We start from the raw sequence: 57,671 nt of genomic DNA on the forward strand, positions 1-57,671 counted from the left end.
GACAGCGACAGGTTGTGGCGGAACTGTGAAATGGAGCAATAATGCGACAGGAAGCAGCATCACGGTAAGCACAGCAGGTACGTACATAGCAACTTGTACAACGGCTTGTGGAACAAGCGGTGCATCTAATGCAGTAATCATCACAACAGGTGGTAATCCAAATGCACCAACGATTGCAAGTAATAAAACAAGCTTGTGTGGTAATGAAACAGCAACATTGACAGCGACAGGTTGTGGTGGCACTGTGAAATGGAGCAACAATGCGACAGGAAGCAGCATCACGGTAAGTACAGCAGGTACGTACACAGCAACTTGTACAACGGCCTGTGGAACCAGTGGTGCATCGAATGCGGTAATCATCACAACAGGTGGTAATCCAACTGCACCGGTAATTGCGACGAACAAACCAAGTCTATGTGGTAACGAAACAACCGAAATCACAGCGACAGGTTGTAACGGAACAATAACCTGGAGCAATGGTTCAACTGGAACAAGCATCACGGTAAGCATAGCAGGTACCTATACAGCAACATGTACAACGACCTGTGGAACAAGTGGCGCATCGAATGCAGTAATTATCACAATAGGTGGTAATCCGGCACCTCCAACATTGGCATCTGATAAGACAAGCCTATGTGGTGATGAGACAGCGCTTCTGACAGCAACAGGATGTAGCGGAACAGTAACCTGGACAGGTGGCCACACTGGAACAAGTCTTACTGTAAACATAGCAGGAACTTATACAGCAACTTGTACTAACCTTTGCGGTGTGAGTGGCGCTTCAACTCCAGTAACAATTACCACAGGCGGAACACCAAGCGCACCAGTAGTGGTAAGTAACAAGACAAGTATCTGTGGTGCTGAAACAGCAACGTTAACAGCAACAGGTTGTGGTGGCACGGTGAAATGGAGTAATGGTGCAACTGGAACAAGTATCAGTGTAGGTACAGCAGGTACTTATAGTGCAATATGTACAACTGCATGCGGAACCAGCGGTTCATCTACAGTAATAACCATTACACAAGGTAACACCCCAACGGCACCGATTATTGCAGCTAATAAAACAAGCATTTGCGCAAACGAAACAGCAATTCTGACTGCAAGCGGTTGTACTGGAACAATAGTTTGGACAGGTGGTAGCACAGGAACAACATTGACTGTAAGTACAGCGGGAACATACTCGGCTACTTGTATGAATGGTTGCGGAACCAGCGGCGCTTCGAATAGCATTGTCATCACATCTAAAACAGATTGTGGTACATGTAATACCGTAGCTCCGGTAATTTCGGCTAACAAAACAAGTATCTGTAAACCTGAGAACGTAACACTTTCGGCTACTGGTTGTAGCACAGGCGTAATCATCTGGTCGACAGGTCAGACAGGTAGCTCGATAACTGTGAAACCAACAGCAACGTCTGTTTACACAGCGGTTTGTAAAGAATCTAACTTGTGTAGCAGTGCGTTATCGAATCAGGTACAGGTGAAAGTAACCAACGTAACCTTGCCAAGTCTTGTTTGTTTGACTGACTTCGTTTGTAACGGTGAATCGGTAACAATTAAGGCTAGTGGTTGCGAAGGTATCGTAGTTTGGTCGACAGGTGCGACAGGCGAAACATTGACATTGATTCCAGATAGCACAGTTAAGTATACAGCTAAATGTAAAGTAGGTGAATGTGAAAGCGGAGTAACTGAGCCGGTAATGATACCTTACGGAAGCCCTAACAAACCATTCATCCACTGCAAAAAACAGATATGTCCTGGTGAAAGCACAATAATCACAGCTACAGGATGTACTGGTTTAGTAGTTTGGTCTACAGGTGCAACGGGAGCGGTATTGACTGTAACGCCACAGCAAGAGTTCACTACATACTGGGCTAAGTGTCAATCATTGAGTGGTAAGTGTGAAAGTCCACGTTCGAATGAGGTAACTGTAACAGTAGGTAAAGCAGCAACTGCTCCGACTGTAATTGCCGAAATCAAGAATGTGTGTCCGTTCAACACGGCTGACTTGAACACTGCGATTCTGACTGACATCACTACAGTGGGAGGTCAATTCGAATTCCATACGGCTAATTCAACATCATCACCATTGATTACGAACCCGGGAGCAGTTGGAGCAGGAACATACTATGTGTTTGAACGTACATCAGCAGGTTGTTACTCAGCAGGTTCAATTATTAAAGTAACGATTACTAATTGTGACGGCGGTGTAACTCCAGGAACACCAATCGTAGATCTGGCAGTGAAGAAAACAGCATCAGCCGATAAGGTAGATATGAATCAGGAAGTTGAGTACAAGGTATCTGTAAGAAACGTAGGTACTTTGAAAGCAACAGGTATTGAAGTAAGAGACGTATTGCCATATAAACTAAGCTTTATCTCAGCCAGCGCGAATGCAACTTATATCAATGGTGTGGTTAATCTGAAACTGGATAGTCTGAAAGCAGGTGATAGTGTATCATTCACTTATAAAACAAGAGTAGTAGCAGGTGGTAAAATTGTGAATAAAGCCGAATTAACGAAAGTAAATGAGGTGGATAACACGACTGCCAACAATGTGAGCGAATTCACAATCAACGATCCTGCCAAGGAAGAAACATTGTTAGGTATGAGCAAGGTATCTGGCGTGCCTCTATTAGTAAGCGGAAAAACTTACACCATACCATTTACAATCTATGTGAAAAACATGGGTAATGCAGATGTGACAGGTGTACAAGTAGTTGACGACTTAGAGAAAGCCTTCGGTAATGGGGCGAAGATTCTGAATGATACTGTGAAGATAGTAGCTGATTCAGGTCTGGTGGTTAATCCGAATTTCACGGGCCGTGGTGCACACAAAAATATGTTGGTTGATTCGATGAGTAGCATTAAGAAAGGTAAAACATCTGCGCTACGCTTCAACGTAAAAGTCGACTTTACTGATGCTACTGCAGATAAGTTCTATAACAAAGCAGAACTGAATGTAAATGGTCAGAAGAAAGAAGAGTCAACAGATGGTGTAAATCCTGACCCTGACAATGATGGTGATCCAACCAATAATAATGATCCGACACCGATTGAAGTAGAAGTTGATATTAATCCGACTGAACCAGCCATTGGCGTATCGTTAGCTATTGTAAATTCTGAGGAATTTGATAAGGTAAGTTATGATGTAACGTATGTGGCTTTAGTGAAGAATGTAGGAAGCACTAAATTGACTAATGTACAAGTATCGGATAGCTTGAGCAAGACATTTGCTGACAGTGTAAGCTACCAGCTAGTAGGTAAACCAACAGTTGGATTGAATTCGGCCTTGAAACTGAATCCTCTTTACGATGGTAAGGCTGATGCGAATCTGTTGATAGCCGATACCACAAGCCAATTGCCTCTGAACAAAGTAGACTCAGTATTCTATACTGTAAGAGTGTATCACAATGGTCATGCAGGCCCTTACGAAAGCTATGCTTACGCAAAAGCCATAGGTAGCGGACAGTTAGTATCAGATAAGTCAAATTCAGGTCTGGAAGTGAAGGCCAATCAAACTTCACCAACTATACTGAAACTACCATTAGTAACAGATGGAAATGTGGTTATACCTGAAGCGTTCTCACCAAACGAAGACGGTAAAAACGACTTCTTCAAGATTACAATTCCTAAAGAAGCTAAGTTTATATCAGGTGATATATTTAACCGCTGGGGTCATTTAGTCTTCAAAGACAAAAACAATGTGCTGACAGGAGATGGATGGGATGGAACTTCGAACCAAGGTATCAGATTTGGTAGTGAAGGCTTACCTGACGGAACATACTTCTACGCAATTGATTATGAACTTGGAGGTAACAAAGTACACAAAGTAGGTTATATTACATTGGCAAGATAATAAACGCTAACCCCCGATTCGAGTAAACTGTGCCATCTTTCAAGACGATTCAATTCTAATGAGAGGTGGCACTTTCTTTATCAGGTTAAAGAAGAAAATACTTTAATCTGACACATCACCCACAATAACAGTGCGAGAAGTGTAAACAACGTAAGCGCTATTGAGAACCTATAACAATTGACTATGAAAAAAATCTACTCCCTTAAAAAGGTATTGCACCTTTTTATCTTACTTTTTCTATCCGAGTCCATTTATGGGCAATTACCTTCCGGTTTCAACGACCAGCTTTTTTTAGGTGGATGGAATCAGGTAACAGGATTCACCTTCGATGCTAACGGCCGTATGTTTGTATGGGAAAAAGGTGGTAAAGTATGGATCGTTGAAAACGGTGTGAAGAAAAGCCAGCCGTTTATTGATATTTCAGAAGAAGTAGGAGACTGGAGGGATTTTGGATTAATTGGGTTTGCTTTAGATCCCAATTTCATCTCAAACGGGAATGTGTATTTATTGTATGTGGTCGATCGTCATCATCTGTTGAAATTCGGCACATCTCAGTATATTTCCACAACAAATGAATATTATAACGCAACCATCGGGCGTATCACACGATATACAGCTACAAGCAATTCAAACTTCTCTCAGATTGATTATAATTCAAGAAGAGTTCTCCTAGGTGAAACCAAATCGACAGGAATGCCTATTCTGCATGAGTCGCATGGAGTAGGGCAGATTGCCTTTGGTACAGATGGTACCTTATTGGCAAGTCTGGGAGATGGGGCAAGCTATGCTTCAGCCGATCAAGGCTCAGCGGTTGAAACCTATTGGCAAACAGCTATCAATGATAGGATTATCACCGCTCAGGAAAACGTTGGGGCATACAGATGTCAGATGCTTAATTCTTTAAGCGGAAAAATCATCAGAATAGACCCAAATACAGGAGATGGACTGGCTTCAAATCCCTATTGGGACATTAATAATCCTCGTTCGGCGCAATCAAGAGTATGGGCAAGAGGGCTAAGAAATCCTTATCGGTTTGCTATTAAAACGGGTACAGGTAGCCCTGATAGAAACGATGGGAATCCGGGAATATTTTTTGTGGGCGATGTAGGCTGGAATACGAAAGAAGAATTAAACGTATTGACAACCAAAGGGCAAAACTTTGGCTGGCCCGCATATGAAGGAATGGATGTACAAGCAGCTTATAATAATAATGCATATAAACCGACTACATTCGACAGACCTAAATTAGACTGGCGTTCGGGCAGTACTGCCAGAGGCTTTATCAATGGCGTAGTAAATAATGTAGGTACAGCCTTACTAACAGGAACTTCTTTTGGAGGAAATGCTTCTACCGGAGGTTTCTGGTACACAGGTTCGAGCTTTCCTGCTGAATATAAAAATACCTACTTTCATGCTGATTATGGTGCAGGCTGGATTAGAAACATCAGCTTTGATGATAATCTTAATCCAAAGCAGGTCAAAAGCTTTGTCCCTGATGGAAGCGGGCCAATTGTGTTTTTAGGTCAGCAGCCATTTCAGGATGCTTTACTCTATGTTAAATATCCAGGTGAGATTAGACGGATTAGTTATACGCAATCTGGCAATAAATTCCCGACAGCAATTGCTTCCTCAGATAAAACTTTCGGTGCCTCGCCTTTAACTGTACAATTTACCGGAGACCAGTCATACGACCCGGAAAATGGTAATTTAACTTATCTATGGGAGTTTGGTGACGGTAGTACCAGTACCTTAGCTAATCCGCAGAAAACATTCAATTCGTCAGGTAATACTGCTAATAACGTAAAGTTGACGGTTACTGATAATGGAGGAGCCAAAAGTTCAACCTATGTTTTGATTTCGCCTAATAATACACCTCCAGTCATTAATTCAAGCACTTTAAGCGAAATAAATTCTTTTCAGGTAAGTGGTAAAACTTATCTGACTTTAGACTGTTCAGCTTCGGATAATGAAACACCTGCTACACAATTGAATTATAGCTGGCAAGTAGCTTTATATCATAATGACCATAACCACCCAGAACCACCCATCAACCTAAAAACAGCCTCAACCGTTATTTCTCCGGTCGGCTGTGATGGGGCTACCTATTGGTATCGAATCACCTTAACCGTGCAGGATGCACAAGGATTGGCAACGGTATCGAGAAAGGATATTTATCCTAATTGCGGAGCAGCTCAACAAACCATTACTTTCAATGGTCTTGGTAATAAACTCAATACAGATGCACCTTTCAGTATCAAAGCAGTTTCTACCTCAAACTTGCCAATCTCTTATTATGTATTGAGCGGGCCTGCGACGCTTGTCGGCAATGTTGTTACGCTAAGTGGCTTGCCGGGTATTGTAACTATTGCAGCCACTCAACCGGGCAATAATAGTTTTGCCCCTGCGCGTCCGATGTTTCAGTCGTTTACGGTTAGCAAAAAAGTAGATACATCGACCCCTCCAGTAGAAAATGGCAACGGTAACGGTTTGGCAGCTACCTATTATGATAATATGGATTTGACAAATCCTAAAGTAGCCCGGATTGATAATAAAATTGACTTTAACTGGGGGACAGGGTCTCCTGCCATAGATATTGCTGCGGATACTTATTCGGCAAGATGGATTGGGGAATTATTGCCTAAATATACTGAAATTTACACGCTCAGCGCTTCGGCTGATGATGGCATAAGAGTGTGGATCAATAACCAGTTAGTATTGGATAAGTGGGTTGACCAGCCACTCACTACTTATAATTTTAATGTAAATCTGGTAGCCGGCCAAAAAGTGCCTATTAAGATTGAGTATTATGAGAATGGAGGAGATGCAGCAGTTAAATTAGAGTGGACAAGTGCCAGTCAGGTAAAAGAAGTGATTCCACAAAGTCAGTTATTTGGCACGGTGGTGCCTATTACTCCTACCACCCCAACTGATGGCAGTGGCAACGGATTAGCTGCGACTTATTATGACAATGCTAACCTGACTACACCTAAATTAACCAGAATAGACAGCAAAATCGATTTCAGCTGGGGTAATGGTTCGCCTGATGTGTTGATTGGCAACGATACTTATTCTGTACGCTGGCAAGGACAGATTCTGCCAAAATACTCTGAAAAATATACGTTCAGCATCACCTCTGATGATGGTGTGAAAGTCTGGATTAATAACCAGTTGAAAGTAAATAAATGGGTGACCCAATCGTCGGTGACAAATACCTTTACAATGGATTTGATCGCTGGACAAAAGGCATCAATCGTCATAGAATATTATGAAAATACGGGTAATGCCATGATAAAGCTGGAATGGGCTAGTGCCAGCCAGAAAAAAGAAGTAATACCGCAAAGCCAGTTGTTTGGTGTAGAACCAGAACCGATTGCAGGTACAGGTTTAACAGCCAGTTATTATAATAACAAAGATCTGACAAGCCTGAAACTTACAAGAATAGATAAAACCATTAACTTTGATTGGGGAAATGGCTCGCCTGCCTCAAGCATTGCAAACGATACTTATTCTGCACGTTGGGAAGGCTTCTTGTTGCCTCGTACTACGCAGGTATATAATATCATGATGACAGGAGACGATGGCATAAGGGTCTGGATTGATAATCGCTTGATTATTAATAAATGGATTGACCAATCACCTACTACACACTCGTACTCACTTCTGTTATCTGGTGGGGTGAAAGTGCCTATTAAGGTTGAATATTACGAGAATACAGGCGGGGCAGTTGCGAAATTAGAATGGTCAGGGCCAAGCCAGACGAGGGAGGTAATTCCGCAAAGCCAGTTGTTCCCTAAAACGAGTACTACAGTAATAATGAATGAGTCACAAATACCGGAAATATTGGGCAATTTTATCGTAGAAGAATCAGCAGGCAGTGATGTATTGCTTTTTCCGAATCCTGCAGATGAAACGGTTACGCTTCAATTAAACAAACTGGCAAATAGCGCTGTAAGGTTACAGATGGTTAATGAAAAAGGAAATGTGGTGCATCAGGAATCATTCAAGGAGAAGGCAGAGTACCGTTTATTTCTTAAAACGTATATGAGTGGTGTTTACTTTATTGTACTGGAAGACGAAACCAAAGAAGTGGTTAAATCGGTTAAAAAACTGATAATAATGCACTAACATAGAAAAAAAGCGATTGAATTATCGAATTGTTTCTAAATTTAGGTGCTAAATTAGGTAAAGTGTTGATAAAATGCCTTGAGTAAAGGCATGATTTTTGCACTTAATTACGTTTATTAGAAAGCAGTAATACTTGGCAATGCTATTGAGAAGACTGATAATTTTTATCTTTTTTGCTACTTCTGCTTTTGTCGTTCATGCTCAAAGTACATCTAAGGCGCTCCAGAAAGCTGATGCGCAATATGATGCTTTGGCATACGCAAAAGCAATAGAGTTGTATGAGTCTGCTTTGAAGAAACCGAAAGGATTTACCGATGAAGAAATTCAGAAATCAAAAATCCGGTTGGCTTTATCCTATCGTCAGGTAAAAGATTTTGCCAATGCAGAAAGGGTTTTCAGAGAAGTTTTAAGTGGCAATCCTATCTTAAAAGGGGAGGATGTGAAAGCTTATCGACATTTTGCCCAGGTATTGACCAGCAACGGAAAATACGACGAAGCCAATCAATACTGGCAGAAATTCAACGAACTACAGGAACAGGACAAGCGTGGAGAAGAGTTTATCAAACTCAATAGTAATCGTGGTGCCTTAGAGCGGAACGCGGGTAGCTATCGGGTAGAATACGTAGGTATTAACTCAAGTAGTGCTGATTTTAGCCCTATTTATTATAAAAAAGGTCTGGTATTTGTCTCAGGCCGCACGGGCAATGCTACTATCAAAAGAGTCTTCAACTGGGATGCTTCTTCTTTTCTTGATTTGTTTTATCTGGAAGACCTGAAAGTGCTGAACACTGAATCGGGGGCATCAGCTATTGGTACAAGTTCTTCATCTTCTACAAAAATACCTACTTCTTCAAATAGATTAGGGAATGATTATTATACTCCTCCAACCTCAAATGATAGTAAGACCGTAGGCCGCAAAGGCAGTGATTATGTGACTGGCAGTAAAGACCTGGATTATGAAGAAGAACCAAGTATTCCTACCCAGAAATTCAGTAAGACACTGAACTCAAAATACCACGAAGGACCGTGCACGTTTTTTCATGATGGTTCAAAAATTATCTTTACCCGTAACAGTCAGAGCGCAAGCGGGGGGATTTTCGGGCAGAAGAAAAATACAGGTATTACCCGCTTAAAACTTTATATGGCTTTTTATGAAGATAATGAGTGGAAAAAAGTAAAAGAACTACCTTTCAATAGTAATGATTTTTCTTGCGGTCATCCGACTATTACTATTGATGATAAAATTCTGTACTTTGTTTCAGATATGCCCGGTGGTTATGGCGGTACTGATATCTGGATGACCAGATATACTAATGGTGAATGGACAAAACCTGAAAACTTAGGAGCAAGTGTCAATACCCGTGGCAATGAAATGTTTCCTTTTGTAGATGAAAGAGGAAATCTGTATTTTTCATCAGATGGACATCCGGGTTTAGGTGATTTGGATATTTTTTTCATGTCTATGAATACTGCTACAGGAATGCCTTCCGGCAAACCAAGAAATCTAGGTGCACCACTCAATTCTAATAAAGACGATTTCGGTATAATTACTGATAGCGAACGCCAGTTTGGGTTTATTAGTAGCAATCGCAAGAGAGGAGGTAATGATGATGATATTTATAAATTTACTCGCCAGGGAGCTGTGTATGGCTGTAGAGAAGTAGTGGTTAACATTTTTGATGCCGAAAGCAAAAAACCTTTTGACCGTATCAGGTTTGAATATGAAACCAAAGGACAGTCCGTAACAAAAGAAAGTGCTATTACTAATAATTTGGGTACTATTAAACTATGTCTTGAAGCTGATAATGAGTTTAATTTCATTGTGAAGCAAAATGGTTATCAACAAACAGTGGTAGGGTTTTCAAATAAAGATGCCTCTGACTATGAGCCTTCAAAGTTGGATATTTATCTGAAGCGTGAAGTAGTAATAGTTGATAATAAGAAAAAGCCAAATGAAACTAAAACGGCTCCAGATGAAATTTTACTGTCGAAAGGAAATAAAAACAGCGTATCAACCATATTCAGAGGGGTTGTAACCGCCGGACGGGATAGCACGCCTATTGCGGGTGTGTTGATTCGTTTCATTAATCAATGTACCAATCAGGTGCAGGAAATGGTAACAGGGGCGGATGGTTCTTATGAGTTTAAACGCGATTTGAATTGTGATTATCTTCTGGAAGCTATTAAAGAAAACTTCGGAAGAAGTTCTGAACTGGTAGAAAAAGTCGCTGAGCGGAAAAGCATTGCCAATATCTTTAAGAAGAAAACACCAAAGGCTAATGTTGGTTCTTTGTTTGATACCAAACTCTACAAAGTGGGTGATATAGTGCAATTGGATAATATTTACTACGATTCTGAAAGTTATAAAATCAGGGGAGAGGCCGTGAGAGAATTGGAGAAACTGGTAAATACCATGCAGAAAAACCCCAATATGATTATTGAAATCCGTTCGCATACAGATACCAGAGGCAATGCACAGGATAACCTAGCACTTTCGCAATTAAGAGCCAACGAAGTGGTAAACTTTTTAGCAAAAAAAGGCGTAGCCAAAGCCCGGATGCGTGGGGTAGGGATGGGTGAAAAAGAACCTGTAAATGGCTGTGGTGATGGGGTACAATGCACAGAAGCCGAACACCAAAGAAATCGTCGTACTGAATTTAAAATTCTTTCTATTGAGCGTAAATAATCGTTTCTGCATTCGGTTAGTTTTTCGGCTTATTCATTAAAATTTGGATATATATCCTTCGAAGACCCCATTAATCTCTTATCTTTGTTCAATTAAAGTGTACCGAATGCACTTTTGAGAATGAATAGATATGCGGAATTTCAAGAAAGATACTCATACACAAAAGCACACCAATAAACCAGCAGAAACCAAATTTGAAGTAAAGGAAGAGTCAGAACTATTGGTTTTTCTGCTTAAAAACATCAATAAAAGCCGGAACGATGTAAAAGTATTGCTTCGTGATAAACATATCTTTATTGATGACCGTGCAGTTACCCAGTTTAATCATATTCTCAAAGCCGGACAACTTGTAGAGGTTAAATGGAATAAAGGCCCAGAAGAGCAGAGACAACGAGGGTTATCGGTTGTTTTTGAAGATCAGTATCTGATTGTTATTGAAAAGCAAGAAGGTGTTTTATCAATAGCTACTGAGAAACAAAAAGATAACAATGCTTATAGCACTCTAAGTGCCTATGTGAAAAAGCAAAGCCCGAGCAATCGTATATTCATTGTACATAGGCTTGACCGTGAAACTTCGGGTTTAATGATATTTGCCAAGAGTGAGAAAATACAGAAACTTTTGCAGGAGTCCTGGAATGAAACGATTGAAGAACGCACTTATCTGGCAATAACCGAGGGAGCTGTTGAAAAAGATGAAGGTACCATTATTTCATATCTTGTTGAAAGCAAGGCTTTGATAGTTTATTCAACTCAGAATCCGGATACAGGGCAAAAAGCCATTACCCATTACGAAGTCTTAAGGCGAAGCAAAAAGTATTCTTTGGTAAAATTCAATCTGGAAACGGGGCGCAAAAATCAGATACGTGTACATGCAAAAGACATGAAACACCCGATTGTTGGAGATGCCAAATATGGTGCAACCAGCAATCCGATCAACCGATTAGGGCTACACGCATGGGTACTCTCATTCAAGCACCCAATTACTAAAGAAGACCTGCGTTTTGAGACAGAAGTGCCCTCTAAGTTTATGAAATTGTTCGATTAAGCGTATGGTAAAGATATTATTCAATCTCTTGTAAAAGCGAACTGAATTGAACAAATTTTCCTCTGAAAAGCATATTATGTCTGTCTAGAATTTGCTCTTTATGATTTAATTCAAAATTCAGAAAATCCTCCATAGTTTTAAAATGGAACTGAAAAGAATAGGTGCTTCCTGCATTTTCAATCTCAGTTAATAATTTTAAGATTGATGATTTATAAGGTAATTTGGTTTGCATCACCGCTGGTATAAAATTGGCTTTCATCCATTTGAGCCATTGTTGATGAATTGGAGTTTCGATATTAAAAGTGATATTAAAAAGGAACATTGCGCCTGATTTTTAAATAAAAGATTTGCAAATTTCGGAAAGAAATTTGGTCTTATTCTTACCGAGTTTGATTTTTCTTTGCGTTCTTTGTACTGAGAACCTTCATTGAAGATTTTATTTCCATCATATTCTTTTAAAAAATGTTTAAAAAGTTTATTCCTACCATTCTTGCAATTGTTGGCTTTGTTGTGATTAGTTTTTTATACGCTTCTCCGCTTTTGCAAGGAAAACGCCTCGGACTACATGATATTCAGATGGCCTCGGCCGCCGCTAAAGAATTAAACGATTTTCATAAACAAACAGGTGATTGGGGCTGGTGGACAAATTCCATGTTTAGTGGGATGCCCAGTTATATGATTGTTGGTGGTTATCCGAATAGCTGGTCGAGTTGGTTAGGTGCTACTTTCTTAGATCTTTTTCCAGTTCCGGCTAACGTATTAATCGCCTTGATGATAGGCTTTTATGTATTAATGCGTGTTTTGAACGTAAACAGATGGTTAAGCTTTTTTGGCTCGGTTGCCTATGCTTTTGGTACAAGTGCCTTTCTGTTTCTGGAAGCGGGGCATATTTCAAAAATTATTGCATTAGCTTTTGCGCCGGGTTTATTAGCAGGTTTTATTGCTGTTTTCAGAGGAAGATATTGGTTGGGGATTGCGATCACAACCCTATTTATGGGTTTGGAGATTTATGCTAATCACCCGCAGATAACGTATTATTTATTCTTCCTTTTAGGCTTTTACGTCATTTTTGAAAGTTATTTGCATGTCAAAAAAGGAAACTTCTCAAGTCTGTTAAAGGCTTATGCCATTGTTTTGGTGTGTCTGACTATTGGCGTTGGGACTCGTGGCATGTATTTGTGGAATACGCTCGTTTATACCAAAGAAACTACTCGTGGAAAATCAGAATTAACTTTAGGTAATATCAATCGTTCGTCTGATGGTTTAGACAGAGATTATGCATTCGGGCAGAATTATGCTTTCAGTAAACTGGAAACATTTACTTTTTTAGCACCCAATTTTGTAGGAGGTTCTTCTAACGGTAATCTGGGCACTAACTCAGAAACCTATAAAATGATGGTTGGTAAAGGAGTAGATGCTGGTACAGCACTTAATTTTAGCTCTAATTTACCACTATATTTTGGCCCGCAAGGTTATACATCAGGAGCTTTTTATTCCGGAATCCTTGTTTTGTTTTTCTTCCTGTTATCGATGTTCATAGTAAAAGATGGACTTAAATATGTCTTACTGGCTACTTCTGTTATTTACTTGTTTATCGCATGGGGAAGTTATTTTAGTGGATTCAACTACTTTATGTTCGACTACTTCCCTTATTTTAATAAGTTCAGAGATAGTAAAATGATTCTGACATTATTGCACCTTTGTCTGGTTTTAGGGGCAATGTTGGGTATCAAGCAGATTGTAGACAATAACTTGAGTTTCAAAGATTTGAAAAAGCCTTTGATATATGCTTTGGGAGGTATACTGGGATTGATCGCTATCGGATATTTTATTATTGATTACCGTTCGCCAAATGATGAGGGTTTTGTAAAAAGTATAGCCCAGGCTAATGGACAAGAATTCGCTAACTCATTATTAGCGTCTATCATTTCTGACCGTCAGTCAACCGTAATGGGTGATATTTTCCGCTCGTTATTTTTATTAGCTGCTGCGGCCGGATTAATCTGGGCATTTTCTACGCAAAAAATTAAAACCAATATATTTATAATTGCAGTAGGAGCACTAACCATTCTGGATTTGATTCTGGTTGATAAACGCTATGTAAATAATTCTGATTTCAAGCCTAAGTCGGCGATTGTAAGCCAGTCATATACACCATCAGCCGCTGACGAGCAGATTTTACAAGATAAAGACCCTGATTTCAGAGTGATTGATTTAGCAACAGATCAGAGTTTCTGGTCGGATGCAAAAATCTCTTATTTTCATAAATCGGTCGGTGGGTATCATGGAGCAAAACTGAAACGTATGCAGGAGTTGTATGAAAACGCCATGATAAAAGATGGCAAATTGAATATGCCAATCCTGAATATGTTGAATACGAAATATTTCATTACTCCAAGCCAAAACGGCGAACCAATGGCACAAAGGAATCCTGAAGCTTTAGGCAATGCATGGTTTGTGAATGAAATAAAAGTGGTGAAAAATGCAGATGAAGAAATTAAATCAGTCAATAACTTTAATCCACGCACAGTGGCTTTTGTTGACCAGAGATATAATAGTTATCTGAATGGAAAATCTTTAAAACAGGATACGACGGCTACAATTAAACTGACTGAGTACAAGCCTAATGCCTTGACTTACGAGTCAAACTCGGCTTCAAATCAGGTGGCAGTTTTCTCAGAAGTATATTATAGAGGCAATGAAGACTGGAAATCTTATGTAGATGGTCAGGAAACTCCTCATTTCAGAGCCAATTATGTATTGCGTGCTATGGTGGTTCCGGCAGGGAAACATAAGATTGAGTTTAAATTTGAACCAAAATCGGTAATAGTAGGAACAAAAATTGACCTTTTCTCATCTATTGCTTTTGTGTTGTTGATTGTAGGAGGTTTAGTGATGGAATTTAGAAAAAAGAATACAGAAGAAAAGGTAAAGGGTTAGTTTGTTGTTGAGATTGAAATGAGTAAAGTAGAGAAAGGATTGTTTGATTTAACCATTGAGATATGCCTCTTGTTTCAGTTTTAATGCCTGTCTATAATGCAGAGAGGTATGTCAAAGAAGCGATTAATAGTATTTTAAATCAGACTTTTAAAGATTTTGAGTTAGTTGTTTTAAATGATGCTTCCAATGATTCAAGCAAAGAAATTATTCTTTCTTTGTCAGATTCGCGGATAAGGTACATAGAAAACGAGCAGAATAGTGGGCTTTCTTTTTCAAGAAACCGCTTGCTAAGCGAGGTTAAGGGAGAGTATATTGCCTGGCTTGATGCTGACGATATTGCTTACCCGACTAGGCTTGAAGAAGAATACAAATTTCTTGTAGAGCATCCTGATCATGCTATGATAGCAAGTTGGGCGAGGTTAATTAATTCGGATGGAGAACCGACAGGTAATTTTATCAAGTCGTATATTCCTAATGAATATTTATCAGCTTTGTTGCTCTTTGTTAATTACTTTGTGCAATCAAGTGTGATGTTGAGAAAAAGCCATTTGCCTGAAATACACTATCGACCGGAATTTCCTCCGACAGAAGATTATGAACTTTGGGTAAGAATAGCAGCAAAGCATCCGGTAGCAATACTACCCAAAACCTTGGTAGATTATCGGATTCATTCAACTAATATCAGTTCGGTACAGCAGCAGAAGTCAGAAAAGGCTGTAAAGCTTAATCACAGGATTCAATTAGAGAATTTAGGAATTCTGCCAAGTGAGGAGGATGTAAATTTACATTATAGTATTGCTTTCAAAAAAGCAGAAAGTCTTGAGTTTTTACAACAAACTGCTGATTGGCTTCAACACATTGACAATCAGAATAAAATTAATAAAAGATTCGACCCCAAAGCCTTATATTATATTTTGGCCCATCGCTGGATAAAAGTATGTACAAGTAATAAAACATTGGGTCTGAAAACTTTGAGTATATATTTTAAAAGCAAGCTTGCAGAGCTGAACTTGCGAAATACGTTTTTGATAATTAAATATCTGGCAAATAGATGAATATTTTTTTTGAATTGTGGAGAGCGATATTAAAGACATTGCAATTACCTTTATCAGCCTCTCAAAAATTACACCTTATTTTTGTACTTACTAAGTTAACCTTTTTAAAAATAGTTGCTAAGAAGCAGACTCCAGCTAAAGTAAAAGTATTTGGCTTTGAAATTGTCAATTATAACTATCGACTTTTAGATTATTTAATTAAAGAGGTTTTCGTTGGGTTTGAATATAAATTTACGGCTAAAACGCAAAAGCCGATAATTTTTGATTGTGGGGCTAATATTGGAATGGCTACTATTTTCTTTAAATGGCTTTACCCTGAAGCTACTATTTATGCTTTTGAGCCGCAAACTAAAACATTTGAATTTCTACAGCAGAATGTTAAGAATAATAATTTATCGAATGTATACTGCTATAATCTGGCTTTATCTGATGAAGAGGGAACAATTTCTTTTTATGAGAGCGATAGCCAGAATTTAATGGGAAGTATTTTGGAAGATAGAGTAGTGGGAACAAAAATAGAAGTGCAAACCAAGAGATTGTCGGATTTTATTACGCAGAAAGTAGATTTGATGAAAATTGATGTTGAAGGGGCAGAAAACCTAATTATTAAAGATTTAGTAGAGAAGAATCTATTAAATAAGGGGAAAGTCGACCAGATTATTATGGAATATCATCATAAAATACCTAAACAGAAATCTTCTATAGGGACTTTTTTAAAACCTTTTGAAGACAATAATTTTGAATATCAGGTTAGAACAGATTTTGATAAACTGGATTCATTTCAGGATATGCTTATACATTTTTTTTAGTGACTATTTTTAACTTATAATTAATTTTTTATGAAAAACATTTTCTCATTATTAACGCTGTTGTTTATTTCTTCCCTGAGTTTTGCTCAGATACCTTATACAATTAGCCCTTTACCTTCAGGAGGGACTCATATTGCTACAAAGAAGATAAGTCTCAATACTGACAAAGTTCTTAATAAAATATACATTGAGGATAATACAACTGGTGGCGACACACCAGATTCACGTATTTATGCAGAATTTAAAAATACCAATTCAGCCGGAACGGTGAGCCAGAGATTCAGTCTTGCGAATGATGGATATTTAGAAATAGGATATTTAGGAGCTCAATATGGACAAGGAACTCCTTTACAAGAAATGTATGCAAATTTTAGTACTGTACAGGCGAGAGGAGGTAGTAATGGATTAATTTTAAGAGCTGATTCTCCTAATGAAGGTTCTACTAAAGGGATAATCAAGTTTACAACTGGATATGGTTTTTATGGTGCTAACGAGAGAATGCGTATCGACCATAATGGAAATGTCGGGGTAGCTACACTAACACCTGAGGCAAAATTGAATATCGGAGAGGGAAATGTTCAATTAGATAATGGAGATGTGTATGTTAAAGATTTCACAAAAGGGATTATACTTAAATCGCCAAATAATTATTGTTGGAGAATGACAGTTGATAACGATGGGAATTTTGTGAAAACACGAGTAGCTTGTCCGAACTGCACGGTCGATTGTCCAGGAATATTGACTTTACAACCTAATTCAAGCTCAAGTAAAGAATCCACAATAAGCTCGATTATACCTAACGAAAATAGAAGTGCGAATATATTAGATATTGGAGGTGTAACTCAAATAAATTATAATACAACCCGAACTTTATTGGATTTCGACTTGTCTTCTATTCCCCAAGGAACGATCATAGATAATGCAACATTATACTTATTTGGAAATCCAAATACTACAATAGGGCCAAATATTGCACCTAATGATTTAGGTATTTATAGAATTACAAGTAATTGGCAACAGAATACAGTTACTTGGAACACCCAGCCATCTTTTGATTATACAGCATTTGCCACTCTTCCGTCATCGGCTGGAGGTGATTATTCGAACTATGTAGTTGATGTTACTAACCTGATTCAGAATTATGTAAATGATAAAAGTAATAGTTTCGGATTGATGCTAAAACTATTCAGTGAGTCTCCAAACAAAATGTTAATTTTTGCATCTTCTAAAGTTTCTAATGCACAGCTAAGACCAAAATTAGTGGTTAATTATAGACCCTAAATCAACGATGCTATCACATAGATTTCGTGAAAAATATTTTTATTCTCTTAAAAGGCATCTATTAACAGATGCCTTTTTCTTTTATTATAAGTGAAAAACGATTGCAATGTAAAATTTATTTATAGGGTTGGTTGTGAAATTTTAGTAATTGGCGCAGTTTTTGAAAATCAGAATTAAGTAAGAGATATTTTCTTATTAGATATTATTTGCGGAGTGATTTATATAAAGTAATACAATGAAAACTTTAAATCTTCTTCTATTCAAAAAAAACAGCTATTGTTTATCTTTAGCTATCGTGCTTCTCAGTTATAGTCGTGTTCTAGCTTTTGACTTGCCAACTAACGGTCAGAAATTAACTCTGGATAAAGCCTTAAAACCAGAGCTAATGACTAGAACAAATCTTTGGATTGACTCAGTTTGTAAGGCACCAATGTGCGTGCCTTATGCGATAGCCAAAACAGTATCAAACTCCATTTGTGTCAATTGCTTACAATTACAACCCAATAAGACCTTTAGCAAAGAGGCTACTATCAGTTCATATATACCCAATGAAAATAGAAGTAGTAGTATTCTAGACATTGGCGGAGTTGCACAAACCAATAATGGGTCGCCAAATATTACTCGTACTTTACTAGACTTCGATCTAACCGCAACACCGCAAGGTACGCAGATAAAACGAGCCGAATTATATCTATATGGTCACCCAAGCACGCCTATTGGAGCTAACCAACCACCTAACGAACTGGAGATTTATAGAATTACGGGTAATTGGAATCAGAATACAGTTACATGGAATACACAGCCAGCATTTGATTCTGGAGTTAAAGTAGCGCTTTCTTCTTCAACAGAAGATTATGCCACTTATAAAATTGATATCACTCCTTTAGTGCAAAACTATTTCAACAATAAAAGCAATAGTTTTGGTTTTATATTAAAACTTTCGAACGAAACTCCTTACAGAAGATTAATTTTTGCTTCCTCTAAAAGCGAAGACCCGCAGTTATATCCTAAGTTGGTAATTTATTATAAGTAGGAAGATCAATTAGGTATACCTCAAAAGGACAAGAGCTTAATTGTTTTGCAATAAAATAGTGCCAGTATATTCTGATATTTTATTGGTTATAATATTCTGATACTTGAGGATATATACATATAATCCGGTAGGGCATTTTTCGCCAATATATTTCCCGTTCCATTGTGGGTCTGTACTTGTGTCAGAGTAAATGATATTACCCCAACGGTTATAAATATCTAAACTTAATAGTTTAGCATTAGTGATAAATACTTTAAATGTGTCATTAATATTATCGTTATTAGGTGTGAAAATATCCGGTGCAAAGATTTCTTCATTGCACGCCTCAAGCACTGTAATTGTTCTGGAAGCAGAACAGCCTTCCACAGAAGTAGCAGTTATTTTATAGGTACCTGTCTGATTAACTGTTAATGTTGAATTATCCGAATTATTCGGAGTCCAATGATATTTTAAGCCGCTATCAACTGTTCCTGATTGTAAAACCAGTGATGAACTATTTAAGCAAACAATTTCGTCAGGCTTTATAGCAGGAGGTTTTATACTTACAACCGTAATAGAAGTACTAGTCGAGCACGTACCATTCTCTATAATTAACTTATAATTCCCAGGTTTTTGTACTGAAATATTAGGAGTGAATTCTCCGGTGGACCATTTATAGTTAACCGAAACGTTGTTTGGTGTTAATTGAGAATAAATATCAACCGGCTCCTGTAGGCACATTTGTTTATTTGTGGTTAACTTAACTTGAGGTAGTTGTGTAACAGTTAGATTTACCACTCTTATACTGTCACAACCTTCGGGCGTTTTCCATGTATCGGTGTATTTGCCAGTTGTCTGATGACCCTGATAAGACTCACCTTTACAAATGGTTTTATCTTCAGACATTGTTGTTTTATACCCTATTTTAATACTTTTGAGCGCTATTGATTTACAACCATTTCTATCAGTTGCTGTAACGGTGTAGGCTCCGCTTTTTTCAAAAGTATTTGTAGCACTGGTTGGATTTTTTCCTCCATTCCAATCATATTTAACCCCTCCTGAAGCAGTTAACGTCACTTGCTCACAGCCTTTTGTGTCACCTGAAATCGTTACGGGAAAAATAGGCGGTTGGAGCCCCCAATTAATATTGGTATACTCTTCCGGGGTATTAGAATAGATAGTTAAACAGGTGAAAGTGCCAGGAAATAGCAATATAGCATAGCCTTCATATCCCGAAATGGATGTGTTACTTAAATATGTCATCCCTCCACCATCATAGAGGGTGGAATAAGGGTCAGAAAAACTAAGAATAACTTTTGTATTATTTAAAATTCCTCCGAGTGATGATATTAGAAGCACTGGGTTTGTAACAGGTTCTGAAAAACACATCGTTGTTTTTCCGCCGGTTCCGGCAGCCCAATTGGTTCTTGGAGTAGTAGAATTAGGAATGAAACTGTATCCTGCAAAACGACTAAATTCAGTAAAACCATAGATAACACTTGTGAAAGTAAAAGTATAATTTGCCGACATGGTAACTTTCACTGTTTTGCCATCAACCAGAATAGTGCCGGTAGCACTGTTGCCACTAAAATTACTCCAAGAAGCCCAAGAGTATTTTTGTGTGCATTGTGAAAAGGCATGATAAGTTTTTAGACAAAGCATAGAAATAATTGTAAAGTATTTCAAGAGTTTATTTAGAACTAGCATATCTATAATATTTCAAAAATTAGTTTGACCGAGTGGCTGAGGTAGTTCTCCAAGGCTTATTACACAGCAAGCGCCTTAGATTATTCAAATTTAAGAAACTAAGAGTAAATTAAATAAATAACTTATTTATTGGTTGGATTTTTATCGTTTTTTCTAGAAAGCTAAACTTTTAAAACATTAACTCGAATAAAAACCAAAAAAAGCCAGACTTTGGTCTGGCTTTTTTTAGGATATGTAGGTTTTTAAAAGGGTAAAGCTTTATATACCTAACACAAATATATCTGATGTTGGAGTGGCACTTCCGCCTTTCTTCTCGAGCGTTACGGCAAAGGCTTTTGGCAGAGGTACTTTTTTCAATTGCTGAGTATTATTGATAATATCAAATACGCCAGCATCCAGAGGTTTATCATCTACAATGGCCCATAGCTGATACTGCATTCCTGCAGGAGGAGCAGGCAGATTCGGACGAACAAGATACACTGTATTGGTTTTTGTATCTAACGCAAGCATAACTGTTGAGTTCGGCGATACTTTTTGTCCCATCAGTTTGAATGTCTTCACTGCTGGACTCATTAAAAAATTCACCTCACTTGGTTTCATCATACCTTCATTATTCTTAACTTGTTTCTGCAACTGAATATTTTCGTTGATGGCTGCTGTTAAATTCTCTTTACTTGAATTCCAGCGTGTCAATACGTAAATATTCGCTAAAACACTACCTAACAACGCTAAGGAGGCCGCAATTCTGATATAGCTACTAAAAAATCCGCTTGGTTTTACAAGCATTGGTTCTACCTCTTGCCCATTATTGAAATCTATGAATTTTGTTTCTTTTACCGCAGTGTCTGTGTTAATTGTGTCAGCAACAAGTGTATTCCAGATTTGATTTTTTAAATGAACCGGAGGTTCTTCAGCATGATCAAAGGCATAGCTTTCAAGGGCGTCTTCGATGGCTCGAAGTTCCGCCTTTACTTCAGGATATTTTACAGCCATTTGCTCTACGTCGACTGTCTCCTGCGGAGTAGCCGAGCCAAGCACGTAGCTTTCTAAAATACCGGACGCTATGTATGAATGAATATCCATTTTAATTTACCGCTTGAATAATTGATTAATGTTTAAGGTCAAAGTATCAAGCATATATTTTTTAGTTTTCTGGGTTTATCTAAAAAAAGTTCATCAACAACAGTAATAATGTCTGAAGCAAAGTGCGCAAGGTGCTTACCGCCGCTTTGATTCTTGTTTTAACTGTACCAAGAGGTATTCCATATTCTTCGGCAACCTCCGCCTGGGTGTAGCCCTTGTAATAAACTAAATTTATTAATTGTTTGTATTCTGGTTTTAGTTTATCAACTACTTTCTGTAGCCCTATCCCATCCACTTCCTGTTCTGTCTGGTATTCGTTATCAATCTGATAGACTATCTTGTCTTCCATAGACACATTTTGAGAAGTATCTCTGAAATCTACTGACCGGACTTTGTCTATTGCCAGATTACGGGCAATATTCATCATCCATGTAAAAATGCTTCCTTTGGAAGAATCATAATTACCTATATTCTTCCAGATTTTTAAAAATGTGTCTTGAAGTAAATCATTAGCATCATCCTGCGACTGCACAATCTTATTCAATACGCCATATAAGGCGCTAGAATAATTATTATACAGAATAGTGTAGCCTCGCTCGTCTTTGTTTCTCAACAAAGCCACTAATTCTTCTTCTGATATGCTAATGCGACGTGCCAAACGATCTGTGTTTTCGGGCCTAAATTAGTAAGTTTTTCCAAAGATGTTATTTATCTCACATTTTTCCAAAAAAAACTTAAAAAACAATGCATTTTAATCAGATTTCCCGGAGGTTAATTTAAGCTCAAACTTTTTATCTTTTGCACTTCTGATTGTATTTACGGAATATCCTGAATTTTGGATTTATTTTATTAAATAATAGCCTTACCTTTGCCATTATTTAGATTTTTCTAATAAAACAGACCGATTAAAAACCAAAATAAATTTATTAGTGGCTACAACACCCAAACAACAAGGCTTTTTCTTCCCTGCTGAATGGCATCCACATCGTGCGACATGGTTAAGTTTTCCGCAGAGTTCTGATTCGTGGGATTATGGAGATCGTCTGGAACGTATCTATCCATCTTATATGGCTTTTATTAAAGCTATTGCTGAAAGCGAAAAAGTTTGTATTAATGCAACAGATGAGCAACAAAAAGCGCTTATTATACAATTACTTGAAAAATACGATATAGACCAGAATCAGATAGAGATACCCATCCATGCTACCAACGATTCGTGGTGCAGAGACCATGGTCCGGCATTTTTGATAAATCCTGAAACCAAAGAGCGAATGATTGTGGAATGGGGCTATAACGCCTGGGGAGGAAAATATCCGCCTTATGGAGATGATGATCAGATACCTGTAAAAATTGCCAATTATTTAGGCTTGCTTTATGTAGTTCCGGGTATTATTATGGAAGGTGGCTCGGTAGAATTTAATGGCAAAGGTACGGTGATGACCAGCAAATCATGTTTGTTAAACCCAAACAGAAACCCACATCTGAACCAATCGCAAATTGAACAATATCTGCATGATTATTATGGTGTTGATCAGGTATTATGGGTAACAGATGGAATAGTAGGAGATGATACAGACGGACATATTGATGATACTACCCGTTTTGTAAATGAGGATACAGTATTGACTGTAATAGAGCATGATAAAACGGATGATAACTATCATCCGTTGAAGCAGAATCTGGAAGATTTAACCAAAATGCGTTTACTCAATGGCAAGCAATTAACTATTAAAGAATTGCCTATGCCTAAGGCAGTATACGATAGTGATATTCGCCTGCCGGCTTCTTATGCCAATTTCCTGATTACAAACGGAGCAGTGATAGTGCCGACGTATCGTTGTGATAAAGATGACACAGCGCTGAATATTATTCAGGGATGCTTCCCGGACAGGAAAATTATCGGCATTGATGCGACTGAAATTATCTGGGGACTTGGAAGTTTTCATTGTTTATCGCAACAAGAACCCCTTGTTTGAGGTTATTAAAAATGTTAAATTATCATAAAAAAATATTTGGGTCGCTTAGCAACACAGTCAATGGCGAAGTAGGGGACGAGACCATGTTTCACTATTCACAAGCAGGCGATATTGTCTGGGCAGAATATGCCGGTGGAGCCATTGTAAAAGGCTTTCTAATTGCTAAAATAGTGGAAAACAACGCTTTGGATATGCGATATGAGCATATTAACAAAGCAGGAGAGTTAATGACAGGGAAGTGCTATTCTACTCCGGAAGTATTGCCTGACGGGCGTATACGTCTGTATGAAAAATGGCAATGGACGAGCGGAGATATGTCTGAAGGGGAGTCAATTGTGGAAGAAATAATCAGCAAAACTTCGTAAAAAGCAGATTTTTCTGTTATTTTTGATTCTTCGTTTTTTTGATGCCCGAAAAACAACGGTTTTCGGCACATTGATAACCCAAACAAAATTAATATTCATCACAATAATTTTTAAACGCATAGAGTTTAATTATTGTATAAAAATGGTATTACCATTCCGATGATTGAAATGTTATGAAGCGATTTTACAAGGTATATCCATATATATTATTACTCTTTTCACAGTTATCTTGCCAGGTTTTAAAGAAACCTTCTGCCTCTGATAAAGGAACAACGGTAAGCGCTGTACCAACTGCTGCACCTGCTGTGAATCAGGCAGCTCCTATAAGTGCCGAACCGATTGGCCTGACAATAGGAACAACTGAAGTGAAGGTGGCGGATCTGAAGCAAGAGGTAGAGAAACTGATGAATGATACGCTATCGGCTGAGAAAGCCCTGGAGCAGGTGATTCAGGATCAGAGAATAGTGGCTGATGCTAAAAAGAGAGGATACGATAATTCGGAAGAGTATAAAGAAGAACTGCAAACCTACCAGAGTATTTTAGCAGAGGCTTACCTGACAGATAGTACTACTATCAAATATTTGCTGAAAGAAACCTACGATTGGATGCTGCAAGAAGTGAGGGCTTCGCACATCATGTATCAGATCTCTGAATTTGCCAACCCTGCTGATACTGCCGCTATTTATAATAAGTTAATTGATATTCGTAGAAGAGCGATAGAGGGAGAAGATTTCGGGGTATTGGCGCAGCAATTTTCACAGGATAAAAAGACTAGTAGTAAAGGAGGAGAATTGGGCTGGTTTAGTGCTTTACAGTTAGTTTATCCTCTGGAGAAAGCTGCTTTCAATGTAGCAGTCGGTCAGGTTTCTATGCCTGTCAGAACAAAGGCAGGTTACCATTTGGTAAAAGTATTGGAACGCCGCCCGAATAGTGGCAAAGTTTGGGTACAACATATTTTGAAAGCAGTTCCACCAGGTACGAATGACTCATTAAGCAGGGCAAAATCTCAGATAGATTCTCTTTACACAGCCTTAACCAAAGGAACTAAGTTTGAAACTTTATGTGAAAAGTATTCCGACGATTATAAAACCAGAAATAATCAGGGCTATCTGCCAGTATTTGGTATAGGTACACGAGAAGAAACAGCATTTGAACAAGCTGCTTTTGCTTTAAAAGTGGGTGATTTTTCTAAACCTGTTCGTACTTCGGCTGGTTGGCACATTATCAGATTAGCCAAGAAAATCCCATTGGAGTCTTATGAGAAGCTACTGCCTAAATTAAAGGAAAAAGTAGTAACCGATTCAAGAGGCGATTTAGTGAGAGAAAATGCGCTTAGCCGCATGAAAAAGGATATGCAGTTTGTAGAGTATCCTGATATTGTGAAAAGAGCGGTAGAATCTGCTGATACGAATTTAACCAAGAAGAAATGGGGATATGCCTTAAATGGCCCGATTACCAATAGCACGATATTTTCGGTTGGTAAAAACGAAGTTAAAGTTAAAGCCTTTTTTGACTACGTCATGGAAAGGCAGTTGGTTGAAAGAGTGCCTACAGGATATTCGGCCTTAATCTGGATGCGTAGTTTCTATAAGCGATTTGTTGATAAAAATGTAAAAGAATATGCTGAGGCTCATCTGACAGAAATAAATCCGGATTTTAGATTGTTGATGAATGAATATTCGACCAGTTTTTTGAAACTGCAATTAATGAATGATCTGGTTTATGAAAAGTCGGTAGGGGACACTTTAGGACAAAGAGCGTACTATGAAAAAAATAAAGGCAATTATCGGATGCCCGAAAGAGTTTTTGGAAGTCTGGTAGTAGCGAAGGATGCTAAAACTCTAGCACAGGTAAGAGATATTTTCAAGAAAGGAGCACCGTATCCGCTTAATAGTACGATGCGTACGCCTTTGTATTATGATAAGTTTGCAAGCGATTTAACATCCGACCATAAAAAGATTCTGGCAACCTTGCTGGAAATTATGCGTAATAATAAAGGATACATTGTAGAGATTGGAGGTCATGCCGATCAGAGCGAAAATAATACGAACTCAGCAGAAAGAATTGAAAAAGTAAAGGGTTTTTTAATGGCAAATGGTTTACCTATTGAACGAATCATTGAAAACGATTATGCGAAAACCAAACGTGCTGATCGTTTTGACTGGACTAAAAACCAGAGAGTAACCTTTGTATTTTATAGTAATTCGAAGAAAGATGTTGAAAAACGTTTTAACCGTAAAGAGTCTAATAGCGTAACGATTGAAGACGGTTATTTCAAGAAAGGTGATAATAAATACGTAGATGCTTTTAAATGGGAGACAGGTAGCCAGTCGATAAACAAAGACGGGAAAAATATTGAGTTGACGATTGAAAGGGTTGAACCAGCCCGTTATAAAACTTTACGTGAAGCCCGTGGACAGGTATTAGTAGATTACCAGAAACAACTGGAAAAACAATTATTGGATGAACTGGAAGCCAAATATCCGGTTAAAGTCAACAAAGAAGAATTAGATAAAGCATTAGGGGCTAGAAAACAATAAATTTGCAAAAGAACCAAGCACGAACCAATTATATGTTAAAGAAGTTAATTTTATTCATTTGTCTGCCAATATTAGCATTCTCTCAAGATGCTCCTAAACCTATCAATATTGACAGAATCATCGCCAAAGTAGATAACTATATTGTGCTTCGTTCTGAAGTAGAACAGTGGCATCTGCGTTCTGCACAGCAGCAACAACCTGTTAGTAAATGTCAGGCATTAGAGAGTTTAGTAGTGAATAAATTATTGGTAGCCAAAGCTGAAATAGACTCAGTGCTTGTAGAAGATAAAACGGTAGATGAACAATTGACAGCCCGTATGCAGCAGATGGTGCAACTCTATGGAAATGAAAAGAATATCATAGACCAGTTTGGTAAGTCTCTGGAAACACTGAAAAGCGAGGTGCGTTCGCAGGTAAAAGAGCAGCTAACTGCGCAGAAAATGCAGGGTGAGATTACCAAAAACCTGAAAGTGACTCCAAATGAGGTAAAGAAATTTTTCAATCAGATTCCTAAAGATAGTATACCTGAAATTCCTACCGAAGTACAGATTGGTCATATTGTGCGTTATGCCAAAGTTACAAAGGCCCAGAAAGATGAATTATCAGAGCGTTTGCTTGATTATAAAAAACGCATTTTGGCTGGAGAGAAATTTGAAGATTTAGCCAAAGAATATTCAGAAGACCCGGGTTCTCGTCAATATGGTGGAGATTTAGGCTGGTCGAAAAGAGGGCAGATGGTGCCACAATTCGAAGCGGCTGCCATGAAACTGAAACCTAATGAAATGACCGATGTAGTAGAATCTGATTTCGGGCTTCACCTGATTCAGACATTGGAGATTCGTGGACAGGAGTATCATGCAAGGCATATTCTTTTACGTCCTGATTATAACCGTTTGGATTTGGCTGAACCTACGAGATTTTTAGATAGTTTGCGTAAAGAAATTGTAAAAGACAGTATTAAATTTGAAAAAGCTGCCAAGGATTTTTCGGATGATAAACAAACTCAGGATGCCGGTGGAATGATTTCTGACCCTCAGACTGGTGCTTCTAAATTGCCATTAGACCAATCAATGGACCCTACGCTTTACTTCACTATTGATAGTATGAAAGTTGGCACGATTACTGTACCCATGGCTTATAGAAGCGAAGACGGTAAAACAGGCGCCAGAATCATCTATTACAAGACTAAATATGCGCCGCACATAGCCAATCTGAAAGATGATTATGAGAAGATAAAAGACTTTGCGATGATGGAAAAAAGAAGCAAAGAGATAGAAAAATGGTTTAAAAAAGCAGTAGCGGATGTTTATATAAAAATTGACCCTGAGTTTGAATCCTGTAATATTTTCGGGCAGATACGAACCGATAATTAGCCGTGATTCGACTATAAATAATTCACCCATACCATACATTAATGAGCAAAGTTCAATTTAATTCAGACGTAGAAGCAGCAGATGCCCTTAAAGTTGCCTATAACAATTTAAGAAATGAAATCGGACAAGTAATCGTTGGGCAAGATGATACGGTTCGTTTATTATTAACAGCTATTTTTACCCAAGGTCACTGTCTTTTAGTAGGGGTACCTGGTTTGGCAAAAACGCTCTTGATTCAAACAATTGCTTCGGCGCTGGATTTGGACTTTAATCGTATTCAGTTTACACCTGACTTGATGCCTTCTGATATTCTGGGTTCTGAAACGCTGGATAATGAGCGTAATTTTAGATTTATCAAGGGCCCTGTATTTGCTAATATCATTCTTGCCGATGAGATTAACCGTACGCCTCCTAAAACACAATCAGCGCTTTTAGAGGCCATGCAGGAATACGCGGTAACAGTAGCAGGGCAAAAACATAACATCGGTCGCCCATTCTTTGTATTGGCAACGCAAAACCCAATAGAACAGGAAGGTACCTATCCATTACCAGAAGCCCAGCTTGACCGCTTTATGTTTATGGTGAATCTGGATTATCCTTCTTATAAACAAGAGTTGGATATTGTAAAAAATACAACGTCTGATGCTAAAAAGACTGTAAACAAGGTATTGACAGGTGAGGAGATTCTGTATTTTCAGCATTTAGTGCGCCGTGTTCCGGTAGCTGATAATGTGGTAGAGTATGCTGTAAGTCTGGTCCATAAAACTCGCCCAAATACAGAAATGGCTTCGGTAGATACCAATAAATATTTAGAGTGGGGGGCAGGTCCTCGTGCTTCTCAGAACCTCATTTTAGGCGCTAAATGTAATGCCTTAATTAATGGTAAATACTCACCAGATATTGAAGATGTAAAAGCAGTAGCCGTGCCTGTATTACGCCACCGTGTAGTAAGAAACTTTAAAGCAGAAGCTGAACACGTTTCGGTAGAAGAGATTATCAAGCGAATGCTCTAAGATATATTAGATTATCAATGCTAAGGAGATGTTGTTTATAGCATCTCCTTTTTTGTTTTATACGTGTCACCATATAGGCATCTAAACATATGAATATGCCCATTGCTTACTATTTACTAAACAATTGGTTGCAGAAATATGAATATCATACCACTATTTCCTTATGGATTTTTTTGTCGGCAGGTACAGGGGCATTAATAGTGACTTTATTGACAGTCAGTTTCCAGAGTATAAAATCAGCCTTAGTGAACCCGGTTCGTTCACTTCGTTCTGAATAATAATTGTTAGGGGCTAAGAGGGTTTTGCGTGTAAAAATTAAAGCCTGCTGAATACAAAGATTTATATTCAACAGGCTTTGCTATAGTAGGATTAATTTTCGCTCTTGTGAGTTTTAGTGCTTCTATTGCTTGATGTATCATCCTGTGTGCTGGTTGCATCAGTCGATTGATAGTTATCTCCCAGACTTGTGATATTTTCTTGCGCTTCATGGGTATCGCCCTGGCGTTGTCCTTTGTTCCAGTGCTCTTGTCCCTGCTGAGTTGGACTGCCGCTGCTTTGTTGGCCTTGTTGAGGGATATTTCTATTCCCACCTTGTTGTGTCGAAGAATTTTTATCTTCGCCTTCTCTTTGTGTGTCTTTTTGATTTTGCATGATCTTAATGAGTTTAAATTTTTACTCTTTAATCAAAAAAGACAAAAAATTATGCCAGCAAAATTTAGTATAGTTTTTTGCTAAGCTGAAAAAAATACCTGTGCCACTTTATAAGCATAGCACAGGTATAGTTATTGATAAATCAAGATTTCTAATACCTGATTGCCCAATAAGGATTCCGATAAGATTTTATACTGTCTTTAATGTGTTTCACAATCAGTTGATCATAGTCGGCATCTTTAATTTTCTTGCCTTTTAGCTTTGGAAGAGCCAGTTCCTTATTTTCAAGCTTTTTGAACTCAACTTTTGTGGCTGTAATTATTACGTCACCATCATTGATTTCTAGTTCCAGAATCATACCCGGAAGGCCATAATATCTTTCAGGACCTGCTGGAACCGGAATGTCTCCCGTAAACCAAGCAGTTATTTTCTGATGTTTAACTGTATCTTCCGTAACGGCTTTCATACATATATATCCAGCCACATCTTTAATCTGATTCAATACTTTCCAACTTGGCGCGCGCAAAGAATCATCTATGATATAGGTTTTGCCCAACATCTCAATTATCTCTGTTTTCTTTTCTTTTTCAAAGTTTCGGTAAATGAAATAGTCTTCTGTCCGTGAAGACCACCCATATTCACTGGCTTCTTCCAGATGAGTCAGAAGGCTCTCGTTAGCATTGAAATACATCTTTGTCTTACTTTTCCATCCCTCATCGTTTTTACCCCAGGTTTGTTTTACACGGTCTTTTTCTTCGTTGGATAAATAGGTTAATTGACCAATAATTTTCGACCAGACCTCTTGGCGTTCATAAATTACCATACCTTCAGTTTTTTGTGCAAAACCGAGTCGGGGAGTAAAGAACGTCAATAGGAGCAATCCTAATACGTATTTTGATATAGCTTTCATTTGTATGTGTTTTTACAGTTTAAATATGTTCTTAGTACCAGCCCTGACGACGCATTTTAGCACTTACGCCTCTCATGTTGTAAGTAAAGCTTAACATAAAGTATCTCGAAAGTGTTTGGGTCTGTTCTGTTGAAACGAAGTTCTGATACGCATATTGGTTAATACCGATGTTTTTCTTCAATAAATCGTAAGCAGATAAACGAAGCTCGGCTTTTTTAGCTTTACCCAATATTTTATAAACCGAAGCATATAAAATCGGGATATGTTGGTTGAAGCCAAAACGCTCGTTTTTAGAGATTCTATAATTAAGATTTGAACTGAAATAGATACCTGCTGGCATAGCAATGTTCATTTCGGCGCCTAAATTATGATTCAATATCTGCTGATTTTGTGTAGTATTGATCGAGTATTTGGTATTAGTAAAACCAAAGTTACCATTGGCATAGAATGTGAATTTATCGCTTGGTGTCAAATCAAGGCGGAAACCAAAGTTATAGTTATAATTATTGGTAGTGTTCAATACATTATTAATGTAAATCAGGTTTTTAGAGATATTCGCTCCTCCGTTCAGGTTTAAAGTACTTTTGGTCTTCTTAAGCGGGAAACCAAAACCTAAGTAAGAACCCATATTTTGTCCACCTGAAATATTGGTAGGTTTCGCAGTGGTCACTAATGTGATAGGGTCAACGGTCTGATTATAAATTACCTGATTAAGATTATAACTATAATTTAAATTGAAGAACATATTGGTAAAGCTACCTGGGTTAAACATATTATAACCAACATAGGCTCTATGAGTACTCATGGGTAACAAATTCGGGTTACCTACACGAATATATAATGTATTGCTATTGTCAATAATCGGTTGTAAATCTTTGATAGCAGGCTCGCCAACTTCTTTTGAGTAATCAGCCCAGATGTATCTGTTGTTTTTCAGGTCAATATTGATTGAAGAAGCCGGAATCAAAGCAAATATGTCTCTATTGATTTGTTGCGCATCAGTTGCGTTTTTACTACGGGCAAAATCGGCATTGAAATGGAAATGTTGAGCGGCTAATCCAAATGAGACATTCACTCCTTTATGGTTATAGCGGATATTGGTTCCAAAACGATTATACATGAAATCATTGTTGTAATAATTACTCAATGAGTCAATACGGCTACCGTCTGTGGTCTGTACATTTCTATCTACGGCATCGCGGCGCAAGCTGAAATTATAGAATGTTTCAGAGAAGAATTTTTTAGACAGTGGCTCTACAAAAAGCAAGCTTGATTTAACCAGATTACGAGGGCTATTTGTAAAGTTTATCTGATTGATATTCGCTGGAATTGAGCCAACAGGTGCATCAAATAGTTCGTTAACAGAGTTCTGGCGTGCTTCACCATCTGAAACGTTATAATTATAGGTTAAACTTGCTGCAAAGTTTCTCCCTTTTTTCTTGAATTTATGACGATACAAACCAATCAGGGCAATGGCAGTTGAGTTATACTCATTGAAGTTATTAATAGTAGTCTGATTCGATTTATTGGCACTACCATTTCTGAAAATCTCTTGCAAACTATTAAATTTGGTTGTTCCATCACCTGTTCTACCGTTTCCAATCAAAACAAAAGTATTCAAGGAATCAATTTGTTTTTCGAAACGTAAGCTTACACGGTGGTTACGGCTGATACGGTTCTGATAACTATCTTCAAGTGTTTTAAACGAACTACTGTTAGAAAGGAAACTCTCTCTGGCCGATTTTTTGGAAACTAACTGTTGTGTCTGGCTGAAATAATAGTTTGAGCTAAATTTGGTCTTTTTGGTATCGTAATTATAGTTGGCACCACCGGCATAGTTTTCAGAGAATCCCTGGAAATTACGGCCTCCAACCGGAATACTGATACTTTCTTCTGAATCGTTATCAAAGAAATATCGGACACCACTACTGAAACCAAAATCAGCCTCATCTCCCCAGTTATTAGCCTGGCTGCCTCTGAAATCCTGGAAATCATCGCGTGAGATACCTGTCTGGTTAATATTATTGCCTAAACCTAAAACAGAGAATTGTTGCTTGGAATCAAATCTGTTATAGTTCCCTTTCAGTTCGGCTCTTTCGTTTGTGCCAAGTGCAGCGGTAACTTTACCAAATCCGCCTTTTTTGAAATCATCTTTCAATTCAAGGTTTACCGTTTTCTCTTTTTTTCCATCATCTACACCAGTAGCTTTGGCTTGTTCTGATTTATCATTGAAAATCTGAATTTTCGTGATGGCGTCAGCAGGTAAGTTTTTAGTAGCGGCTTTTGGGTCATTGCCAAAAAAGCTTTTGCCATCAACCGTTACTTTTTTCACATCTTGTCCCTGGGCTTTGATATTCCCATCCTGGTCAATCTGTACACCGGGGAGTTTTCGTAAGAGGTCTTCGACCGAAGAGCCGGGTGGTACTTTAAAAGAGGCCGCATTATACTCAATTGTATCACCTTTGATATTCAAAGGCGCGCGGGCAGTTTTTACTACCACTTCCATTAATTCCCGGGCAATGGGTTTTAATTTCAACTGGCCTAAGTCATTCACCGCTCCATCGACAGGTTTCACATCAGTCTGGAACGGAATGTAACCTACAAATGAGATTTTCAGAATGTAGTTAGCCTTTTTTACATTTTTGAATTCGAATGCACCATTTTCGTCAGTTCTGCCAAAGTTTACTAGAGTAGAATCTTTAGGTTGTAATAGCATCACAGTAGCGAAGGGCATTACTGCATTACCCGAATCGATAGCAATTCCCTTAATGGTAAATTTAGTAGGACTTTGGGCAAATAAAAGGGCAGCTGTATGCATAAGCACAGCTAGTAGAAGTAAGCGCTTTTTCATAAGATGGTTTAGTAATATAAAATCGTTGCGTTATTAACTAATTACTTAGTTAACTATGGTGCGAAGATAAAACTATTTTTATTCTAGAATGTAAATTTTAAGTTTTTTTAACTAAGATTTTTTTTTACGGACTTTTTTACAAAAATTTACATATATTTGATACATCGTATTTCCGCACATTATCTTGAAAATCCTCCGGCTGAGCCCCGCTTTCCTTCTTAATTTTTAAAGAAAATTGTACTTTTTTGTGATTCGTTAACAATAAATTGCCTATTTGCGCCGTTTTTTTGGACTTAGGCATTGTATTTGTCTAATTTTGTAACAGAACCAAATCAATATATAATGTTAAAAAAATATGTATTGGGTTCGTTGTTAGTCGTTTCATCGGTGGTTTCAAAGGCCACTGACCATCCAAAATCCCCTACAACTTCACCGAACGAGGTAACTGATAAAAAGAGTAATTCAAAATTAACCGACGACCTACAACGATTCGCCCGAAAGCTTATTGGCATCCGCTACTCATGGAGCGGTAAAACACTCAAAGGATTTGATTGTTCAGGTTTAGTAAACTACGTATTTGCCAAATTCGGCATGAAGCTGAGTCATCGTAGTACTGACCTTTTCAAAATGGGTCACCAGACTGCGCCCGAAGATGCACTACCCGGAGATTTAATTTTCTTCAAAATTAATTCCAGCAGAAAAGACGAGGTGTCTCATGTAGGCATCGTGTTGGAATCTGATAAGAACGGTCTGAAATTCATTCATTCGGCCTGTAAAACAGGGGTTAGCATCAGTTATTTAAAAGAGCAATATTATGCTTCGCGTTTTGCAGGTATACGTCGCGTAATAGATAGTCTGAAATAAGGTAAATAAGAATTTTACCAAATATCTGTTCTGAAAGTATTTACTTTTCCAAATAAAGAGTTGCTTTGTATCATAGAAAGCAACTCTTTATTTTTTTTAGGACGATTTTATCGCTAATTGCGTAAAGGTAAAAATATCGCTTATATCGATATTTTCAAGATAAATTGTCCAATCTGAAATTTGTTTAGAGATAATTTTAAGTGACATTTTAATTATTTTAGATATATTTTCATTCGAAATTTTGTTTTTGTTTTTCTAAATGTCTTACTTTGTAGAAGTATCAAGAAATTCCCGTTTGCGGAAACCCAACCGAGTAGAAACACTACGGTGGTAAAGAGATGCGGACAACAGGCGTTCAGGTTCTTGTTTGTCAAAAAAGTTTCTTTTTTCCCTTCTGCATAGAGTTTTTTAGCATACACTTTTTGCAAATCATTAAAAACTAAACAAGATTTATGGCGTACCTATTTACTTCCGAATCAGTATCGGAAGGTCACCCAGACAAAGTTGCTGACCAAATCTCTGACGCCCTTATTGATAACTTTCTGGCGTTTGACCCAACTTCTAAAGTTGCTTGCGAAACCCTCGTAACAACAGGTCAGGTGGTTTTGGCAGGTGAAGTAAAAACTAAAACCTACCTTGATGTTCAATCAATTGCCCGCGATGTAATCTCGAAGATTGGTTATACCAAATCTGAGTATATGTTCGAAGCAAACTCTTGCGGTATTTTATCAGCTATTCATGAGCAATCAGACGATATTAACCGTGGTGTTGATCGCACAGCAGATGAGAAAAATTTTGAAGAAAAAGCCGATGCACAAGGTGCTGGCGACCAGGGAATGATGTTTGGTTACGCTACCCGCGAAACCGATAATTATATGCCTTTGGCTTTGGATCTGGCTCATAAAATCTTACAAGAACTTTCAACTATTCGTCGTGAAAACAAACGTATCAAATACCTTCGTCCTGATGCCAAATCACAAGTGACGATTGAATATACAGATGCCAATAAACCTGTTAGAATTGATACAATTGTTGTTTCAACACAACATGATGATTTCGGTTCTGATGAAGAGATGTTGGCTACTATCCGTAGAGATATTATCAACTACGTGATTCCTCGTGTAAAAGCGAAGTTGAAACCATCATTACGCAAATTATTCAACGACCAGATCACTTATTATATTAACCCAACCGGAAAATTCGTAATCGGTGGTCCACACGGTGATACTGGTTTAACAGGACGTAAGATTATCGTTGATACTTATGGTGGTAAAGGTGCACATGGTGGTGGTGCTTTCTCTGGTAAAGATCCATCGAAAGTTGACCGTTCAGCTGCTTATGCTACACGCCATATTGCTAAAAACTTAGTGGCTGCGGGTGTATGTGATGAGGTATTGGTACAAGTATCTTATGCTATTGGCGTAGCAAAACCTTGTGGTATTTTCGTAAACACTTATGGTACTGCTAAAGTAAAAGGTGAAAACGGTAAAAAATTATCAGACGGGGAAATTGCGAAAATCGTAGAACAAGTATTTGATATGCGTCCGTATGCAATTGAGCAACGTTTGAAATTACGTAATCCGATGTACTCTGAAACAGCTGCTTATGGACACATGGGTCGTGAGTCAGAGTGGGTAAGAAAAGTTTTCAAAGGCCCTGAAGGTGAGAAAACAGTTGATGTTGAATTATTTACTTGGGAGAAATTAGATTATCTGGATAAAGTAAAAGAAGGATTCGGAATCTAATTCATTCGTACAATATAGATGAAATAAGGAGAGCCAACGCTTTCCTTATTTTTTTGTTTTATTTTGTATGTATAGAATTTTCAATACATTCTGAAATATATAAAATTTTTCTTATGATATATAAAACGAAAGAGGTGCACAACGGCACCTCTTTCGTTTTATTATTATCTTATCTGTCTTTTATCTGGCTACTTCAATAAACTTACCATCCTGATACTTGATAATAGGTACAATCTGATTTTCGTTTGAGCGATTCGTATAGTCAAAACCATCCAGTGTATAGCCTTGGGTGTGTTCAATAGAATCTAAATTACCCCGAAGTTTGTTTCTGCCTGATTTCAGCATTCTGCCGTAGAACAATAGCATATCATAACCCCAATAACTATAATATGAAGGTGCAATATTCTGGCTACTTATATAGGCACTTCTAAAATTCTTCACTTCTTCTTTATCTCTGTCCATATAATCTAACTGAATCAGGTATAAATCTCTGTTAAAAATATTGAGAGAAGAACCCTCAAAATCAAAGGCAGAAGAGGCTGCTATAATGGGTGAGTTAATTCGTTTTTTATCTAATGCACTGATAATTTTCGGCCCAAAGGTTTGCTCACTACCTGCAATAAAAATATGGTCAGGTTTACGTTTAGTATCAATATCATCAGCATTGGTGTATTTTTTTATAGCTAATACGTTCAACCCTTTTTCCATAGCTCTATCCCGATAGATGTAAGCAAAAGCAGAGTCCTTACGGGTGTTGCCATAATAGATAGTTACTGTGCGCCCCGATTTCTCATTAACAATATATTCAATTGCCTTGGCTGCCTGAGTTTCGAAAGAAGGAGAGGCTAAAAAGGCGTTTTTATCATTACTTACCAACTGGCGATTATTCGACAATGGATGTACCTGAATCGCATCATTAGATTTGACAAAATTATTTGCAACTTTGTTTACTTCTGGGTAAAGAGGACCAATAATTAAATCTACTTTATCAAAAGCACGATTACCTACAACATCATTTATATGCTTTACATCTCGCTCTATGTCAAAAGCATATAAATTAACACTGATTTGCTCAGAAGCTAGTTTTTCCTGTGCCTGTTTCATACCTGCATATAAATCATAAATATATTGGTTGGCACGATTGGTTCTATTAGGATCAAACTCGAACAGACGGAATGGGAGCATAACTGCTACATTAATGGCATTATCGTCTTCCTTTTTCTGTTTTTTTGAAGATTTCTTATCAGAATTACCTCCCAGGTTAAACTGATTCGTTAACTGGTCTGATAATTCTAAATCTTCTCTGGTGGCATTTTTACTCCCCTGAATATTATCAACTATTAATTGGGCCAAAACCGGATTATCAGGCGATTTCTGGTAGAGTTGTTTTAAGCGATGTAACTCTTTGATTTTGCTCAGATAGATATACTCCATGTTTTCAATTTCTTGCCGCCATGCTTTAGAAGTAATGCGGTTAAGATATTGTAGTGCTTCATCTGGCTTATTTTCGGCAAAAGCTATGTTTGCATATAAATAAGTAGCATCTTCTATTTTTCTCCAATCCGGAAAACGTTCGAAAAGTTGCTTCAGATTAGTACCGGCATCATAAAACTTATTGAGCTTAAAAGAAGCTAAAGCATAGTAATAATGTGCGTAGGGAGAGATGGAGTTCTCGTATCTTTTATGGGTAAGGGGTAAAAGTATTTCTCTTGCTTCGATATACTTCTGGTCGGCATAAAATTGCACAGCTTTCTTGTATCGTAGCAAATAGTCGTTATCGCTAAGGCCTGGCTGCTGTTGCGCTATAGCAGAATATGATAGGAATAAAAAAATGAATAAATTTTTTGTTCTTCTCATAGGTATCGGTTCAAGGGATTTATATGAATTGAGTGTGAGGCTCAATATACCTCACACTCAACGAAAAAAATTATTTCTTCTTATTCTGTTGTTGTTTCTTTTTCAATTCCTCTTGTTGTTTGCGAGACTCCTCTGCCATTTTCACCTGATTCTCCATAAACTGAGCAAATTTACCTTTTTTTGCTGCCTGAGGATTTGCATGGTATTTTTTCTTATTTTCCATCAGAATCCCCCGAATTTTATCTTCATCAACGAAACGACGCACAATTTGTTGTTGTGCAATTGTGATAACGTTTGATACTAGATAATAAAAACTCAAAGCCGCAGGGAAACTATTCAAGACGAAGAAGAAAACTATCGGGAATACGTAGCTTAATTTCTTCATGTCAACAGGACCCGGCTGGTCTGGAGTAATCTGGTTGTTGTAGTAAGTAAATGCCAAACTTGAAAGGGTCATTAATACCACAAACAAACTAATGTGATTACCTACAATCGGGAGATTAGTAGCCCAACTAATCGGATAATCGTATGTTGAAAGGTCAGAAGCCCACAAGAAGTTCTTCTGACGGAACATAATCATATTCGGAAACAAGAAGAATACCGACATCAGAATTGGCATCTGCAATAGCATAGGTAAACAACCACTTAAAGGGTTCACACCTACCTGTTGGTATAACTTCATTTGCTCTTGTTGCATTTTCACCTGATCGTCGCCCACTTTAGCACGAATTTCATTTAATTCAGGTGCCAGAATACGCATTTTAGCCGAACTCATGTAAGAGCGATAGATTAATGGCGTAAGGGCTGTTTTAATCACCAATACTACCACTATAATCAATAACCCATAATTGCTGATAAGGTTTTCAGCTAAGTTAAATAAAGGTACAAAAACATAACGGTTGATAGGTTTTACGAAGTCGTATCCTAAATATACGTTTCTGTGGAAACCCGTAGTTACAGTTTTAACAGAAGCATAATCATTCGGCCCGAAATAGAAGCGGTAATTACCTTTGCCTCCTTTTAAATCTGTCAAAGGCAGAGCGGTTTCTACTTCAGCAGTCTTTACTACATTTGGGTTTGTTTCAGGCGTGGTCAGTTTAAACTTAGGATTAACCATCGGCTGATTCTTCGCTACGAATCCTGTGATAAAATATTTCTGCTTGAACGAGAACCATTGAACTGGATCTACCAGACTTATTTCATCATTGCCTACTTTATTAGAGCCTATATCATCGAAATCATCAGATTTAGCATCCCAATAGTTGATTTGAGCCGATTTACGGTTTTCGTTAATGTCGTGTTCTAATACTTTCAGGTTATCCTGCCAGTATAAACGGGCATTTTCGCCCTGAACGACACCATCTAAACCAGTCAGTTTAATGTCATAATCAACAATGTAACCTGAGCCTTTAATTGTATATATCTGCTCTACAGTCTGGTTGTCTGCTAAAGCTAATTTGAATATTACTTTCGTAGAGTCTCCGGCTTTTACAACAGTTGATTGGTTCGCAGTGGTATAATAAAGTTTCTTTAAGTCAATCTTTCCTTTATTCGTCTGAACTTCAAGATTCATGGTTGAAGTTTTGCTATCAAAAAGAGTCATTGGCTTTTTAGTGCCTCCTTTAAAATCCTCGTAGGTCGAATAATTTTTCAGGATAACTTCTTTTAAGCTACCTCCCTGTGTGCTAAAAATATACTTGGCATCCTGATTTTCAACTACCAGATCCTGTGCTGTTCCAACAGCTGCTGAGGCAAAATCGCCAAATGCAGCTTTGATTGCAGTCGTATCTGTAACAGGATTACTTTTAGGTGCTACTTTTGTTGCCTCTGCCGGAATCGCTGGTTTTTGCTCTTGAGGGGGAGTTGAAGGCATAAAATACATATATCCTGCCCACATTGCCAACAACAATACAATACCAATTATTTGGTTTTTGTCTATTAACTTTTCCATTAAAAATTTATAATTCGTAAAAAAATACTCTTCGCAGCTTTTAAATTGCCTTACAAAAGTCGCAAAGATTCATAATAATTCCTAATTATTAGGCTTTCTCTAAGAGCTTGTTACTCAAAGATTTACTGACATCTCTACTTAGTTCAAAACCAGCTTCTTGCTTGAAGCATATTCAATGGCTGCTTTCACGAAATGAACAAAGAGTGGGTGAGGGTTCATTACTGTACTTTTTAATTCAGGGTGGAACTGTACGCCAATGAAATATGGGTGGCTTGGTAATTCAACTATTTCTACCAATCCGGTATCCGGGTTAACACCTGAAACAATCATACCAGCTGCTTCATAGTTTTTCAGATACTTGTTGTTGAACTCCCAACGATGGCGATGACGCTCACTTATATTAGCTTTGCCATAGATTTTTCTGGCCAATGTCTTGTCTTTTACTTTACAAGCATAAGCACCTAAACGCATGGTACCACCTTTATCTGTTACATTCTTCTGGTCTTCCATCAAATCAATTACTGGGAATTGCGTATCTGGCGCCATTTCCGTTGAGTGTGCCTCTGGCATACCGATTACGTTTCTGGCAAACTCAATACAGGCCATTTGCATACCTAAACAGATACCAAAAAATGGAATATTGTTTTCTCTCACATAGCGTACTGCAGCTATTTTTCCTTCAATTCCTCTTTCACCAAATCCAGGGGCTACTAATACACCGTCTAATCCATCAAATTTCTCTGCAATATTGTCTGGTGTCAGACTTTCCGAGTGAATCCATTCAATGATTACCTTACATTCGTTGGCTGCTCCGGCATGGATAAACGATTCAGCAATTGATTTATAGGCATCTTTTAACTCAACATATTTGCCTACTAAACCTATACGCACTTCCTCAACAGGATTTTTGTATCTACCTAAAAAACCTTTCCATGCATCCATGTCGGCATCCTGATCGTTGTAGATATCTAGCATATATAATACTCTCTGGTCGAGTTTTTCTTTCTGCATCAACAAAGGCACATCATAAATCGTTTCAGCGTCCATGGCCTCAATGACAGAGTTTTGCTCTACATTACAGAAAAGTGCTATTTTTCTACGAATATCGTTTGGAAGTGGGTGTTCTGTACGGCAAACGATAATATCAGGCTGAACACCCGATTCCTGCAACATTTTAACTGAGTGTTGCGTCGGTTTGGTTTTTAATTCTCCCGCTGATTGCAGATAAGGTACCAGAGTCAGGTGAATAACCAATAGATTATCTGAACCTAAATCCCATTTTAACTGACGTACAGCTTCTACATAAGGAAGCGATTCGATGTCGCCCACGCAACCACCCAGCTCAGTGATGATAATATCAAAATTGCCAGTTTCTCCTAACTGAAGAATATTTCTTTTGATTTCATCGGTGATATGCGGGATTACCTGCACAGTTCTGCCTAGATAATTACCCTTACGCTCTTTCATAATTACATTATAATAGATGCGTCCGGTAGTTACATTATTGGCTTGAGAAGTAGGAACATTTAAGAAACGCTCGTAGTGGCCTAAATCAAGGTCGGTTTCGGCACCGTCATCTGTTACATAGCATTCGCCATGCTCGTATGGATTAAGAGTGCCAGGGTCTACGTTGATGTAGGGATCAAACTTTTGGATAGTTACGGATAAGCCTCTTGCTTGGAGGAGTTTGGCTAATGAAGAGGCGATAATGCCTTTTCCTAGTGATGAAGTTACGCCGCCCGTAACGAAAATATACTTCGGATTTCGGGGTTGCCCGCTCATTGACATGGTGTCTTAATATCTTTGATTACGGGATACAAAGGTACGACTTTTTGTCGAACTCTATCGGCTAAAATTTGATAAGTTTTTAAGTTTTATCTTAAAGGGTTGATTGTCAGAGGCTTACTCTTGTGATTTTATTTGCAGATATTTTTTTACTTCGGACAGTTATAAGAAAAACTCTCCTGATAGTTTTCATTTTTCCCATTTGACTTACGTGTAACTTTGCATGAAGTCGGAAATTTTTTGTCGTTATATTCGTATTGATACGAGACCGTAATATCTCCATTGTCAGTGTAAATTCTGGCAGAAGTTACATTATTTTTATTGATAAAATAAGTAGTATTTTCGTGACCAATGCGTGCTGAAAATATCGCGAAATAAAGCATGACATTAGACAGAGATGCGCCCAGGTATGGAGAATTTTTATCATCAAAACTGAGGTTTTCTAGTAGGGTTTTGGCTTTCCCATCCTTCATTACGCTTATTTTTGTTACATTTCCTGCTTTGTCGTAGGCAATGGTGGTCTCAAGAACCTCTTCAAAAGTTGGTAGTAATAAATTGATTTTTTCAACTTGCTTATTACTATTCACATACGCATTGCTCTTAAATTCGAAGAGTTTTCCTCCACTATCTTTCCCCACAAAATTAATGAGTGATAATCCTCCTTTGGCATCATATTGAAATGAGATGTAATAAGTTTTGTCCTTAGAGCTTTCAGCTCTTACGGGTAGGCCATTTTCGTAAGTGAGCTTATCAAAATCAGCAAAACCGTCTATGCCAGTTACTAATTTTTTTGTATCATAGGTGAGATTATACACGATACCATACCCGTGGTTTGCATTTTTTAGCAAACATAATTCTACTTCTGGTGTTTTTCCTTCACCTGTTCTGGCTAATACATCAAGGCCGTGTTTACAAGACGAAGTAAAAACAATAGATAATAGGAGTAAAATATATAGCAACTTATAAGAGGGCATGCGCAAAGAATTATAATAATCAATCGAATTGATAAAGCAAATATCATGCAGAAATTCGGTATAATAGAAATTTAATGCTTCAATTACTGATTCGCTGTAAAATTAGTCATAAGCTTATCAAAACTGTTCACTTCTTTGTTTTTTTTAATGAACTGAGGAAATTTTCTACACTAATGGTAATAAACTATTCTTGTAAATAAGACGTTTATATAAACACAAGTGTTGCAATGAAGATAAATCAATTAACATATTACCGATCAGTAGGAGATGCAGAAGCAGATGCGCTGATTGAGCAATTGATCGCGAAAGAAGGTATAGGCTTTCTACGTTCTTTGATGCCTTTTCTGGGCGATTTCAAGAAACTTGATTTTCAGAATCAACCTCAATTATTACAGGATTTCTTAAAGACTCATTCTTCTCTGCCCGATTTCTTTAATAAAAAAGAACTGATTCGTGCCACGGATTTTTATCAGGAGAATCAACAAATCATTGGATTGATTCTTGGGCTATATGCTTTACCTTATTGCTACCTGGGCGCTGATGGTGCCAGAGTATTATATCTCTCGGAAAGGATTCGGAAAGATACCTATAACCGCTTGGTGGAAACAGGTAATTTTATGAAAGCTGTGATGAGTTATGATAACTGGGAGGACGATAAAATATTTGCCATTTGTACAAAAGTAAGATTGATGCACGCTGCTATCAGATATTTTACCCTGCATAGCCAGAAATGGAATATGGACTGGGGATATCCGATTAATCAGGAAGATATGTTGGGCACTAATCTGGCTTTTTCGCTGGTAGTTTTGCGGGGTATGCGAAAATTAGGGTATTCTGTTGACAATACTTATCAAAGAGCCTATCTACATATCTGGAATGTGGTTGGCTTTTTACTGGGAATTGATGAAGAATTATTACCTGCTAACGACCTGGAAGCCATCAAACTGGAGCGGATGATTGTTGCCAGACAATTTAGGCAATCGGCTGAAAGTCAGGCATTGACAGATTCGCTGATGCAGGCTGTCAGAGGCATTAGCCCGAATGAATGGACGGGTGATTTATTACAGGCGCAATCGAGGTTTTTGCTGGGTGAAAAATATGCAGAAATGCTGGGCGTAAAAGAAACAAATATCTCTGACACTTTGTTGATGGTATATAACACTACTTCTGTTGTATTATCAAGATTCTTCTGAAACTACAATGGACTATTTGCATTCAAAATCAATGACTAAAGATAAAATCAAACAAGCTTATATTGAGCATATTCTGGAAAAGGGTACGCAACCAGAATCTATCTATGCGTTTTGTAAGAAACTGAAAATAAAAGAGGCAGCTTTTTATGAAGAATATACTTCGTTTCCGCAGATAGAAAGTGAGATTTGGAAAGGCTTCTTTTCAGAAACCATTACCTCAGCTCAGAACGAAGAAGTATATACCGATTATTCAGTGCGAGAAAAAGTATTGGCTTTCTTCTATACATGGATTGAAGTGTTGAAGCAGAACAGAAGTTTCATACTGAAATCGTATGAAGGCTTTCAAAAGCCTATCTACACTAAGCGTAATCCTCAACTGACTGACTTCAAAGTAGCCTTTTACGATTATATAAATGAATTGGTATTGGAAGCCCGTGAGACTAAAGAAATAGAGCAACGCCCGATTCCGCAATTGACACAACGTTATCCTGATCTATTCTGGGCTAAAACCTTGTTCATTCTGGATTTCTGGGTAAACGATACCAGCAAAGCCTTTGAAAAAACCGATACCATGATTGAGAAATCGGTTAATACGGCGTTCGATTTATTAGGCCGCTCGCCTTTAGATTCATTGTTTGATTTAGGCAAGTTTTTATTTCAGAACAGAAGATAAGAATTGCGTGATTTAGTGAATGAGTGATTGAGTGAATATTTATAATTATTAAACTAGCAAACTGAGTATAGTTTAATGGTCAGCTAAATTCTCTAATCACTAAATCACACAATCACTCATTCACTCAATAGACACATGAACTCACAAGATAAAATACCTACCTCTAAAGTAGCCAGAGCCACGCAATTTGTGAAGGCTGGGGTGAAAGTAGGGGGCAACTATATTAAACATTATAGTAAGAAGATACTAGATCCATCTTTAAGTAAGGAGGAGTTACACAAAGACAATGCCGCTGATGTATATGAGACTTTAAGCAACCTGAAAGGCAGTGCCCTGAAAGTAGCCCAAATGATGAGCATGGATAAAAATCTGCTGCCAAGGGCTTATACTGATAAATTTTCGATGTCGCAATATTCGGCACCTCCTTTATCGTCTCCTTTAGTCATTAAAACTTTTAAACAATATTTTGGGAAATCCCCTTCTGAAATGTTTGCTCAATTTGACTTAAAGGCAGAGAATGCTGCTTCAATTGGTCAGGTTCACGTGGCTTATAAAAATGGAAAAAAACTAGCAGTAAAAATCCAGTACCCGGGTGTAGCTGAGAGTATCAGTTCTGATTTGAAAATGGCTCGCCCTTTGGCTGTGCAATTATTGAATCTGAACGATGCTGAAATAGATAGATATTTTAAGGAAGTAGAAGAACGCTTATTAGAAGAGTCAAACTATGATTTAGAATTAAAACGTTCTGTCGAAATTACAGAGGCTTGTTCGCATATCCCTCACTTGTTTTTTCCAAAATATTATCCTGAGTTTTCATCCAACCGAATCCTGACGATGGATTGGATTGATGGCATGCACCTGAAAGAGTTTTTGGATACGAACCCTTCGCAGGATATCCGTAACCAGATAGGGCAGGCGCTTTGGGATTTCTATGATTATCAGATGCATACCCTTCGCAAAGTGCATGCAGATCCACATCCGGGTAATTTTCTGATGACACCCGAAGGTAATTTGGGCGTATTAGATTTTGGTTGTATTAAGGTAATTCCTGAAGATTATTATCAGAACTATTTTGCCTTGATGAATCCTGATACCTTGAATGATGAAGAGAAAATTCAGAAAATTTTCTGGGATCTGGACTTTTTGTTGAAAGAAGATTCACCTAAGGATCAGGCTTTCTTTACCGATATATTCAAGCAGATGATTCGCTTGTTAGGTCGACCGTTCGATTCTCATACTTTTGATTTTGGTAAAGCAGGCTATGTGGATGAAATCTATCAGTTCTTAGATTATATTTCTAAAATGCCTGAATTGAAAAACGGTAATTCGGCGCGTGGCTCGCAACATGGTTTGTATGTTAATCGGACTTATTTCGGGCTTTATACTATTTTAAATGATTTGAAGGCTAATATCAGAACCACCAAGCCTGACTGGGTGACACCGAAGCATTTGAAAGAAGCATTAGTGTAAATACGGCTTTTTATATACATTTGAAACGCTTATGAAGTTTTGTAACTTTATAAGCGTTTTTTTATTTGTACAGATTTATAACCTATTAGTCATTTATCATTTGTTAATTCAATGAAAAAACTTCTCCTTTTCCTTTCCGTAACCTTAGTATTGGGAGCTTGCCGTACTTCTAAAGTGAGCAAAAGCAGCCAAGATGAAGTAGCAGTCACCTTTTTACATCTCAATGATGTCTACGAAATTTCACCTCTGGATAACGGGAAAATAGGGGGAATGGCGCGGGTAGCTACTGTTCGTCAGGAATTAATAAAAGAAAACCCGAATACACTTACGGTACTTTCAGGAGATTTCCTAAGTCCATCAGTGACTGGCACTTTACGTTATGAAGGTAAAGGAATCAAAGGTCGCCAAATGGTTGATGTGATGAATGCCATAGGAGTAGACTGGGTATGTTTTGGTAATCATGAATTTGATTTAGATGAGAAAGATTTACAGGAACGCATCAACGAATCGAAATTTAACTGGCTGAATACCAATGCCTCAGAAAAAATAAATGGCAATCTGGTGCCTTTTGGTAAGGTAGTAAATGGTAAGAAAGTGCCGTTCCCGAAAACCCAGATTTTTACCTTTAAAAATGCCAAAGGTGAAGAAGTGAAAATGGGTATGTTTGGAATCGTATTGCCGTCGAATCCTAAAGATTATGTTTGGTATGATGATTTCTTTGAATCGGCTAAAAAAGCGTATAATGAGCTGAAACCACAGTGCGATTTTGTAGTAGGATTGACACATATCAACAAAGTGGATGATATCGAATTGGCCAAGATGATTCCAGGACTTACGTTGATTATGGGTGGACATGACCACGAGAATATGCAAGAGAAAATAGGCAATGTGATTATGGCCAAGGCCGATGCCAATGCAAAAACAGCCTATATCCATAGAATTTCTTATAATAAAGCAACGAAACAGGCAACAGTAAAATCAGAACTACGAAGAATTGATAATGCAATAGCAGACAATGCTGAAGCAGCGGTAGTTGTAAAAAAATGGGAAGACATTGCCGATGCCAGTTTCAAAGCCATTGGCATCAACAAAAATGAGGTAATAGCTGACCTTAAAGAGCCACTGGATGGGCATGAGGCAACTGTCAGAAATCAACAATGCGCTATGGGTGGCATGATAGCTAAAGCCATGACGGCAGCAACCCCTGAGGCAACCGATTGTGCGTTTTTCAACGGCGGCTCTATCAGAATTGATGATATTGTATCTGGGAAAATGACACAGTTGGATGTGCTGAGAGTTTTGCCATTTGGTGGTAAAGTAATAGAAGTAAAAATGCGTGGACGTCTGCTGGAACGAATCTTAGAAACGGGATTGCAAAATAAAGGAAGCGGAGGTTATCTTCAATGGGACAAAATCAGTTATGATGGAGCCAAAAAAGAGTGGAAAATCAATGGAAAACTACTTGATGTAAATCAGGAATATAAGGTGGTAACAAGTGATTTTTTATTGACTGGTAAAGAACGTAATCTTGATTTCTTCGTGAAAACCAACCCTGATATTATTTCTGTAACTGATTCTTTTCCGGATGGTGATGCGCGGAACGATATTAGAAAATCAGTTATAGCATACCTGAAAAAAAACTAAATTTTTTCCAACCATTCGAGGGCGATTGTTGTCATAGTAGGTAAGAGATTTGTATATCTTTTAAACCACAACGCTATGAAAAAACTTTACTTTCTGGCAATAATCGCCCTCTTGAATAACTGCGTTACCGACGAAGATAAAGCAGCTAATGAAAAGGTAATGGGGTATAGACCCATTTATACCGATTATGCGGTTCTTCGCAAAATAGAGCTACAAAAAGCACGAGGGCTCACAAGTCCTGGAAAAATCTACACCAAAGGCAAATATCTCTACATCAACGAGTCAGGGGATGGCGTACATATTTTTGATAATTCGGATAAAACCAATCCCAAACCTCTTGTCTTTCTTTCCATTCCTGTCAATAAAGATATTTCTATCAAAGGCAATATTCTATATGCCGATAATGGAGATGATTTGGTAACGATTGATATTTCTGATCCGAATAATATAAAGGTGCTGAAACGTGTTGAAAAAGCGTTTCCTTATCCTAGCTATCCACTTGAAAGAGGTAGATTCGAATGCGTTGACCCTGGCAAGGGATATGTAAAAGCTTGGGAATATGTAGAATTAACCAACCCTAAATGTAGCAGATAAGGCATGAAAGCTCTCAAAAGAATTATTTATATCTCATTAATGATGGCATTGGTTTATGCCTGTAAAGGTGATAGTATTTCTAAAGACAGTGCTGCCAATGTGGGTAAGGGAGGTTCTATGGCTCGCTTTACCATTGCCAATGATTATCTGTATATTGTTGATAATCAATCATTAAAGGTTTTCAGGATTTCTGAGCCTCAAAATCCTGTCTTTATCAAACGTGTAGCTTTGAATACCGTTGTTGAAACAATCTTTCCTTTTGAGGGACACTTGCTCATAGGTACACAAACCGGGATGTTTATTTTTAGCATAAGCAACCCCGAATCACCTGAAAAAGTGGCCACTTATTCGCATATAGCTTCTTGTGATCCTGTGGTAGCAGAGGGAAACTACGCCTATGTAACTCTTCGTAGCGGCACGAACTGCAATCGGGGACTGAACTCTTTAGATGTGGTTGATATAAGAAACTTGCAAAGTCCTCAATTGGTAAAAATTTATCCGATGCAGAATCCGCATGGTTTGGGTGTAGATGGAAATCTTTTGTTTGTCACTGAGGGCGATTATGGACTAAAGGTTTTTGACAAAACCAATCCTAATGATTTAAAGCTCATCAAAACCTTTCAGGATTTTACTGCTTTTGATGTTATTCCTGATGCCAATGTGCTGATTATTACTGGTAAACAGGGTATTTACCAATATAGCTATAATGAACAGAATGAACTGAAACTGCTGAGCAAAATCCCGATAGAATCATGAGATATACCACACTGAGTTTGCTGTTCGTTATATTGTTTTCAAGTCATGTATCAGCACAGGATACCCTCGGAAAGAAGCATCTTGCCATTAAAATAGCTCCGCTGGCTATGTTTGATATTGATAACACCTTTCAGTTTGCGGCCGAGCATCGGCTGGGTGGTAATAGGTGGACATTATCAGAAGAATTTGGGTATGGAACAGCTGCCGGAAATTTCTGGACTAATGTTTTGGGTACCACCAGAAGTGGATTCAGAGAGAATATACGGGCAAAAATAGAAGTAAGGAAGTATAAAAACGCATTTAATGGTAAATATGTGGCCTACGAGTTATTTTACAAACAAATTAACGACAGAGCTGAAAGAATGATTGGGCGAGAATGTGAGGGCGGAGGTTGTAATTATTTTGAAGAAGTGAATTATCCTATAAACAAGCACGTCATAGGTATTAGTGCAAAAATCGGATATCAGCTGAGAATTCGTAATGAATTGAAAAAAAACACCAACTTTGTATTTGATTTTTATGTGGGTGCAGGCATCAAGCGGGCTATTGTGAATCATCATGACCCTAATGAGAATCTGCAAGGCGATATGAACATATTTACTGATTATTATAACGATGGCTTATTCAGCAATTCAGGGCTTGGGTACAAAGACGCAACATACAATTTATTCCATTTGGCCCTGGGTCTCAAAATCGGCTACCTCGTTTTTTAAATCATTTCTATCCATAATCATTGCTTCAGCTTTTTGCTTTTTGAGCACTGAGGTAAACGGGCAGAACAGTTTTTCCTTTCTAACACTTTCGAATAATGCCAGATTGAATGCTTTAGGTGGTGTAAATGCTTCACTTTTTGATAAAGATATTAATCTACATACTGCCAATCCGGCTTTATTGGATTCTTCTCAACGAGGACAACTGGGAATAAACTATTCTCCTTATCTGGCACAGAGTAATTTTTTTGTACTCAATTATGCTCCTAATTTTAAAAATGCAGCAGAGCAAAGTCAATGGGGCATTAGTTTGCAGAATCTGAACTATGGTACGTTCCAAGGAACTGATGCAGTGGGTAACCCTACAGGAGAGTTTTCGGCTAATGATTTTTCATTGGGAATTACCCATGCGAGGAGAATCAATTACATCTCTTTTGGGATTACTGCTAAATTAGTGGGTTCCATCTTAGAGTCATATAACTCGATAGCAATACTGACTGATTGGGGAGGGACATTCAAGCACCCCAAATACGATTTAAACTTTGGAATTGTGGCTAAGAATATAGGTTTTGTTGTGAAAAGTTATGGAAATATAAAACCTGATATACCTTTTGATTTACAGATTGGAGCGTCTTTTAAGCCTGCACATATGCCTGTGAGATTCTCAATCACAGCGCATCATTTGTATGCCTTTGATATAGCTTATAACGACCCTGCTTTGAACTATACCTTTGATAGTCAGGGTAATAAAGTACGAAAAGAAATCTCTGCAGCCAACAAGGTGCTAAGCCATTTTGTGGTTGGTACCGAGATTCTGATTCATAAAAATTTCCACTTGTTGGCTGGTTACAATCAGCTTCGTCATCAGGAATTAACAGTTAGCTCTTTGGGTGGGGCAGGTGGTTTCTCATTCGGGGCTAATCTTCGTATCAAGCAATTCGGATTCTCCTTTTCCCGCTCTACACTCACTACCGGAAAAGGCTATTTTACGTTTAGCGCTCTCTGGGATTTATTGAAAAAATAAGATTTCCTTCGAATAAGAATAACAGAAAAAGAGGTGGTTTTTCTGTTAAATTTCTATGAATTTTTCTGCCTTCTCCTTCCTGAATTTTCTATGTTATTTCTTCTGGTACTTGCGCAAGTGGTGAAATTTTTGTCATTGATTATCAGTTAGTTATGATTTTAAATGTATCCGTTTGATAAGAATTTGGCCTTAATGGCATGGTACTTGCTTAATTATAAGTAATAAAGGTAAACTAAGCGTTTTCGATTAGCCTTTCAATATACCCAACTCAAAAAAGAAGATTTAAAAAAATTAGGTGTCCATTGTAATAGAACATACCTATTGCTCTCCTAAATTCATTGATTTAAAGAGAAGCCTCTTTTGGCAGACTTATGTTAATTATAAGTGTGCCATAGGCTTGAGTGTCTGCCTCTTTTTGAGTTTGTTTTCTTCTGTCCTTGCTCAAAATACTATTTCATCTCCCTTAAATCAACCACTACTTTCGGCTAATTCAAATAGCAATACTAGTCTGTCAGATCAACCTATTGAAATAGCTTCATTAGTCAGCAAAACAGGCAATGAAAACAGAATCTATGCAGAAGGTGAGAGGTTTTTTAATAAAAATACGCTTCGATCGTCTGGCATAGAAGTTCCTAAAAGCTTTGCAAATGCTGCCCTTAGCCTTACATTGGCGAAAACAAATCCTTCATGTGGTACAAGTAACGGAACTATCACCGTAACCGGAAGTGGGGGTGTACTCGGAACAGGTACTATTACAGCCCAGGCCTGGCTCAATATTAGTGGGTCTGCTGTATCAAATTTGATAAGTAATAGTAACTATCCGAATAGCCCTTCTTATACTACTACATTAACTTCAATTGAAGCTCCGGCAAATATAGCAGATAATTTCGGCGCTCGTATCCTGGGTTATTTAGCTCCTGAGGTTACAGGTACTTATTATTTCTGGATTGCATCAGATGATGCCAGTGAACTTTGGTTAAGTACCAGTGAAAGTGCTACTAACAAAGTCAAAATAGCTTCTCAAACAAGCTATACTGGTGTGAGAGAGTGGAATAAGTCTTCTTCACAAAAGTCAGTAGCTATTAGTCTGGTTGCTGGTGAACTCTATTACATAGAGGCTCTCTATAAAGAGGGTGGAGGAAATGACCACGTATCAGTTGGATGGGCAAAACCGGGGCAATCAACAACTGCCCCTTCTGAAGTTATACCAGCAGATGCTATCAGACCTTTTACTTCGGCCTCATTAACTACTGCCACCTATCAATACAAGTTAGGCAGTGGGGCATATCAGACCAGTAATGTATTTGCAGGCCTTGTAGCAGGTACTTATACAATCACTATTAAGGATACTGAAGGCACTACTGCCAGTGCGAGTATCACTTTACCATCAACTACACCTACCGTAACACCAGATAGTAACGAACCTATCTGTGTAGGGCAAACCCTTAATCTGACAGGTACTACCAGCCCAACTGCTGCTACTTATAAATGGACTGGCCCCGGAAGTTTCACTTCTACATCACAAAACCCGAGCAGAACCAGTGCCACCACAGCTATGTCGGGTACTTATACCTTATCCGTCACATTTAGTGGTTGTAGTGGTACTTATACGGCAACTACCTCAGTTACTGTTTCTTCCGCCACTACACCAAGTGCGACTGGTGCAACTCGTTGTGGTACGGGAACAGTGACACTTACAGCAAGCAATTGTTCTGGAACGTATAAATGGTATAATGTTTCTACAGGAGGGACTGCTATAGGAACAGGCAGTAGTTTTATAACTCCAAGCATCTCAAGCAATACTACTTACTATGTAGAGTGTAATATCGGTTCATGTACAAGCAGCCGCACCTCGGCCACAGCCACTGTAAATGCTACCCCAACACCAACTGCCGTTGGAGATACCGAATGTGAAGGCTCAACCGTAATTTTAGGAGCAACGGGTGGCACTTCTTATTCATGGGCAGGGCCAAACGGCTTTACTTCTAATTTACAAAACCCGACTATTCCCAATGGAATAACAACTATGTCGGGTATATATACAGTAACTGTAATCAATGCATCTGATTGTAGTGCTACTGCTACAGCAAGTGTTTTAGTAACTGCGATTCCGTCAGCTCCTACAGGTTCAGATGTAGTTCGTTGCGGAACCGGAACCGTTAGTCTGACAGCTACTGGATGCAGTGGCACATACACTTGGTATGCTAATAGTACAACCTCTACAAGTTTAGCCACTGGAGCAACTTATACAACACCGAGTATTTCAAGTACTACTACGTATTATGTAAGTTGTACGGTAAATAATTGTGTAAGCCAGGACAGACGGTCGATAGCAGCAATTGTTACATCACCACCTTCTGCACCAAATGTTGTGAATGGGTCTCGTTGTGGAACTGGTTCTGTAAGTCTTTCAGCGAGTGGCTGTTCAGGAACTTATGCCTGGTATACAGCGGCTACTGGTGGTTCTTCAATTAGTTCGGGGAGTACCTTTAATACGCCAAGTATTTCTACAACAACTACTTACTATGTAGAGTGTAACTTTGGCTGTTTAAGCAGTAGATCGGCAGTTACTGCCACTGTGAATGCTAACCCGACAGCTACGGCTACAGGTGATATTGAGTGTGAGGGCTCTACAATTGTTTTAGCTTCAACCGGTGGTACTTCTTATAACTGGGCAGGACCAAATGGTTTTACATCGAATTTACAAAACCCGACTATCGCCAACGGAACAACCGGAATGTCGGGTCTTTATACAGTAACTGTAACTAACGCAGCAGGATGTACAGCTACTGCCACAGCCAGTGTATTAGTGAAACCAATTCCAGGTGCGCCGGGTGGTAGTGATGTGGCTCGTTGCGGTGCAGGAACTGTAACATTGGCTGCTACAGGTTGCAGTGGGACGTATACCTGGTATGCCAATGCCACTACCTCAACCAGCTTAGTTACTGGAGCAACCTATACTACCCCAAGTATTTCGACTACAACAAGTTATTATGTAAGCTGTACACTAAATGGATGCGTAAGCGATACGAGGGGTACTATCAATGCAATTGTTACTACCCCACCTGCGGCACCAAACGCAGTGAACGGGAGCCGTTGTGGTACAGGTACAGTAACACTTTCAGCCAATAGTTGTGCTGGTACTTATGCATGGTATGCAGCCTCTACCGGTGGGACTTCATTAGGCACCGGAAGTTCTTTCACTACACCAAGCATTTCAAGTACTACGACTTATTATGTTGAATGTACTTATGGTTGTGTGAGTACAAGAGCAGCAGCTACTGCCACTATTAACGCATTGCCAACCATTACTACAACCGGAGATAATGAATGTGAAGGATCCACCATCGTTTTAGGTGCTAGTGGAGGCGTCTCCTATAGTTGGTCAGGCCCGAATGGTTTTACGTCTAATTTACAGAATCCTACCATTGCTAATGGAACAACAGCGATGTCGGGTTTATATACTGTCACAGTAACCAATGCAGCCGGTTGCTCAGCTTCTGCAACAGCAAGTGTATTGGTTAAACCAATCCCTGCTGCTCCAACAGGTAGTGATAATAGCCGTTGTGGATCTGGTACCGTAACCATATCTGCTACAGGTTGTACAGGAGGTACTTATACCTGGTATGCCAATGCCACAACTTCAACCAGCCTGGCAACTGGTGCGAGCTATACTACGCCGAGTCTTTTAAATACCACTACTTATTATGTCAGTTGTACTATCAATGGATGTACAAGCACTACCAGAGGATCAGCTGATGCGATTATTAAACCGGTACCTGCGGCACCTACTACAAGCCCTGTAAGCCGTTGTGGAGCTGGTTCAGTTACTATTTCAGCAGACAATTGTGCTGGAACTATTAACTGGTATGCTGCTGCCACAGGTGGTTCAAGTCTAGCAACCGGAAATTATACTACACCAAGTCTTGCGGTTGGTTCAACAACTACTTATTATGCTGCTTGTACAGTGAATGGTTGTGTTAGTACCAACCGTACAGGTCTGACAGTAACAGTTTTAACTCCTCCAACAGCAACCGCTTCTAATACTGGTACACATTGTTTAGGTACTACCTTTAAATTGATAGGTGATGGTACTGGTGCAGAAAGTTATTCATGGAGTGGTCCTAATGGTTTTAGTAGCAGTGAACAATCCCCTTTAGTCAATACTGCCACCAGTGCGATGGCTGGTGTTTATACATTAACTGTTACTGCTGCCAATGGTTGTACTGCTACTGCTACCACACGAATGGTAATTAATAGTAGCTGTGCCTCTATATGTACAACACCCGTCGCTGTTCAACCTACCAACCCAACCTCTTGTACTGGAACTGATGGATATATCTTTGTAACAGAGTATGGAGCAGGGCCTTATTATGAAAGTAGTATGGATGGGATTACCTGGTATAATTCAGAAAAGACTTATTCAGGGTTAGGTGTAGGGTATTATACTATATTCATCAGAGATAAAACTTCAAAGATAGTTTGTAGAACAATTTCAGCGGTTCTTATTTCTTCAAATAGTTCTTATTTTACAGGTGCTACACCTACCTCTGCAACATCTTGTTCGGCTACTGATGGTAAAATTGTTTTGCAAAATGTTTTAGGAACAGATGATGTTTCCTGGATCTCTTCAACGAGCCGTAGTTATGTAAAAGTTTCTTCTCTTTCTCCTGCTAATACTATTACAAATTTATCACAGGGCACCTATTATGTGGTAGTTTCAAGAGGAGGTAATCCACTTTGTTATAGTGAAAGAAAAATAACCGTCGGTAATAGCGGAACGCCTTGTCCGCCAGGTCTTTGTACTACCCCAAAAAGTTCAAACCTGTTTCCGGGTGGTGATTTTGGTTCAGGTAGTTCTCAGAATGGTCCTCCTTTGGGCCAAGGCGAGTCTCAATATAGCTATGCGCCTATAGGTAGTGACTCACCGAATGATGGTAACTATGCAATCGCAAATTCAACAGATTATAATGGCTCAGCAGCAGGAGGAAATATCTTTACAACGTGGGATATCTTAACACAAGACCATACCGTAGGAGATGTAAACGGGTATATGATGATTGTCAATGCTTCTTATAACCCTGATATAGTAATTGAAAGAACAGTAACAAACCTGTGCCCGAATACAAGATATGAATATAGTTTATGGATATACAATATCTGCCCTGCGGCTAATACATCGGGTTGTACTATTAAACCTAATTTGACCTTCCTTGTTGATGGAATTGGTAAATATTCTACCGGAGATATAACAGCAACCGGTTGGCAGCAGGTAGGTTTTACCTTTACTACTGGTAATTCTACTACTTCAACCTTTAGTATCAGGAATAATGCAACCGGTGGGCAAGGGAATGACTGGGTTATTGATGACATCACGATTACCCAGTGTTTGCCAACTATCGCTCAAAGTGCTAGTATAAAAAAATGTATTGGTACCACAGGTCAAACTATTTCAGCAACGGTAACCGATGGTAATGCGCAATATACTTATTATAAATGGCAGGAAAGTACAGATGGCGGAACTACCTGGTCTGATTTGACTAATGGTACAACAGCTACCTTTTCGTCTGGTTCATATACTGTTTCTTACACCTTGCCAACTATCACAGCGGCAATGAATGGAAGAAAGTATAAAATTACAGTAGGTACTTCACTTTCCAATTTAGCTAACTCTGATTGTTCTTTTGATGGTACTGAAACCACATTAACTGTTCCGATAATTACGGTTACACCTTCAGCTAATCAGAGTATTTGTAATGGTAATAGTACGACTATATCAGCCAGTGCTTCTGGTGGGAATAGTCCTTATACTTACTCATGGAGTAATGGCCTTGGTAGCGGTGCTTCTAAAACAGTGAGTCCTACTTCTACTACTACCTATACCGTAACGGTTACAGATGCGAATGGTTGTACAGCTACAGCCACTACGCAGGTAATAGTAACAACCTTACCATCTGCACCAACAGCAGTAAATGGAAGCAGATGCGGAACGGGAACTGTAAGCTTAGGTACATCAGGGTGTAGCGGAACTGTAACCTGGTATGCTTCTTCAACAGCCACTTCAAGTCTGGCTACAGGAACCACTTATACTACACCAAGTATCAGTGCAACTACTTCTTATTTTGTAACCTGTACTGTAAACAGTTGTGTAAGTTCATCCCGTACAACAGTAACAGCTACAGTCAATGCTACCCCAACAGCAAGTGCAACAGGAGATGTAGAATGTGCAGGTAGCACAATCGTTTTAGCAGCAAGTGGCGGAAATACTTATAGCTGGTCTGGCCCTGCGGGTTTTAGCTCTACTACTCAGAATCCTACCAGAGCCAATACAACTACTGCGATGGCAGGTATATATACAGTTACAGTTATTTCTGCACAAGGTTGTTCAGCAACGGCAACAGCAAGCGTAACGGTTAATCCTGCGCCATCACCAGATATTTCTGGTACAACTACTATTTGTGTTGGGCAGTCAACTACTTTAACAGCAAGTGGCGGAGATAGCTATATATGGAGTACAGGTGAAACAACTGCAGGTATTAATGTTAGCCCCACAACAACAACAACTTATGCTGTAACAGCCTACGCAACTAATAGTAGTTATACTAATATTGTAAGAGATCAATCGATCTTTAATTCTGCTAACTTTAGCTATATAAATTCCTCAGCTTCTTATGCAGGACCACAGAATTTATTTGATGGTGTAGATAACACAGGCGGTGATACTTTCCATGCCACAAGAACTACTAACGGTCAGGATTGGGGTATTGGTTATACTTTAGGTGGAGACTATCTGATTACCTCATTAAGTATTGATGCAAGAAATGATTGTTGTACTGACAGAGCTAAAGGTGGTGTGATGCAGATATGGAAGAACGGCTCGATGGTTTATCAGAGTAATATAATAAATGATGCTGGCAATGGTGTGATTAGTGCTACACCTGCACCAAATGTTGTGGGTAATGAAGTCAGATATATTTTCTTAAACGGTGTCAATACTGTAAGCGCAGAAACTACCCTCAATTTTGCAGAATGGATTGTTGCGGGTTCAAAAGTATGTTCAGCTATTAAACAGGTTACAGTTAACGTTAATCCAGCCCCTTCTGCCACAGCAAATTCAAATAGCCCGGTATGCATGGGCAAGACATTAAAC

General features: G+C 38.4%; 36 protein-coding genes, 1 pseudogene and 1 riboswitch (1 of these 38 cut by a window edge). Of the genes and pseudogenes, 26 read left to right on the plus strand and 11 right to left on the minus strand.

Annotation, left to right across the window (positions count from 1 at the left end; translation table 11 throughout):
* From ACYVFA_RS23500 to ACYVFA_RS23515, 4 genes are all read left to right on the plus strand, one after another.
* Positions 1-3,859: T9SS type B sorting domain-containing protein (locus tag ACYVFA_RS23500; RefSeq protein ID WP_460474311.1), on the plus strand; the 3,859-nt coding region annotated here is incomplete at its 5' end.
* Between the two features lie 183 nt (positions 3,860-4,042).
* Positions 4,043-7,984 (plus strand): PA14 domain-containing protein, encoded by a 3,942-nt coding sequence (locus tag ACYVFA_RS23505; RefSeq protein ID WP_460474312.1) that lies wholly within the window; start codon positions 4,043-4,045, stop codon positions 7,982-7,984.
* A 145-nt stretch (positions 7,985-8,129) separates the two neighbouring features.
* Positions 8,130-10,670, plus strand: coding sequence for an OmpA family protein (locus tag ACYVFA_RS23510; protein WP_460474313.1), 2,541 nt, complete (start codon positions 8,130-8,132; stop codon positions 10,668-10,670).
* A 130-nt stretch (positions 10,671-10,800) separates the two neighbouring features.
* Positions 10,801-11,715: an RluA family pseudouridine synthase gene (locus ACYVFA_RS23515; protein WP_460474314.1), complete on the plus strand. Its 915-nt coding sequence runs from the start codon at positions 10,801-10,803 to the stop codon at positions 11,713-11,715.
* Positions 11,716-11,731: 16 nt separating this feature from the next.
* Here ACYVFA_RS23515 and ACYVFA_RS23520 read toward each other — a convergent pair whose 3' ends face one another.
* The gene (locus ACYVFA_RS23520) at positions 11,732-12,037 is read right to left on the minus strand and encodes a DUF4286 family protein (protein ID WP_460474315.1); all 306 of its coding nucleotides are present in this window, start codon (positions 12,035-12,037) and stop codon (positions 11,732-11,734) included.
* Positions 12,038-12,177: 140 nt separating this feature from the next.
* Here ACYVFA_RS23520 and ACYVFA_RS23525 point away from each other — a divergent pair, with 140 nt between their 5' ends.
* From ACYVFA_RS23525 to ACYVFA_RS23545, 5 genes are all read left to right on the plus strand, one after another.
* Complete coding sequence (locus ACYVFA_RS23525) at positions 12,178-14,655, plus strand: YfhO family protein (protein WP_460474316.1); 2,478 nt, start codon at positions 12,178-12,180, stop codon at positions 14,653-14,655.
* 62 nt (positions 14,656-14,717) lie between these two features.
* On the plus strand, positions 14,718-15,710 hold the full coding sequence (locus ACYVFA_RS23530; protein ID WP_460474317.1) for a glycosyltransferase family 2 protein: 993 nt from the start codon (positions 14,718-14,720) through the stop codon (positions 15,708-15,710).
* Entirely contained in the window at positions 15,707-16,519 is an 813-nt protein-coding gene (locus ACYVFA_RS23535) for an FkbM family methyltransferase (protein WP_460474318.1), read from the plus strand. Before ACYVFA_RS23530 ends, ACYVFA_RS23535 begins: the two co-directional genes overlap by 4 nt.
* 30 nt (positions 16,520-16,549) lie before the next feature.
* Positions 16,550-17,800: a DNRLRE domain-containing protein gene (locus tag ACYVFA_RS23540; protein ID WP_460474319.1), complete on the plus strand. Its 1,251-nt coding sequence runs from the start codon at positions 16,550-16,552 to the stop codon at positions 17,798-17,800.
* Between the two features lie 385 nt (positions 17,801-18,185).
* The gene (locus ACYVFA_RS23545; protein ID WP_460474320.1) at positions 18,186-18,833 is read left to right on the plus strand and encodes a DNRLRE domain-containing protein; all 648 of its coding nucleotides are present in this window, start codon (positions 18,186-18,188) and stop codon (positions 18,831-18,833) included.
* A gap of 36 nt (positions 18,834-18,869) precedes the next feature.
* Here the strand turns inward: ACYVFA_RS23545 and ACYVFA_RS23550 are convergent, their stop codons facing one another.
* The 3 genes from ACYVFA_RS23550 to ACYVFA_RS23560 all read right to left on the minus strand — a co-directional run bounded on the left by ACYVFA_RS23550 (position 18,870) and on the right by ACYVFA_RS23560 (position 22,260).
* A complete protein-coding gene (locus ACYVFA_RS23550; protein ID WP_460474321.1) occupies positions 18,870-20,498 on the minus strand; it encodes a gliding motility-associated C-terminal domain-containing protein in 1,629 nt (542 codons plus the stop codon).
* Between the two features lie 279 nt (positions 20,499-20,777).
* Complete coding sequence (locus tag ACYVFA_RS23555) at positions 20,778-21,602, minus strand: anti-sigma factor (RefSeq protein WP_460474322.1); 825 nt, start codon at positions 21,600-21,602, stop codon at positions 20,778-20,780.
* A gap of 79 nt (positions 21,603-21,681) precedes the next feature.
* Positions 21,682-22,260 carry an RNA polymerase sigma factor gene (locus ACYVFA_RS23560; protein WP_460474323.1) on the minus strand — a complete coding sequence of 193 codons (579 nt, stop codon included), beginning with the start codon at positions 22,258-22,260 and terminating at the stop codon, positions 21,682-21,684.
* A gap of 271 nt (positions 22,261-22,531) precedes the next feature.
* Here ACYVFA_RS23560 and ACYVFA_RS23565 point away from each other — a divergent pair, with 271 nt between their 5' ends.
* The 6 genes and pseudogenes from ACYVFA_RS23565 to ACYVFA_RS23590 form a co-directional block, all read left to right on the plus strand.
* The gene (locus tag ACYVFA_RS23565; RefSeq protein ID WP_460474324.1) at positions 22,532-23,578 is read left to right on the plus strand and encodes an agmatine deiminase family protein; all 1,047 of its coding nucleotides are present in this window, start codon (positions 22,532-22,534) and stop codon (positions 23,576-23,578) included.
* Positions 23,579-23,589: 11 nt separating this feature from the next.
* Positions 23,590-23,943, plus strand: a complete 354-nt coding sequence (locus ACYVFA_RS23570; protein ID WP_460474325.1) for a n-acetylglutamate synthase — start codon at positions 23,590-23,592, stop codon at positions 23,941-23,943.
* Positions 23,944-24,116: 173 nt separating this feature from the next.
* Positions 24,117-26,483, plus strand: coding sequence for a peptidylprolyl isomerase (locus ACYVFA_RS23575; protein ID WP_460474326.1), 2,367 nt, complete (start codon positions 24,117-24,119; stop codon positions 26,481-26,483).
* Between the two features lie 32 nt (positions 26,484-26,515).
* Positions 26,516-27,856: a peptidylprolyl isomerase gene (locus ACYVFA_RS23580; protein WP_460474327.1), complete on the plus strand. Its 1,341-nt coding sequence runs from the start codon at positions 26,516-26,518 to the stop codon at positions 27,854-27,856.
* Positions 27,857-27,897: 41 nt separating this feature from the next.
* Positions 27,898-28,869 carry an AAA family ATPase gene (locus ACYVFA_RS23585; RefSeq protein ID WP_460474328.1) on the plus strand — a complete coding sequence of 324 codons (972 nt, stop codon included), beginning with the start codon at positions 27,898-27,900 and terminating at the stop codon, positions 28,867-28,869.
* A 98-nt stretch (positions 28,870-28,967) separates the two neighbouring features.
* Positions 28,968-29,147 (plus strand): annotated as a pseudogene (locus ACYVFA_RS23590) (hypothetical protein); the annotation flags it as partial.
* Positions 29,148-29,238: 91 nt separating this feature from the next.
* On the opposite strand, the gene ACYVFA_RS23595 reads toward ACYVFA_RS23590, so the two are convergent.
* The 3 genes from ACYVFA_RS23595 to ACYVFA_RS23605 all read right to left on the minus strand — a co-directional run bounded on the left by ACYVFA_RS23595 (position 29,239) and on the right by ACYVFA_RS23605 (position 33,281).
* Positions 29,239-29,520 (minus strand): hypothetical protein, encoded by a 282-nt coding sequence (locus ACYVFA_RS23595; protein ID WP_460474329.1) that lies wholly within the window; start codon positions 29,518-29,520, stop codon positions 29,239-29,241.
* A 151-nt stretch (positions 29,521-29,671) separates the two neighbouring features.
* A complete protein-coding gene (locus ACYVFA_RS23600) occupies positions 29,672-30,430 on the minus strand; it encodes a GLPGLI family protein (protein WP_460474330.1) in 759 nt (252 codons plus the stop codon).
* Between the two features lie 31 nt (positions 30,431-30,461).
* Entirely contained in the window at positions 30,462-33,281 is a 2,820-nt protein-coding gene (locus ACYVFA_RS23605) for an outer membrane beta-barrel protein (RefSeq protein ID WP_460474331.1), read from the minus strand.
* 342 nt (positions 33,282-33,623) lie between these two features.
* Between ACYVFA_RS23605 and ACYVFA_RS23610 the strand changes: the two genes are divergently transcribed.
* Together ACYVFA_RS23610 and metK are read left to right on the plus strand one after the other, a co-directional pair.
* Positions 33,624-34,145: a C40 family peptidase gene (locus tag ACYVFA_RS23610; RefSeq protein WP_460474332.1), complete on the plus strand. Its 522-nt coding sequence runs from the start codon at positions 33,624-33,626 to the stop codon at positions 34,143-34,145.
* 272 nt (positions 34,146-34,417) lie between these two features.
* Positions 34,418-34,533: riboswitch (SAM-I-IV-variant riboswitch) on the plus strand.
* Between the two features lie 64 nt (positions 34,534-34,597).
* Complete coding sequence (metK, locus tag ACYVFA_RS23615) at positions 34,598-35,890, plus strand: methionine adenosyltransferase (RefSeq protein WP_460474333.1); 1,293 nt, start codon at positions 34,598-34,600, stop codon at positions 35,888-35,890.
* 180 nt (positions 35,891-36,070) lie between these two features.
* On the opposite strand, the gene ACYVFA_RS23620 is transcribed toward metK, so the two are convergent.
* From ACYVFA_RS23620 to ACYVFA_RS23635, 4 genes are all read right to left on the minus strand, one after another.
* Positions 36,071-37,747, minus strand: coding sequence for a hypothetical protein (locus tag ACYVFA_RS23620; RefSeq protein WP_460474334.1), 1,677 nt, complete (start codon positions 37,745-37,747; stop codon positions 36,071-36,073).
* A 70-nt stretch (positions 37,748-37,817) separates the two neighbouring features.
* Complete coding sequence (yidC, locus tag ACYVFA_RS23625) at positions 37,818-39,698, minus strand: membrane protein insertase YidC (RefSeq protein ID WP_460474335.1); 1,881 nt, start codon at positions 39,696-39,698, stop codon at positions 37,818-37,820.
* A gap of 138 nt (positions 39,699-39,836) precedes the next feature.
* Positions 39,837-41,486: a CTP synthase gene (locus ACYVFA_RS23630; protein ID WP_460474336.1), complete on the minus strand. Its 1,650-nt coding sequence runs from the start codon at positions 41,484-41,486 to the stop codon at positions 39,837-39,839.
* 146 nt (positions 41,487-41,632) lie between these two features.
* Positions 41,633-42,457, minus strand: a complete 825-nt coding sequence (locus ACYVFA_RS23635; RefSeq protein ID WP_460474337.1) for a hypothetical protein — start codon at positions 42,455-42,457, stop codon at positions 41,633-41,635.
* A gap of 227 nt (positions 42,458-42,684) precedes the next feature.
* On the opposite strand from ACYVFA_RS23635, the gene ACYVFA_RS23640 reads away from it, so the two are divergent.
* From ACYVFA_RS23640 to ACYVFA_RS23680, 9 genes are all read left to right on the plus strand, one after another.
* Positions 42,685-43,650, plus strand: coding sequence for an oxygenase MpaB family protein (locus ACYVFA_RS23640; protein WP_460474338.1), 966 nt, complete (start codon positions 42,685-42,687; stop codon positions 43,648-43,650).
* Positions 43,651-43,681: 31 nt separating this feature from the next.
* Positions 43,682-44,323, plus strand: coding sequence for a TetR/AcrR family transcriptional regulator (locus ACYVFA_RS23645; protein WP_460474339.1), 642 nt, complete (start codon positions 43,682-43,684; stop codon positions 44,321-44,323).
* 135 nt (positions 44,324-44,458) lie between these two features.
* Positions 44,459-45,793, plus strand: coding sequence for an ABC1 kinase family protein (locus tag ACYVFA_RS23650; protein ID WP_460474340.1), 1,335 nt, complete (start codon positions 44,459-44,461; stop codon positions 45,791-45,793).
* 111 nt (positions 45,794-45,904) lie between these two features.
* Positions 45,905-47,437 (plus strand): bifunctional metallophosphatase/5'-nucleotidase, encoded by a 1,533-nt coding sequence (locus tag ACYVFA_RS23655; protein ID WP_460474341.1) that lies wholly within the window; start codon positions 45,905-45,907, stop codon positions 47,435-47,437.
* Between the two features lie 75 nt (positions 47,438-47,512).
* Positions 47,513-48,031 carry an LVIVD repeat-containing protein gene (locus tag ACYVFA_RS23660; RefSeq protein ID WP_460474342.1) on the plus strand — a complete coding sequence of 173 codons (519 nt, stop codon included), beginning with the start codon at positions 47,513-47,515 and terminating at the stop codon, positions 48,029-48,031.
* Positions 48,032-48,034: 3 nt separating this feature from the next.
* Positions 48,035-48,787, plus strand: coding sequence for an LVIVD repeat-containing protein (locus ACYVFA_RS23665; protein WP_460474343.1), 753 nt, complete (start codon positions 48,035-48,037; stop codon positions 48,785-48,787).
* Positions 48,784-49,500, plus strand: a complete 717-nt coding sequence (locus tag ACYVFA_RS23670) for a hypothetical protein (protein WP_460474344.1) — start codon at positions 48,784-48,786, stop codon at positions 49,498-49,500. Before ACYVFA_RS23665 ends, ACYVFA_RS23670 begins: the two co-directional genes overlap by 4 nt.
* Positions 49,403-50,521: a type IX secretion system protein PorQ gene (porQ, locus tag ACYVFA_RS23675; RefSeq protein WP_460474345.1), complete on the plus strand. Its 1,119-nt coding sequence runs from the start codon at positions 49,403-49,405 to the stop codon at positions 50,519-50,521. The genes ACYVFA_RS23670 and porQ overlap by 98 nt, the downstream gene beginning before the upstream one ends.
* 397 nt (positions 50,522-50,918) lie before the next feature.
* Positions 50,919-57,671 carry part of the coding region annotated (locus ACYVFA_RS23680; RefSeq protein ID WP_460474346.1) for an Ig-like domain-containing protein on the plus strand (this coding region is incomplete at its 3' end). The annotated region continues 528 nt past the right edge of the window, so 6,753 of the 7,281 annotated nt are shown.

This window comes from Emticicia fontis (genome assembly GCF_054779675.1).

What these genes read in the sequence shown, in the direction of transcription:
- ACYVFA_RS23505 (WP_460474312.1), top strand. Translation starts at nt 4,043, where the DNA reads ATGAAAAAAATCTACTCCCTTAAAAAGGTATTGCACCTTTTTATCTTA.
- ACYVFA_RS23515 (WP_460474314.1), top strand. Translation starts at nt 10,801, where the DNA reads ATGCGGAATTTCAAGAAAGATACTCATACACAAAAGCACACCAATAAA.
- ACYVFA_RS23520 (WP_460474315.1), bottom strand. Translation starts at nt 12,037, where the DNA reads ATGTTCCTTTTTAATATCACTTTTAATATCGAAACTCCAATTCATCAA.
- ACYVFA_RS23525 (WP_460474316.1), top strand. Translation starts at nt 12,178, where the DNA reads ATGTTTAAAAAGTTTATTCCTACCATTCTTGCAATTGTTGGCTTTGTT.
- ACYVFA_RS23530 (WP_460474317.1), top strand. Translation starts at nt 14,718, where the DNA reads ATGCCTCTTGTTTCAGTTTTAATGCCTGTCTATAATGCAGAGAGGTAT.
- ACYVFA_RS23535 (WP_460474318.1), top strand. Translation starts at nt 15,707, where the DNA reads ATGAATATTTTTTTTGAATTGTGGAGAGCGATATTAAAGACATTGCAA.
- ACYVFA_RS23540 (WP_460474319.1), top strand. Translation starts at nt 16,550, where the DNA reads ATGAAAAACATTTTCTCATTATTAACGCTGTTGTTTATTTCTTCCCTG.
- ACYVFA_RS23545 (WP_460474320.1), top strand. Translation starts at nt 18,186, where the DNA reads ATGACTAGAACAAATCTTTGGATTGACTCAGTTTGTAAGGCACCAATG.
- ACYVFA_RS23555 (WP_460474322.1), bottom strand. Translation starts at nt 21,602, where the DNA reads ATGGATATTCATTCATACATAGCGTCCGGTATTTTAGAAAGCTACGTG.
- ACYVFA_RS23570 (WP_460474325.1), top strand. Translation starts at nt 23,590, where the DNA reads ATGTTAAATTATCATAAAAAAATATTTGGGTCGCTTAGCAACACAGTC.
- ACYVFA_RS23575 (WP_460474326.1), top strand. Translation starts at nt 24,117, where the DNA reads ATGAAGCGATTTTACAAGGTATATCCATATATATTATTACTCTTTTCA.
- ACYVFA_RS23580 (WP_460474327.1), top strand. Translation starts at nt 26,516, where the DNA reads ATGTTAAAGAAGTTAATTTTATTCATTTGTCTGCCAATATTAGCATTC.
- ACYVFA_RS23585 (WP_460474328.1), top strand. Translation starts at nt 27,898, where the DNA reads ATGAGCAAAGTTCAATTTAATTCAGACGTAGAAGCAGCAGATGCCCTT.
- ACYVFA_RS23595 (WP_460474329.1), bottom strand. Translation starts at nt 29,520, where the DNA reads ATGCAAAATCAAAAAGACACACAAAGAGAAGGCGAAGATAAAAATTCT.
- ACYVFA_RS23600 (WP_460474330.1), bottom strand. Translation starts at nt 30,430, where the DNA reads ATGAAAGCTATATCAAAATACGTATTAGGATTGCTCCTATTGACGTTC.
- ACYVFA_RS23605 (WP_460474331.1), bottom strand. Translation starts at nt 33,281, where the DNA reads ATGAAAAAGCGCTTACTTCTACTAGCTGTGCTTATGCATACAGCTGCC.
- ACYVFA_RS23610 (WP_460474332.1), top strand. Translation starts at nt 33,624, where the DNA reads ATGTTAAAAAAATATGTATTGGGTTCGTTGTTAGTCGTTTCATCGGTG.
- metK (WP_460474333.1), top strand. Translation starts at nt 34,598, where the DNA reads ATGGCGTACCTATTTACTTCCGAATCAGTATCGGAAGGTCACCCAGAC.
- ACYVFA_RS23620 (WP_460474334.1), bottom strand. Translation starts at nt 37,747, where the DNA reads ATGAGAAGAACAAAAAATTTATTCATTTTTTTATTCCTATCATATTCT.
- yidC (WP_460474335.1), bottom strand. Translation starts at nt 39,698, where the DNA reads ATGGAAAAGTTAATAGACAAAAACCAAATAATTGGTATTGTATTGTTG.
- ACYVFA_RS23630 (WP_460474336.1), bottom strand. Translation starts at nt 41,486, where the DNA reads ATGTCAATGAGCGGGCAACCCCGAAATCCGAAGTATATTTTCGTTACG.
- ACYVFA_RS23635 (WP_460474337.1), bottom strand. Translation starts at nt 42,457, where the DNA reads ATGCCCTCTTATAAGTTGCTATATATTTTACTCCTATTATCTATTGTT.
- ACYVFA_RS23640 (WP_460474338.1), top strand. Translation starts at nt 42,685, where the DNA reads ATGAAGATAAATCAATTAACATATTACCGATCAGTAGGAGATGCAGAA.
- ACYVFA_RS23645 (WP_460474339.1), top strand. Translation starts at nt 43,682, where the DNA reads ATGACTAAAGATAAAATCAAACAAGCTTATATTGAGCATATTCTGGAA.
- ACYVFA_RS23650 (WP_460474340.1), top strand. Translation starts at nt 44,459, where the DNA reads ATGAACTCACAAGATAAAATACCTACCTCTAAAGTAGCCAGAGCCACG.
- ACYVFA_RS23655 (WP_460474341.1), top strand. Translation starts at nt 45,905, where the DNA reads ATGAAAAAACTTCTCCTTTTCCTTTCCGTAACCTTAGTATTGGGAGCT.
- ACYVFA_RS23660 (WP_460474342.1), top strand. Translation starts at nt 47,513, where the DNA reads ATGAAAAAACTTTACTTTCTGGCAATAATCGCCCTCTTGAATAACTGC.
- ACYVFA_RS23665 (WP_460474343.1), top strand. Translation starts at nt 48,035, where the DNA reads ATGAAAGCTCTCAAAAGAATTATTTATATCTCATTAATGATGGCATTG.
- ACYVFA_RS23670 (WP_460474344.1), top strand. Translation starts at nt 48,784, where the DNA reads ATGAGATATACCACACTGAGTTTGCTGTTCGTTATATTGTTTTCAAGT.
- porQ (WP_460474345.1), top strand. Translation starts at nt 49,403, where the DNA reads ATGGCTTATTCAGCAATTCAGGGCTTGGGTACAAAGACGCAACATACA.